The sequence below is a fragment of the Actinoplanes couchii genome, from assembly GCF_016862075.1.
In the GTDB taxonomy this organism is placed as follows: Bacteria; Actinomycetota; Actinomycetes; order Mycobacteriales; family Micromonosporaceae; genus Actinoplanes; species Actinoplanes couchii.
Genome location: NZ_BOMG01000040.1, coordinates 1 through 55,325, shown reverse-complemented (window position 1 = coordinate 55,325; position 55,325 = coordinate 1). Strand labels below are relative to the sequence as shown.

57 protein-coding genes and 2 pseudogenes (1 of these 59 running past the window's edge) are annotated in these 55,325 nt (G+C 69.4%); 27 read left to right on the top strand and 32 right to left on the bottom strand.

What is annotated here, in order from left to right; genetic code table 11:
• On the top strand, window positions 1-1,140 hold the final stretch of the coding sequence (locus Aco03nite_RS14000) for an AbfB domain-containing protein (protein WP_239145144.1). 1,650 nt of this gene lie to the left of the window's left edge; the window shows 1,140 of its 2,790 coding nt (coding positions 1,651-2,790); its start codon lies beyond the left edge, outside the window; its stop codon occupies window positions 1,138-1,140.
• Window positions 1,141-1,147: 7 nt separating this feature from the next.
• On the opposite strand, the gene Aco03nite_RS13995 is transcribed toward Aco03nite_RS14000, so the two are convergent.
• The 4 genes from Aco03nite_RS13995 to Aco03nite_RS13980 form a co-directional block, all read right to left on the bottom strand.
• Window positions 1,148-1,450: a transcriptional regulator gene (locus Aco03nite_RS13995; RefSeq protein WP_239145143.1), complete on the bottom strand. Its 303-nt coding sequence runs from the start codon at window positions 1,448-1,450 to the stop codon at window positions 1,148-1,150.
• Window positions 1,451-1,508: 58 nt separating this feature from the next.
• On the bottom strand, window positions 1,509-2,273 hold the full coding sequence (locus tag Aco03nite_RS13990) for a hypothetical protein (RefSeq protein ID WP_203795509.1): 765 nt from the start codon (window positions 2,271-2,273) through the stop codon (window positions 1,509-1,511).
• Between the two features lie 116 nt (window positions 2,274-2,389).
• Window positions 2,390-2,737 carry a hypothetical protein gene (locus Aco03nite_RS13985; RefSeq protein WP_203795508.1) on the bottom strand — a complete coding sequence of 116 codons (348 nt, stop codon included), beginning with the start codon at window positions 2,735-2,737 and terminating at the stop codon, window positions 2,390-2,392.
• A complete protein-coding gene (locus Aco03nite_RS13980) occupies window positions 2,734-3,198 on the bottom strand; it encodes a hypothetical protein (protein ID WP_203795507.1) in 465 nt (154 codons plus the stop codon). The genes Aco03nite_RS13985 and Aco03nite_RS13980 overlap by 4 nt, the downstream gene beginning before the upstream one ends.
• Before the next feature lie 299 nt (window positions 3,199-3,497).
• Between Aco03nite_RS13980 and Aco03nite_RS13975 the strand changes: the two genes are divergently transcribed.
• Complete coding sequence (locus Aco03nite_RS13975; RefSeq protein ID WP_203795506.1) at window positions 3,498-5,942, top strand: glycoside hydrolase family 94 protein; 2,445 nt, start codon at window positions 3,498-3,500, stop codon at window positions 5,940-5,942.
• Between the two features lie 16 nt (window positions 5,943-5,958).
• Here the strand turns inward: Aco03nite_RS13975 and Aco03nite_RS13970 are convergent, their stop codons facing one another.
• The 7 genes from Aco03nite_RS13970 to Aco03nite_RS13945 form a co-directional block, all read right to left on the bottom strand.
• On the bottom strand, window positions 5,959-6,612 hold the full coding sequence (locus tag Aco03nite_RS13970; protein WP_203795505.1) for a response regulator: 654 nt from the start codon (window positions 6,610-6,612) through the stop codon (window positions 5,959-5,961).
• Window positions 6,609-7,745, bottom strand: coding sequence for a sensor histidine kinase (locus Aco03nite_RS13965; RefSeq protein WP_203795504.1), 1,137 nt, complete (start codon window positions 7,743-7,745; stop codon window positions 6,609-6,611). Before Aco03nite_RS13965 ends, Aco03nite_RS13970 begins: the two co-directional genes overlap by 4 nt.
• A 161-nt stretch (window positions 7,746-7,906) precedes the next feature.
• Complete coding sequence (locus Aco03nite_RS54045) at window positions 7,907-8,026, bottom strand: SDR family oxidoreductase (protein ID WP_275415864.1); 120 nt, start codon at window positions 8,024-8,026, stop codon at window positions 7,907-7,909.
• Window positions 8,023-8,637: an SDR family NAD(P)-dependent oxidoreductase gene (locus tag Aco03nite_RS13960; protein WP_275415863.1), complete on the bottom strand. Its 615-nt coding sequence runs from the start codon at window positions 8,635-8,637 to the stop codon at window positions 8,023-8,025. The genes Aco03nite_RS54045 and Aco03nite_RS13960 overlap by 4 nt, the downstream gene beginning before the upstream one ends.
• Window positions 8,628-9,923, bottom strand: a complete 1,296-nt coding sequence (locus Aco03nite_RS13955; protein WP_203795503.1) for an enolase C-terminal domain-like protein — start codon at window positions 9,921-9,923, stop codon at window positions 8,628-8,630. The genes Aco03nite_RS13960 and Aco03nite_RS13955 overlap by 10 nt, the downstream gene beginning before the upstream one ends.
• Window positions 9,920-10,438, bottom strand: a complete 519-nt coding sequence (locus Aco03nite_RS13950) for a fumarylacetoacetate hydrolase family protein (RefSeq protein WP_203795502.1) — start codon at window positions 10,436-10,438, stop codon at window positions 9,920-9,922. The genes Aco03nite_RS13955 and Aco03nite_RS13950 overlap by 4 nt, the downstream gene beginning before the upstream one ends.
• Window positions 10,439-11,263, bottom strand: coding sequence for an amidohydrolase family protein (locus Aco03nite_RS13945; protein ID WP_203795501.1), 825 nt, complete (start codon window positions 11,261-11,263; stop codon window positions 10,439-10,441). It abuts the gene before it with no gap.
• 86 nt (window positions 11,264-11,349) lie between these two features.
• On the opposite strand from Aco03nite_RS13945, the gene Aco03nite_RS13940 reads away from it, so the two are divergent.
• Both Aco03nite_RS13940 and Aco03nite_RS13935 read left to right on the top strand, forming a co-directional pair.
• The gene (locus Aco03nite_RS13940; protein ID WP_203795500.1) at window positions 11,350-11,988 is read left to right on the top strand and encodes a GntR family transcriptional regulator; all 639 of its coding nucleotides are present in this window, start codon (window positions 11,350-11,352) and stop codon (window positions 11,986-11,988) included.
• On the top strand, window positions 11,985-12,719 hold the full coding sequence (locus Aco03nite_RS13935; protein WP_203795499.1) for a sulfite exporter TauE/SafE family protein: 735 nt from the start codon (window positions 11,985-11,987) through the stop codon (window positions 12,717-12,719). Before Aco03nite_RS13940 ends, Aco03nite_RS13935 begins: the two co-directional genes overlap by 4 nt.
• Here the strand turns inward: Aco03nite_RS13935 and Aco03nite_RS13930 are convergent, their stop codons facing one another.
• Both Aco03nite_RS13930 and Aco03nite_RS13925 read right to left on the bottom strand, forming a co-directional pair.
• The gene (locus Aco03nite_RS13930) at window positions 12,720-14,156 is read right to left on the bottom strand and encodes a GGDEF domain-containing protein (protein ID WP_203795498.1); all 1,437 of its coding nucleotides are present in this window, start codon (window positions 14,154-14,156) and stop codon (window positions 12,720-12,722) included. It lies immediately after the preceding gene.
• Between the two features lie 40 nt (window positions 14,157-14,196).
• The gene (locus Aco03nite_RS13925; protein ID WP_203795497.1) at window positions 14,197-14,400 is read right to left on the bottom strand and encodes a nitroreductase family protein; all 204 of its coding nucleotides are present in this window, start codon (window positions 14,398-14,400) and stop codon (window positions 14,197-14,199) included.
• Window positions 14,401-14,403: 3 nt separating this feature from the next.
• On the opposite strand from Aco03nite_RS13925, the gene Aco03nite_RS13920 reads away from it, so the two are divergent.
• Complete coding sequence (locus Aco03nite_RS13920) at window positions 14,404-14,604, top strand: hypothetical protein (RefSeq protein ID WP_203795496.1); 201 nt, start codon at window positions 14,404-14,406, stop codon at window positions 14,602-14,604.
• 518 nt (window positions 14,605-15,122) lie between these two features.
• Here Aco03nite_RS13920 and Aco03nite_RS13915 read toward each other — a convergent pair.
• The 3 genes from Aco03nite_RS13915 to Aco03nite_RS13905 all read right to left on the bottom strand — a co-directional run bounded on the left by Aco03nite_RS13915 (window position 15,123) and on the right by Aco03nite_RS13905 (window position 18,334).
• Window positions 15,123-15,275, bottom strand: coding sequence for a hypothetical protein (locus Aco03nite_RS13915; RefSeq protein ID WP_203795495.1), 153 nt, complete (start codon window positions 15,273-15,275; stop codon window positions 15,123-15,125).
• A gap of 185 nt (window positions 15,276-15,460) precedes the next feature.
• A complete protein-coding gene (locus Aco03nite_RS13910) occupies window positions 15,461-16,903 on the bottom strand; it encodes a glycoside hydrolase family 43 protein (protein WP_203795494.1) in 1,443 nt (480 codons plus the stop codon).
• Window positions 16,904-16,993: 90 nt separating this feature from the next.
• Window positions 16,994-18,334, bottom strand: a complete 1,341-nt coding sequence (locus Aco03nite_RS13905) for an L-serine ammonia-lyase (RefSeq protein ID WP_239145142.1) — start codon at window positions 18,332-18,334, stop codon at window positions 16,994-16,996.
• A 130-nt stretch (window positions 18,335-18,464) separates the two neighbouring features.
• Between Aco03nite_RS13905 and Aco03nite_RS13900 the strand changes: the two genes are divergently transcribed.
• Window positions 18,465-18,779: a PadR family transcriptional regulator gene (locus Aco03nite_RS13900; protein WP_203795493.1), complete on the top strand. Its 315-nt coding sequence runs from the start codon at window positions 18,465-18,467 to the stop codon at window positions 18,777-18,779.
• Between the two features lie 6 nt (window positions 18,780-18,785).
• On the opposite strand, the gene Aco03nite_RS13895 is transcribed toward Aco03nite_RS13900, so the two are convergent.
• Window positions 18,786-19,628: a glycosyltransferase family 2 protein gene (locus Aco03nite_RS13895; protein ID WP_203795492.1), complete on the bottom strand. Its 843-nt coding sequence runs from the start codon at window positions 19,626-19,628 to the stop codon at window positions 18,786-18,788.
• A gap of 189 nt (window positions 19,629-19,817) precedes the next feature.
• Between Aco03nite_RS13895 and Aco03nite_RS13890 the strand changes: the two genes are divergently transcribed.
• Entirely contained in the window at window positions 19,818-21,221 is a 1,404-nt protein-coding gene (locus Aco03nite_RS13890) for a hypothetical protein (protein ID WP_203795491.1), read from the top strand.
• A 241-nt stretch (window positions 21,222-21,462) separates the two neighbouring features.
• On the opposite strand, the gene Aco03nite_RS13885 is transcribed toward Aco03nite_RS13890, so the two are convergent.
• Window positions 21,463-22,515 carry an LLM class flavin-dependent oxidoreductase gene (locus Aco03nite_RS13885; RefSeq protein WP_203795490.1) on the bottom strand — a complete coding sequence of 351 codons (1,053 nt, stop codon included), beginning with the start codon at window positions 22,513-22,515 and terminating at the stop codon, window positions 21,463-21,465.
• 41 nt (window positions 22,516-22,556) lie between these two features.
• On the opposite strand from Aco03nite_RS13885, the gene Aco03nite_RS13880 reads away from it, so the two are divergent.
• Entirely contained in the window at window positions 22,557-23,525 is a 969-nt protein-coding gene (locus Aco03nite_RS13880; protein ID WP_203795489.1) for an aldo/keto reductase, read from the top strand.
• A gap of 2 nt (window positions 23,526-23,527) precedes the next feature.
• Window positions 23,528-24,238: pseudogene (locus Aco03nite_RS13875) on the top strand (nitroreductase family protein).
• Window positions 24,239-24,383: 145 nt separating this feature from the next.
• Here the strand turns inward: Aco03nite_RS13875 and Aco03nite_RS13870 are convergent.
• On the bottom strand, window positions 24,384-24,521 hold the full coding sequence (locus Aco03nite_RS13870) for a hypothetical protein (RefSeq protein WP_203795488.1): 138 nt from the start codon (window positions 24,519-24,521) through the stop codon (window positions 24,384-24,386).
• A 505-nt stretch (window positions 24,522-25,026) separates the two neighbouring features.
• Here Aco03nite_RS13870 and Aco03nite_RS13865 point away from each other — a divergent pair.
• From Aco03nite_RS13865 to Aco03nite_RS13850, 4 genes are all read left to right on the top strand, one after another.
• On the top strand, window positions 25,027-25,365 hold the full coding sequence (locus Aco03nite_RS13865; protein WP_203795487.1) for a PadR family transcriptional regulator: 339 nt from the start codon (window positions 25,027-25,029) through the stop codon (window positions 25,363-25,365).
• A 2-nt stretch (window positions 25,366-25,367) separates the two neighbouring features.
• On the top strand, window positions 25,368-25,838 hold the full coding sequence (locus Aco03nite_RS13860; protein ID WP_203795486.1) for an HAAS signaling domain-containing protein: 471 nt from the start codon (window positions 25,368-25,370) through the stop codon (window positions 25,836-25,838).
• Between the two features lie 112 nt (window positions 25,839-25,950).
• Window positions 25,951-27,108, top strand: coding sequence for a monooxygenase (locus Aco03nite_RS13855; protein ID WP_203795485.1), 1,158 nt, complete (start codon window positions 25,951-25,953; stop codon window positions 27,106-27,108).
• A gap of 20 nt (window positions 27,109-27,128) precedes the next feature.
• On the top strand, window positions 27,129-28,085 hold the full coding sequence (locus Aco03nite_RS13850) for a TIGR03885 family FMN-dependent LLM class oxidoreductase (protein ID WP_203795484.1): 957 nt from the start codon (window positions 27,129-27,131) through the stop codon (window positions 28,083-28,085).
• Window positions 28,086-28,173: 88 nt separating this feature from the next.
• Here Aco03nite_RS13850 and Aco03nite_RS13845 read toward each other — a convergent pair whose 3' ends face one another.
• The 4 genes from Aco03nite_RS13845 to gabT all read right to left on the bottom strand — a co-directional run bounded on the left by Aco03nite_RS13845 (window position 28,174) and on the right by gabT (window position 32,651).
• On the bottom strand, window positions 28,174-28,623 hold the full coding sequence (locus tag Aco03nite_RS13845; protein WP_203795483.1) for a hypothetical protein: 450 nt from the start codon (window positions 28,621-28,623) through the stop codon (window positions 28,174-28,176).
• A gap of 455 nt (window positions 28,624-29,078) precedes the next feature.
• Window positions 29,079-29,843: an SGNH/GDSL hydrolase family protein gene (locus Aco03nite_RS13840; RefSeq protein WP_203795482.1), complete on the bottom strand. Its 765-nt coding sequence runs from the start codon at window positions 29,841-29,843 to the stop codon at window positions 29,079-29,081.
• Window positions 29,844-29,961: 118 nt separating this feature from the next.
• Window positions 29,962-31,338, bottom strand: a complete 1,377-nt coding sequence (locus Aco03nite_RS13835) for an NAD-dependent succinate-semialdehyde dehydrogenase (protein WP_203795481.1) — start codon at window positions 31,336-31,338, stop codon at window positions 29,962-29,964.
• Window positions 31,335-32,651 carry a 4-aminobutyrate--2-oxoglutarate transaminase gene (gene gabT, locus Aco03nite_RS13830; RefSeq protein WP_203795480.1) on the bottom strand — a complete coding sequence of 439 codons (1,317 nt, stop codon included), beginning with the start codon at window positions 32,649-32,651 and terminating at the stop codon, window positions 31,335-31,337. Before gabT ends, Aco03nite_RS13835 begins: the two co-directional genes overlap by 4 nt.
• 72 nt (window positions 32,652-32,723) lie before the next feature.
• On the opposite strand from gabT, the gene Aco03nite_RS13825 reads away from it, so the two are divergent.
• Window positions 32,724-33,605 (top strand): LysR family transcriptional regulator, encoded by an 882-nt coding sequence (locus Aco03nite_RS13825; RefSeq protein ID WP_239145139.1) that lies wholly within the window; start codon window positions 32,724-32,726, stop codon window positions 33,603-33,605.
• Between the two features lie 64 nt (window positions 33,606-33,669).
• Here Aco03nite_RS13825 and Aco03nite_RS52885 read toward each other — a convergent pair.
• Window positions 33,670-34,035: pseudogene (locus Aco03nite_RS52885) on the bottom strand (helix-turn-helix transcriptional regulator); the annotation flags it as partial.
• Window positions 34,036-34,095: 60 nt separating this feature from the next.
• Here Aco03nite_RS52885 and Aco03nite_RS13815 point away from each other — a divergent pair.
• A complete protein-coding gene (locus tag Aco03nite_RS13815; RefSeq protein ID WP_239145138.1) occupies window positions 34,096-34,566 on the top strand; it encodes a zinc-binding dehydrogenase in 471 nt (156 codons plus the stop codon).
• 166 nt (window positions 34,567-34,732) lie between these two features.
• Here Aco03nite_RS13815 and Aco03nite_RS13810 read toward each other — a convergent pair whose 3' ends face one another.
• The gene (locus Aco03nite_RS13810) at window positions 34,733-35,476 is read right to left on the bottom strand and encodes a hypothetical protein (protein ID WP_203795477.1); all 744 of its coding nucleotides are present in this window, start codon (window positions 35,474-35,476) and stop codon (window positions 34,733-34,735) included.
• Between the two features lie 86 nt (window positions 35,477-35,562).
• Here Aco03nite_RS13810 and Aco03nite_RS13805 point away from each other — a divergent pair, with 86 nt between their 5' ends.
• Complete coding sequence (locus Aco03nite_RS13805; protein ID WP_203795476.1) at window positions 35,563-35,715, top strand: hypothetical protein; 153 nt, start codon at window positions 35,563-35,565, stop codon at window positions 35,713-35,715.
• On the opposite strand, the gene Aco03nite_RS13800 is transcribed toward Aco03nite_RS13805, so the two are convergent.
• Together Aco03nite_RS13800 and Aco03nite_RS52880 are read right to left on the bottom strand one after the other, a co-directional pair.
• Window positions 35,663-36,523 carry a class I SAM-dependent methyltransferase gene (locus Aco03nite_RS13800; protein WP_203795475.1) on the bottom strand — a complete coding sequence of 287 codons (861 nt, stop codon included), beginning with the start codon at window positions 36,521-36,523 and terminating at the stop codon, window positions 35,663-35,665. The two genes, Aco03nite_RS13805 and Aco03nite_RS13800, sit on opposite strands and share 53 nt — an antisense overlap.
• Before the next feature lie 82 nt (window positions 36,524-36,605).
• A complete protein-coding gene (locus Aco03nite_RS52880; protein ID WP_275415866.1) occupies window positions 36,606-36,827 on the bottom strand; it encodes an SDR family oxidoreductase in 222 nt (73 codons plus the stop codon).
• A 138-nt stretch (window positions 36,828-36,965) separates the two neighbouring features.
• Here Aco03nite_RS52880 and Aco03nite_RS54040 point away from each other — a divergent pair, with 138 nt between their 5' ends.
• The 3 genes from Aco03nite_RS54040 to Aco03nite_RS13785 all read left to right on the top strand — a co-directional run bounded on the left by Aco03nite_RS54040 (window position 36,966) and on the right by Aco03nite_RS13785 (window position 38,373).
• Entirely contained in the window at window positions 36,966-37,097 is a 132-nt protein-coding gene (locus Aco03nite_RS54040; RefSeq protein ID WP_275415867.1) for a hypothetical protein, read from the top strand.
• A gap of 10 nt (window positions 37,098-37,107) precedes the next feature.
• Window positions 37,108-37,455 carry a hypothetical protein gene (locus Aco03nite_RS13790; RefSeq protein ID WP_203795473.1) on the top strand — a complete coding sequence of 116 codons (348 nt, stop codon included), beginning with the start codon at window positions 37,108-37,110 and terminating at the stop codon, window positions 37,453-37,455.
• Window positions 37,456-37,668: 213 nt separating this feature from the next.
• Entirely contained in the window at window positions 37,669-38,373 is a 705-nt protein-coding gene (locus tag Aco03nite_RS13785) for a DivIVA domain-containing protein (protein WP_203795472.1), read from the top strand.
• 35 nt (window positions 38,374-38,408) lie between these two features.
• Here the strand turns inward: Aco03nite_RS13785 and Aco03nite_RS13780 are convergent, their stop codons facing one another.
• Window positions 38,409-40,031, bottom strand: coding sequence for a M28 family metallopeptidase (locus tag Aco03nite_RS13780; RefSeq protein ID WP_239145136.1), 1,623 nt, complete (start codon window positions 40,029-40,031; stop codon window positions 38,409-38,411).
• 191 nt (window positions 40,032-40,222) lie between these two features.
• On the opposite strand from Aco03nite_RS13780, the gene Aco03nite_RS13775 reads away from it, so the two are divergent.
• Together Aco03nite_RS13775 and Aco03nite_RS13770 are read left to right on the top strand one after the other, a co-directional pair.
• Window positions 40,223-41,098, top strand: a complete 876-nt coding sequence (locus Aco03nite_RS13775; protein WP_203795471.1) for a lysylphosphatidylglycerol synthase transmembrane domain-containing protein — start codon at window positions 40,223-40,225, stop codon at window positions 41,096-41,098.
• A 52-nt stretch (window positions 41,099-41,150) separates the two neighbouring features.
• Window positions 41,151-41,507, top strand: coding sequence for a VOC family protein (locus tag Aco03nite_RS13770; RefSeq protein ID WP_203795470.1), 357 nt, complete (start codon window positions 41,151-41,153; stop codon window positions 41,505-41,507).
• A gap of 7 nt (window positions 41,508-41,514) precedes the next feature.
• On the opposite strand, the gene Aco03nite_RS13765 is transcribed toward Aco03nite_RS13770, so the two are convergent.
• Entirely contained in the window at window positions 41,515-44,544 is a 3,030-nt protein-coding gene (locus Aco03nite_RS13765) for an RICIN domain-containing protein (RefSeq protein ID WP_203795469.1), read from the bottom strand.
• A 91-nt stretch (window positions 44,545-44,635) separates the two neighbouring features.
• Window positions 44,636-49,222, bottom strand: a complete 4,587-nt coding sequence (locus Aco03nite_RS13760) for a family 43 glycosylhydrolase (protein WP_203795468.1) — start codon at window positions 49,220-49,222, stop codon at window positions 44,636-44,638.
• Window positions 49,223-49,574: 352 nt separating this feature from the next.
• Between Aco03nite_RS13760 and Aco03nite_RS13755 the strand changes: the two genes are divergently transcribed.
• Genes Aco03nite_RS13755 through Aco03nite_RS13745 form a run of 3 tightly spaced genes read left to right on the top strand, consistent with a single transcriptional unit; the run spans window position 49,575 to window position 51,088 of the window.
• Window positions 49,575-50,096 (top strand): hypothetical protein, encoded by a 522-nt coding sequence (locus Aco03nite_RS13755; RefSeq protein WP_203795467.1) that lies wholly within the window; start codon window positions 49,575-49,577, stop codon window positions 50,094-50,096.
• On the top strand, window positions 50,080-50,673 hold the full coding sequence (locus Aco03nite_RS13750; RefSeq protein ID WP_203795466.1) for a helix-turn-helix domain-containing protein: 594 nt from the start codon (window positions 50,080-50,082) through the stop codon (window positions 50,671-50,673). Before Aco03nite_RS13755 ends, Aco03nite_RS13750 begins: the two co-directional genes overlap by 17 nt.
• Entirely contained in the window at window positions 50,666-51,088 is a 423-nt protein-coding gene (locus Aco03nite_RS13745) for a hypothetical protein (protein WP_203795465.1), read from the top strand. Before Aco03nite_RS13750 ends, Aco03nite_RS13745 begins: the two co-directional genes overlap by 8 nt.
• Here the strand turns inward: Aco03nite_RS13745 and Aco03nite_RS13740 are convergent, their stop codons facing one another.
• Window positions 51,089-52,153, bottom strand: a complete 1,065-nt coding sequence (locus Aco03nite_RS13740) for an FAD-dependent monooxygenase (RefSeq protein ID WP_203795464.1) — start codon at window positions 52,151-52,153, stop codon at window positions 51,089-51,091.
• Between the two features lie 253 nt (window positions 52,154-52,406).
• Complete coding sequence (locus Aco03nite_RS13735; RefSeq protein ID WP_203795463.1) at window positions 52,407-53,642, bottom strand: endonuclease/exonuclease/phosphatase family protein; 1,236 nt, start codon at window positions 53,640-53,642, stop codon at window positions 52,407-52,409.
• 147 nt (window positions 53,643-53,789) lie between these two features.
• Between Aco03nite_RS13735 and Aco03nite_RS13730 the strand changes: the two genes are divergently transcribed.
• From Aco03nite_RS13730 to Aco03nite_RS13720, 3 genes are read left to right on the top strand one after another with little or no spacing between them, the layout of a single operon-like run.
• Window positions 53,790-54,461: a hypothetical protein gene (locus tag Aco03nite_RS13730; protein ID WP_203795462.1), complete on the top strand. Its 672-nt coding sequence runs from the start codon at window positions 53,790-53,792 to the stop codon at window positions 54,459-54,461.
• 33 nt (window positions 54,462-54,494) lie between these two features.
• On the top strand, window positions 54,495-54,938 hold the full coding sequence (locus Aco03nite_RS13725; RefSeq protein WP_203795461.1) for a hypothetical protein: 444 nt from the start codon (window positions 54,495-54,497) through the stop codon (window positions 54,936-54,938).
• 46 nt (window positions 54,939-54,984) lie between these two features.
• Window positions 54,985-55,272, top strand: coding sequence for a transcriptional regulator (locus tag Aco03nite_RS13720; RefSeq protein ID WP_203795460.1), 288 nt, complete (start codon window positions 54,985-54,987; stop codon window positions 55,270-55,272).
• Window positions 55,273-55,325: the final 53 nt, after the last annotated feature.

The following is a 55,325-nucleotide window of genomic DNA, read 5'->3' as shown; positions in this document are numbered from 1 at the left end:
GGCGCCCAGCTCACCGACCGGTTCACCGGCATGATCCGCGACTCGCAGCGGCTGCTCACCACCAAGGGCCTGTCCGGTTTCGTCTACACCGAGATCACCGACCTGGAGGGGGAGTACAACGGCCTCCTGACCTACGACCGGCAGATTCAAAAGGTCGACACCGCGGCCGTACGGTCGGCGCTGACCGATCTGATCCGGGCCTCACGCAACCAGAACGCGACGGTGCCGCTCAGTCTCGGGCACGTGCGCTCGTTCCGGGTCACCACGCCCGGCTACACCGACCGGTACCTGCGGCACGCCTCGTCGCTGGCCCGCACCGACGTGATCAGCGGTGACGGGCCGCGGCAGGACGCGTCGTTCCGTACCGTCGCCGGTCTGGCCGATCCGCGCTGCTACTCGTTCGAGTCGGTCAACTTCCCCGGCCAGTACCTGCGGCACGCCTCCGGCCGGGTCCGCATCGACGCCGCTCCCGACGCCGGCGACGCCACCTGGTGCGCGCGCCCCGGCCTGGCCTCCGGCGGCGTGTCGTTCGAGTCGTTCAACAACCCGGGTTCGTACCTGCGGCACGCTTCGGAGAACGTCTACCTGGCCGCCGGCGACGGATCCGCGTCGTTCGCCGCCGACGCCACCTGGAACGTGTCCGAGCCGGCCCGGTGGCGGAGCTCGGTGCTGCTGCCGTTCGACGTCCGGCGTTCACTGCAGGTGGCCACGTGGGGTTACACCGACCGCTACCTGCGGCACGCCGACAGTCTGGGCTGGACCGAGGTGGTGAACTCCGGCAGCAGCGCCCTGCTGAAGGCGGACGCCACGTTCACGCTGCGCCGGGGGCTGGCCGACAATTCCTGCTACACGTTCGAGTCGGTCAACTATCCCGGCCAGTACCTGCGGCACGCCGCCGGTCGCATCCGCCTGGCGTCGAACGACGGATCATCACTGTTCGCGGCCGACGCCACGTTCTGCGCCCGGCCCGGCCTGAGCGGCACCGGCGTCACCTTCGAATCGCTGAACTTCCCCGGAAGCTTCCTCCGTCACTACGACGCCCAGGCACACATCGCCTCCGGTGCCGGCACCGGCGCTGATCGACCGCTGACCCTGACCGCCGACAGCTCGTGGACCGTCGCCAACCCCTGGACCCCGTAGCCGCCGGTCAATCGTCGAGATCCGCCGCCTGCAGCCGGGCGGTCAACTGTTCCAGAGCGGACAGTTCGTCGCGGAGGGCACGCCGGCCGTCACGGGTGAGCTTCACCCAGGTGCGCGGCCGGTTCCCCTCGTACCCTTTGGTCAGTGTGACCAGGCCGGCGTCGACCAGAACCTGCACGTGCCGGTTCAGGTTGCCGTCGGTCAGGCGCAGCTCGGAACGCAACGTCGAGAACGCGCACACCGGAATCTCGGCGAGCATCACCAGAACCCCGAGCCGAACCCGCTGATGCGTGACGTCGTCCAGCCCCACCGCCGGATGAGCCGGAGTCCCGCCCACCGCAGCTTCGGCCTCGGGTTTCCTGCTCACCTCAGCGCGCCGAGCGCGCGCGGAAAGCCCGGAAGAGGCCGGTGAGCAGCAGCGGAAGCGACATGAACAGCAGCGCCGGCCCCGGCTGGTCCAACCCCAGAATCGTCAACTGGCCACCCAGTGCCGGGCCGGACCCGCCACCCAGCACCCACGTCTGCCATCCGAAAAGCCCTCCCACCTGACCCATGGCACAGAACTGCCAGGCTACGGCAGCCATCCACGCGCCGGACAGCGCGATGCCGGGGCTGCGCTCGACCACCCCGAGCGCGATCGCGGCCACCGCGACACCGAGCAGCGGAGTCAGCAGCCCCTGCCACCACGAGGTGGTGAAGGTGGGCTGGCCGGTCGGCGCCGCGATCAGCGCCAGCAGGAGGAACAGCGCGATCCCGTTGGCCGTGGCCGGAACCTTCCAGGCCACCCGGACGCCGTGCTCCCGTTCCCGCCGCCGGTACCAGTGCGCGACCACGGTGAACGCCAGAGGCGCGGCGACCATCCAGAACAGGAAGGACCCCATGCTGTTGCGCTGCTGCTCGGGAAGCCCGGCCCAGTACGGGTACCCGACACTCCCGCCACCTCCGTTCCCGTCCCCGCCCCGGTCGAGCACCGAGGAGAAGGGACTCCGGTACAACACGATGCTCAACACCGGCAGCGCGGCGAGCACAAGAGCAGGCAGCCAAGCGCCACCCCGCCCGATCTTCCGGCTCCGGGCCCGAAGCGCCCCCATCTCAGCAAGCACAGCCGAGGCGTCCTTTTCGTTCCCGTTCATACGATCCTCTGCATCCCAGAAAACTTTGGATTACAGAGTGAGTCCCGCGACCGTCGATGTCAACATCACCGCAGGCAGGGTGCCGGAGCCTTGACCAGGTCCGGAGAAAGGGGTCGCTACCTGCCCCGGGTGTCGGTCTGCTTCGGGTGTCCCGTGCCGGCCTGCGTGATCCACAGCGTGCGGTTGCCGTCGTCGATGGCGTACCAGATGCGGCCCGCGCCGGTCACCTCGAACTGCCACTGTTCGAGTGCCGCTCCGCCGAGCTTCACGACGCCCAATTGTCCTTTCAGCGGGTGCTGGCGCCGGTCGACGTGGCGGGGATCGCTGGTCATGGCCGTCCATGCACGGTCCAGGTTGTCCGGGACCGCGCTCAGCAGCCGCTGCCATCCCACGAAGGCCTGACGATCTGCCGCGCGCACGGTCCACGGTCTGGGGCGGGGGATCTCGGCGCCGCGTCCGCTCATGTGGGGATCTCGGCGGGCCGCCCGATGGTGGGGCCGTCGCCGGCGAACGGACCCTGCAGCCTACGGGCGAGCTCCGGGTCGGACCACGCCTCGGCCGTCGACCGCCACGAGGCGAGATTGCGGGCGAACGGGATCAGGAGGCCCGTGTCGGCGCCGGCCAGCAGATCGGCGAGTAGTTCCCGGACGCAGGTGACGCGCTCCTCGGCCGGTAGCCAGGTCAGCCAGGGCAGTTCCTCGGCGAGTGCCTCTTCGGCCAGGTCCTGATGGCGCCGGGCGAGGATCGCCAGCGACCGCGCCGCGATGCGGAGGCCGGTCGAGACGGCTTCGAAGCGCTCGGCCCGGGTGAGGACGAGATTCTCCTCGTCGCGCCGTTCCAGGATGACATCGGCGTCGGTCAGGGACGGCAGGACCTGCGACGGGCCTCGGAGGAACGCACTGTAGGAGAAACTCTGCACCGTCATGTTTTCAGCGTATCTGAAGTAGTTCAGATAAAGCAGCTCAGCGACGGGTAGGGGGATGCCGGCCATCTTCGCCTCTCTTGTCTCGTGCCTCCCGTTCGGGCGGGAGTAAAGGGGATCACCGGGTGGCGGTGGCGAGTCGGACAGCGTGTGAGGCCGGTGGAAGGGAAGGGGCTTTTCGGACTGGTCTCAAGTGGCGGTTGGGGCGGTAAAATGTTTGGTTATGGGAGCGCTCCCAGAAAGCGCTCCCAGGCCGACGGCGATGGGCCGGGCGGGAACGACTGGCTACGCGGGAGGACCTGTTGCGCTACGGGCAATTCGACGATGAGCAGCGTGAGTACGTCATCGATCGGCCGGACACGCCGCTGCCGTGGATCAACTACCTCGGTACGGACGCCTACTTCGGGATCGTGTCCAATACCGGTGGTGGGTACTCGTTCTACCGTGACGCCCGGCTGCGGCGGCTGACCCGGTACCGCTACAACAACGCGCCACTGGATCTGGGTGGGCGTTACGTGTACGTACGTGACGACGCGAGCGGTGACTACTGGTCGCCCACCTGGCAGCCGACTCCGGAGCGGGAACTCGACGACTACGAGTGCCGGCACGGACTGTCGTACACGAAGATCGCGTCGTCCCGGGGTGGAATCCGGGCCGAGACGCTCTACTTCGCGCCACTGAACGAGACGCTCGAGGTCTGGCGTGTGCGCGTAACGAATGATCGTACGGAAAATGCGGATTTGTCGCTTTTCTCGTCCGTCGAATTCTGTCTCTGGGACGCCCAGGACGACGCCACGAACTATCAGCGGAACTTCAACACCGGCCAGGTCGAAGTCGTCGACGGCGTGATCTACCACAAGACCGAGTACCGCGAGCGCCGCGACCACTTCGCCTACTTCGCGACGTCGGCCACCGAGGACCTGGTCGGATTCGAGACGCAGCGGGAATCGTTCCTGGGGCCCTACCGGGGCTGGGATCGGCCGATCGCCGTGGAGAGCGGGACGGCGAAGAACAGCATCGCGCATGGCTGGCAGCCAGTGGGTAGCCACCACGTCAAGGTCAGACTGGAGCCGGGCGAGACCCGCGAAGTGATCTTCGTGCTGGGGTATGCCGAGAACCCGAGGGACGACAAGTTCGACCCGCCGGGTTCGCAGACCCTGAACAAGACGCGGGTCCGCCCGATCATCGACCGCTGGCTCGACGGCGCCCGGGTGCAACGTGGCTTCGACGACCTGCGCGCCTACTGGGACGACCTGCTCGGCTCGCTGACCGTGCGCACCCCGGACGGCGACACCAACCGGATGGTCAACGTCTGGAACGCGTACCAGTGCATGGCCACCTTCAACCTGAGCCGTTCGACGTCGTTCTACGAGTCGGGCATCGGCCGGGGCATGGGTTTCCGGGACTCCAACCAGGACCTGCTCGGGTTCGTGCACATGATCCCGGAGCGGGCCCGGGAGCGGATCCTGGACATCGCGGCCACCCAGAAGGCGGACGGCGGTGCGTACCACCAGTACCAGCCGCTGACCAAACGCGGGAACAACGACATCGGCGACGGCTTCAACGACGACCCGTTGTGGCTGATCCTGGGCGTGGCGGCGTACCTGAAGGAGACCGGCGACCACGCGTTCCTGGACGAGCAGGTGCCGTTCGACAACGTCGAGGGGTCGGAGCGGAGTCTCTACGAGCACCTGCAGCGCAGCCTGCGATACACCCTGGACCGGCTGGGCCCGCACGGGCTGCCGCTGATCGGCCGCGCCGACTGGAACGACTGCCTGAACCTGAACTGCTTCTCGGACACCCCGGGCGAGCCGTTCCAGACCACCGAGAACGCCTCCGGCGGGGTGGCCGAGTCGGTGTTCATCGCCGGTCTGTTCGTGCTCGCGGCCAAGGAGCTGGCGGTGATCGCCGGACTGCGCGGGCAGGACGGCGAGGAGGTCGTCTACCGGGCGGCGGCGGAGAAGATGGCCGGCACGATCACCGAGCACGGCTGGGACGGTTCCTGGTTCCGGCGGGCGTACGACTTCCACGGCAACGTGATCGGCTCGGGTGAGAACGACGAGGGGCAGATCTTCATCGAGCCGCAGGGCATCTGCGTGCTCGGCGGGGTCGGCCTGGACGACGGGCTGGCCACAAAAGCCCTGGACAGTGTGGCCGAGCGGCTGGCCACTCCGCACGGGATCGTGTTGCAGCAGCCGGCCTACTCGAGTTACCGGATCGAGCTGGGGGAGATCTCCTCGTACCCGCCGGGTTACAAGGAGAACGCGGGCATCTTCTGCCACACCAACCCGTGGATCATGATCGCCGAGGCGATGGTGGGCAACGGCGAGCGGGCGTACGACTACTACCGCCGGATCAACCCGTCGGCGCGTGAGGCCATCAGCGAGGTGCACCGGACCGAGCCGTACGTCTACGCCCAGATGATCGCCGGTAGGGACGCGCCGACCCACGGCGAGGCCAAGAACTCGTGGCTGACCGGCACCGCGGCCTGGAACTTCGTGGCGATCACCCAGTGGATCCTGGGTGTCCGCCCGGACTTCGCCGGCCTGCGGATCGACCCGGTGCTGCCGGGGGACTGGCCCGGTTTCGAGGCGACCCGCACGTTCCGCGGCGCCACCTACGAGATCACCGTCCGGGGCGCCGGCCGGGTGACACATCTGCTGGTCGACGGCGAGCGCATCGACGGCACGCTGGTGCCGCCGGCCCCGCCCGGAGCAGTGGTCCGGGTAGAGGCGATCCGCGAATAAGGAGGATGCCGGGGGCTCAGAGGGCCCCCGGCACCACCAACCCGGACTCGTAGGCGGTCACCACCGCTTGGGCGCGACTGGACAGTCCCAGTTTGGCCATCAGCCGGTTGAGGTGGGTTTTCACCGTCGCCTCACCGAGTGTCAGGTCGGCGGCGATGTCGGCATTGGACCGCCCGGTCGCGACCAGCCGCAACACCTCCAGCTCCCGTCCGGTCAGCGCGGCCAGAACGGACGGGACACCTGTCGAGGCGCCGGTGTGCGTGTACGCCTCGATCAGCCGCCGGGTCACACTCGGCGCGAAGATGGTGTCCCCGGCGGCGGTGGTGTGAATGGCCTGGATGAGCCGTTCCGGGCTGATGTCCTTGAGCAGGAATCCGCTGGCCCCGTTGCGCAGCGCGGCGTAGACGTACTCGTCCAGGTCGAACGTGGTGAGCACCAGGATCCGGGTGCGGGTGCCGCCGAGGATCCGCGACGTGGCGGCCACCCCGTCCAGGCCGGGCATCCGGATGTCCATCAGCACCACGTCCGGTTGCAGGGTGGCGGCGAGGGCGACCGCGGTCAGCCCGTCGGCGGCCTGCCCGGCGACCTCGAGCCCGGGCGCGGCGTGGATGAGGGCGACCAGTCCGGCCCGGATCAGATCCTGATCGTCGACTACGAGCACACTGGTCATGGGTACGGCAGCGTAGCGGAGACCCGGAACCCATCCGTCCCCTGTGGACCCGCATCGAAGGTTCCGCCGTAGAGCGCGACCCGTTCCCGCAGCCCTACCAGGCCGTGCCCGGTGCCGGGGGATCCGCCCGCCGGGACGCCGTCGTCGGTCACCGTGATCGCCAGCCCGGACGAGGAGAACCGCACGAGCACGGTGGCACGGGCCGGCCCGGCGTGTTTGATCGCGTTGGTCAGCGACTCCTGCACGATCCGGTAGGCGGTCAGCGCGATACCGGGCGGCAGCGGCCGGGACGTCCCCTCGACGGTGAGCGTCACCGGCAGCCCGGCGCCCGCGACCCGGGCGGTCAGATCGGGCAGCCCTTCCAGGCCGGGCAGCGGCTGCCTGATGTCGGCCTCGTCGGCCTCCCGCCCCAGCCGGAGCAGCCCGAGCATGCGGCGCAGCTCGTCGAGCGCCTCGGTGCTGGTGGTCAGCACCGCGTCCAGGGCGCCGTGCGCGGTGTCCGGGTCGGAGCGCAGCACGTACCGGGCCAGCCCGGCCTGCACCGAGATCACCGACATGTGGTGGGCGACCACGTCGTGCAGTTCGCGGGCGATCCGCACCCGCTCGTCGACGAGCACCCGCCGGGCCAGGTCGGCCTGCCCGCGCCGCAACTCCTCGGTGGCGTCGGCGAGCCGCCGGTTGGTGACCTCCAGCTGCCGGGCGCCGTGCCCGATCCACCACACCACGAGCGGGATCGCCAGGCCCTGCCCGATCACGCTGGCGATCGACGAGCCGGGGGTGACCCAGCCGCCGTAGATCCAGACGGCGGTGCCGAGGACGACTCCGGTGGGCGCGGTCCATCGCGGACCCACGGCGGCGGCGGTGTACAGAGCGATCAGCAGCGGGTACGCGATGACAACCGGCCAGTAACCCAGGCTCACATAGCCGAACCAGACCACGTGCCCCCACACCAGGACCACGCCCGGTGCCCGTCGGCGCAGGGCCAACGGCACCGTGACGGCCAGGATGAGCAGCACCGACCACCCGTCCAGCGGCGTCCACTGCTCGACCGGGGTCTCCCGGGCGAGCAGCAGGCTGATCGCGGACATCGCCACGGCCAGGGCGCCGTCGGCGAACAGGGGGAGGGCAGGCATCGACGAACCCTAACCCGTCTACCGCATGGGTTTACCCCGGTCTCCATCCTCAGGTGGATGACGACGGTGCGATTCCGGATTAACTTTCTACCCGCGGGTTCCACCGGGGGGCCGGGATCCGCGCGGCCTGATCAGCTGGCGGGCTGATCAGGTCAGCGCTCTCACCGGGGCAGCCGCAGATCGGACATGCCGCCGTCCACGGCAAGCGACATCCCGGTGGTGGCGCCCGACGCCGGCGAGACCAGGTACTGGATCGCCGCGGCCACCTCGTCCGCGCTCACCAGGCGTCCCGTGGGTTGCCGCGCGGCGAGCCGCGCCTTCTCACCCTCGGGTCCTCGGTGCGCGCCAGCAGCCGCCCGACCCACGGAGTGTCCACCGTGCCCGGCGCCACACAGCACACCCGGATCCCCTCGCCGACCAGGTCGGCGGCCATCGACAGGGTGAGCGCGTGCACCGCGCCCTTCGACGCCGAGTAGAGCGCTCGCTGCACCAGGCCGGCGTTCGCCGCGATCGACGACAGGTTCACGATCACCGGGCTCCTACTGCGCCGCAGGTAGGGCAGTGCTGCTCGGGAGGCGCGGGCGATCCCGGTGACGTTCACGTCCAGGACGCGTGCCCACTCGGCGTCGTCGTTGTCCTCGACCGTGCCGACCGAGCTGATCCCGGCACTGTTGATCAGAAAATCGATGCCGCCGTACGCCCCGGCCAGCTCGGACATCGCCGCGTCCAGTGATCCGCCGTCGGACACGTCGCACTTGATGAAGTGGCCGGCTCCCGGGTTCAGGTCGAGGATCCCGACCTTCGCCCCGGCCAGAGCCAGCCGTCGTGCGGTGGCCGCCCCGATGCCCGAGCCGCCGCCGGTGATCGCCGCGACGAAACCGTTCAGCTCCATGCCGCCCCCTCCGGGTACGAATACCGGAGCAGCGATTCCGGCCGCATCCGGGTCGAGGAACCGGGCGCGGACGGAGCCCGGTAGGCGCCCCGTTCGATCACGACCGGGTCGATGAAGTGCTCGTGCAGGTGATCCACGTACTCGATGACCCGGTCGTCGAGACTCCCGGACACCGCCACGTAGTCGAAGAAGGACAGATGCTGCACCGCCTCGCACAGGCCGACCCCACCGGCGTGCGGGCACACCGGTTTGCCGAAGACCGCGGCCAGCAGCAGGATCGCGATGTTCTCGTTCACCCCGGCCACCCGGCACGCGTCGAGCTGCACGAAGTCGATCGCGCCGGCCTGCAGCAGCTGCTTGAAGACGATCCGGTTCTGCACGTGCTCGCCGGTCGCCACCCGGATCGGGCCGCCACCGGGCGCCGCCGTCAGCAGGCCCCGGCGGATCGCGGCGTGTCCCAGGATGTCGTCGGGGCTGGTCGGTTCCTCGATCCACCACGGGTCGTAGGGGGCGAGCGCGGCCATCCAGTCCAGGGCCTCGCCGACACCCCAGCGCTGGTTGGCGTCGACCGCGATCCGGATGTCCGGGCCGACCGCTGCCCGGGCCAGAGCGAATCGGCGTACGTCATCGGCCTGATCCGCACCGACCTTGAGTTTGATCTGCCGGAAGCCGGCCGCGACGGCCTCCCGCGCCAACCTGTCGATCTTCTCGTCGGAGTAGCCGAGCCAGCCCGCCGACGTCGTATAGGCCGGGTATCCGATCTGCTGGATATGCGCCGCGCGTTCCGCCCGTCCCGGCACCGCGTCGGTGAGCAGATCGCGGGCGGCCGCCGGGGTGATCGCGTCGGTCAGGTACCGGAAGTCGACCAGGTTCACCAGCTCGTCGGGCGACATCTCCGACAAATACCGCCACAGTGGCTTTCCGGCCTGGCGGGAGACCAGGTCCCAGGCCGCGTTGATCACCGCGGCGGCGGCGAGGTGCATGACACCCTTCTCCGGCCCGAGCCAGCGGATCTGCGAGTCATGGGTGAGCCGTCGGGAGAAATCCCCCAGGTCCGACAGGTCCGCGCCGATGATCAGCGGCGCGAGAGCGTCCAGCGCCGCCCGGCAGACCTCGTTGCCCCGCCCGATGGTGAAGGTGAAACCATGACCTTCCAAACCTTCATCCGCTTTCAGTACGACATAAGCCGCGGAATAATCCGGATCCGGGTTCATCGCGTCCGACCCGTCCAGGGAGAGCGACGTCGGGAACCGGATGTCGTGACTGCTGACCGAGACGACCCTCATCCCTTGACCACCGACCGCAGGCGCAGCGGGAGGGTGACCTCGTCCGGCGTGATCAGCCACGGCCCGAGCGGGTTGAACGTCTCGCACGACTTGCCCTTGGACCACTGCCCGCCGGACCTGTCGAACGGAAACTCCCGCTCCGACACGTCGTCGACCAGCGCGTATCCGGCGACGCCGGCAAGCGCCTCCGCGGGGGAGGAGAGGTACCGGGCGGTACGGCCGATCACCACGCCCAGCTCCACCTCCCCGTCGGTACGCCCGGAGTTGCGCGGCAGGGCGATGTCGTCCTCCGGCCCGGCCACGGTGTTCGGCGCCTCGTGGAAGACGATCGGCGGGCCCACCCGGGCGCCGTCCACATCGGCCGCCGGCAGGTCGGCCGGATCACCCCGGAAACCGCCCGCGGCCAGGAACGCCGCGTCGATGTCGGCGGTCACCGAAGACAGGTCGTAGAGCGAGCCCTCGGACCAGAGAACCGGACGTTCCGCGCCGGGCGGGCCCACCCGTAGATACCTCAACTACCGCTCCCATCGATAGACACGGGCCGCGTTGCGCCCGAAGATCCCGTCCGGGCGACCGCCCAGAAGCTCCGCCGTCACGTCCACCACCTGCTGGTACGTGGCGGTCAGCCGGCACACCGGCCAGTCCGAGCCGAACATCAGCCGGTCCGGGCCGAACAACTCCAGCGCCGTCTCCACGAACGGCCGCAGATCGTCCGCGGTCCACGCCGGGCCGGCCTCGGTGACCAGGCCGGAGAGTTTCGCCGTCACGTTCGGGCGGGCGGCCACCGGCGTGATCAGATCCCGCCACTGCTCCAGCTCGCCGCCGGCGATCGACGGCTTGCCCAGGTGGTCCAGGACAAACGTGGACTCCGGCAGGTCGGCGGCCGCCCGGGCCACCGACGGCAGCTGTGCGCTGCGCACGACCAGTTCGTTGACCAGTCCGGCCGCGGCCACGGTGGCCAGGCCCCGGCGTACCGCAGGCTGGTCCAGAAGGTCGTCGGGACCGGCCTGGACCTGGTCGCGGACCCCGGCCAGCAACCCGCCCCCGGTCCGGCGGCGATGGGCCGCCAAGGTCTCCGCGAGATCCGGATCGGTCAGGGACGCCCAGCCGACCACCGCCACGATCTCCGGCGTGGCCGCGGCCAGTTCCAGGAACCGGATCGTCTCGTCGCCGGTGCAGAGCCCGGCCTCGACCAGCACGGTCCCGGTGAACCCGGCGGCGGCCAGATGCGGCAGCAGGTCGGCCGGCCCGAAGTCCTGCCGCAACTCGTCCGGCAGCCACGGATAGCCGGCGGTCCAGAAGTGCTGATGCGCGTCGATCACGGGGGAGAACGGATCCACTGACCGGGTCCTTTCGTAGATCCTATAGGATCTACGAAACTGTTTAACGGGTGTCGATGCGGAAAGTCAACCGGCAGGGAAGAGAAATGATCCGCCGCTCAGTCCTCAGCGACGACGTCCACGAGTCGCTGAAGTCGCTCATCCTGGACCACCGGCTCGCGCCCGAGGACCGGCTCAACATCGACGCGCTCGCCCGCGAGCTGCAGGTGTCGCCCACCCCGGTCCGCGAGGCCCTGGCCCGGCTGGAGTCCGAAGGGCTGGTCCGGAAACGGCCGCTCGCCGGTTACACGGTCAGCCCGCTGCTCACCCGGGACGAGTTCACCCAGATGTTCGACATGCGGATGGTCCTGGAGGGGCCGGCCGCCCGCTGGGCCGCCCGGCACGCCACCGCCGATCAGCGCGCCGCCGTCGCCACCGAGGCGGCGCTGCCGTTCCCCGAGCCGTCCGGGCCGGAGCACGCGCTGTTCACCGCCCGGGACGCGCGTTTCCACGACCTGGTCGCGGTCGGTGCGGCCAACCCGCTGCTGCGCGACGCGATCACCCGGCTCCACGCGCACCTGCACATCCACCGGCTGTATTTTCCGTACTCCGAGACCGGCAGCACCGTCGGCGAGCACCAGCGGGTGGCGGCCGCCGTCGAGGCCGGCGACCCGGACGCCGCCGAGACCGCGATGCTCGCCCACCTGACCGCTGCCCGGGCACGGCACCTGCGGGTGTTCGATTGACCACGACGCTGCTCGGGGTGGCGGCTGTCCTGATCGTCGCGGCGCTCGCCCAGGCAGTCACCGGGTTCGGGTTCTCGCTGCTCGCGGTGCCGTTGGTCGGGCTGCTGACCGGGCCGGTCGAGGCGGTCGCCGGCACCACCGTGCTGGCCGCCGTGATCAACCTGTTCGCGGTGGTGAAGGACCACGGCGAGGTGCGCCGGCGTACGGCCGCAACGGTGTTGATCGCGGGGTTGACCGGTCTGCCGTTCGGCCTGCTGCTGCTCACGCTGTTGCCGGCCCGCACCCTGACGATCCTGATCGCGGTGTGTGTCCTGGGCGGGGCGGTCGCGATCTGGCGGGGTGTGCGGATCCGCTCCGGTGGGCCCGCGGTCGTCGCCGCCGGGTTCCTGTCCGGTGTGCTGACCACCTCGACCGGGGTGAACGGCCCGCCGATGGCCGCCGCGTTCAGCGCGATGGGCCTGACCCCGCGGGAGTTCCGGGCCACCCTGGCCGCGGTCTTCGTGATCGTCGGCCCGGCCGGCGTGATCGGTTTTGTGCTGGCCGGCCAGTTCTCCGCGGGCGCGCTGGCGATCGCCCTGGTCGGGCTGCCGGCCATCGCGATCGGCTGGTGGGCCGGCGACCGCCTGTTCACCAGGCTCACCGACCCGGCCCGCTACCGCACCGTGGCCCTCTGGGGCCTGGCCGCCGCGTCGGCGATCACCCTGGCCCGGGCGCTGGTCGGCCCGGCGTGACTAGGCGGCCCGGCGTGAGGTGCCACGTTTCGCCTCGTACATCCGGGCGTCCGCGGTCGCCAGCAGTTCGTCGGGCAGCACGATCCGGCGTTCGGTCCACAGGACGGTGCCGACCGCCGCGGTGACCCGCAGGGTGCGGCCGGACCAGCCGACCGGTTCGGCGATGGCCTGCGCGGCCCGGCCGGCGATGGCCCGGACCGTAGGTTCGTCGGCCGCCGTGCAGAAGATCAGGAACTCGTCGCCGCCGATCCGGGCCACCACGTCACCGGGCCGGACCGCCTCGGCCAGCCGGATCGCCGTCTCCCGCAGGATCGCGTCACCGGCCTCGTGCCCGTGCTCGTCGTTGACCGGCTTGAAGCCGTTCAGATCGCAGTAGATCAGCGCCAGATCCCCGGGCGCCCCGCCCGCGTGCGCGGTGATCGCCGTCCGCATCACGGTGAACAGGTGCCGCCGGTTGACCAGCCCGGTCAGCTCGTCGTGGGTGGCCTGATGCACCAGCGCCTGCTTGAGCTTCGAGATCCGGACCAGCACCAACGGTATGCTCAGCAGCGGCCCGACGGTGAGCAGCAGCCCGTCGGCGGGCTGGCCGAGCAGCTGCGCCAGGCCACCGCAGAGCGGGGTCAGCATCAGGGCCGCGCCGAGCCGGCTGAGCTGCAGACGCGGGGTGGACTGGCCGGGCCGGGCAGCCGGTTCGCTGAGCCGCCGGACACTCGGGTGCAGGCCGGCCGCGCCCAGCGACAGATAGCCGAGCGCAAAACACAGCGCCGGCTGCCCACCCGGCGCACCCAGGTTGACCAGGGCGATCCCGAGGATGGTGAAACCCAGGGCGGCGAACAGCAGCCGCAGGCACTGTTTCGCCGAGCTGGTCCGGGACACCCGGATCAGCGAGCCGCAGATCCCGAGCAGCACCAGCAGCTGGATCAGCACGATGGACTGCTGGCCGCCGCCGGTCCCGACGGTCAGCAGGTACGGGCGGAACAGGAACTCCCACATCGGCGCGGCCAGCGCGATGCCCCACACCGCCGCGTCGATGGTGCCGCTGGCGTCCCGGGGCGCGTGCCGGAGCACGATCATCAGGCTCGCGGCCAGCATCAGGACGTAGCCGCCGAGCTGCATCGGAATGGCCAGCGCGTCCGGCGCCTGATCACCGCCGCCGGGCCGCATGGTGACGATCAGCCACGCCGTGTTGGCGACGCTGAGCAGCAGCAGCGCCAGCACCACCAGCAGCCACGGGCGCTGATCGGTGACCCGGTGCCGGCGCAGCCCGGCCGCGATGGCCACCGCGGCCAGGATGCTGGAGAGCAGCATCAGCCCGTTGCGGACCGCCGGCGACCCGACAGTCCAGCCGGCGGTGAAGACCACCAGCAGCACGGCGAACCCGACGACGACCGGCCGGGACAGATCCCGGCCGGTCCGGGGGCTCGCCGGTACGTCCACGGGGTCAGCATCGTCGGCACCCGGCCGATCATGAGAGTTCTCAGCGTGACGGCAGTCCCAGCCGTTCCAGGACGTCACGCAACACGTGCCGCCCGGACAGCGAATCCGGGCCGCGCAGCCGGGCCAGCACTCGTTCGCTCCAGCCGCCGGACTGCCCGTACCTGCTGTTGTACGCGGTGAGGCGTTCGTCGTACACCGGGATGTGGGCGTCCGCCGCACCCGCGTCGTACCTCTCGTGGTCCACCCCATGAACGCCGCCGGAGCCCTCACTCTCGAACACGAGCGTGACGAGTTCGTACGCCAGAACTTCGCCCCGATCATGTTCTCGCTGATCGCACAGGGAGCCTCGCGGGAAGATGCGGCCGACGCCACGCAACAGGCGATGATCCGCACCTGCCAGAAATGGCCGCTTTACCGGTGTGGCGCCGATTCCCCCGACGGCTCGTAAGAATGGTGCCCACCGGACCATCAGTCCGATGGGCACCATTTCTTGCTGGGTTCGATGTCACCGCGTCTGGCGCGTTGCTCTCCGCGCGCAATCGTGATCGGCAGGCCACTCGTCGCTGAACTCGCAACCCTGTCCAGTCGGCACTCGATCATGGCTGACTTTGGCGATCGGCCGGCATGGCGCGGCCAGATCCGAGCTCCACGCCCTCCTCTGAGAGGGCGAGGGGCGACTCTCGTCGAGAATGGGATCTGATTTTTGGACCTTAATATGCGGATTCACTGCGATCATGAACTCACGTTGCCGCAGGAGCCAGCCATGTTCGTTTCCACCATCGTGATCAAGAACTATCGGTCGTGCCGCCCGGTCAGCGTTCGCCTGCGGTCTGAAGCCATTGAGGTGATCTCAGCGAGCTTAGGGTAGGTATCGGTATGCGAAGTGCATGAGGTGACGTGTGGCGACGACGTCGCCGATTCGGCTCGGGCTGATGGTGCTGTGCCGGAGTTTTCTCCATCGGCCGGTCAGTAGGGCTCCGCCATGCTGACCGGCCAGCGCAGGCCGCGTAGCAGCCGGTTCACGGTGCCGTTGGCGATGGCGATGGGTTTGCCGGCGGCGGGTTGCCGGGGCGGGGTCCTGATGCCGTGGCTTGCTCCTTCGTAGCCGGCGTCTGCCAATTGCGGGGTTCCGTTTCTGGCCCAACGTTCCGAATACCGTGGCACCCCGGTCACGGGCGGGTCCTCAGGCGCGAAGCAGGCTCAGGGGCGGTGCGGCCTTGTCGGGATTGGGAGAGACATCCTTCATTGATTGATACCTTGCAGCCGGACAACAAGATAAGGGGCCGCCATGGCGGCCCCTTATCTCAGGAGACGACGCGGAACGTGGCGTCCGCCTTCTCGGTCGTGGTGCTGATCGGATCGATGCGCAGCAGATAGTTGTAGTGCCGCAGGTACCGGGTCGGGTAGTTGTACGACTGGAACGACGACCACGAACTGTCGGCCAGCCCCGCCACCTGCTTGAACGTGGCGTCCGCCGCGAACGCCGTGGTGCCGTCGTTCGCCGCGAGCTGCAGGTCGTAGTCCCAGTGCCGCAGGTAGTGGCCCGGGTAGTTGACCGACTCGAACGACACGTACCCGGAGCTGTTCGCCAGCCCGGGCACGACCCGGAACTGGCTGTCCAGGGCCGGGCTCACGCTCGCGTCGATCCGGACGTCGAAGTTCGAGTGGCGTACGTACCGGGTCTGGTTGTTGTACGACTGCAGCCGCTTCAGCACCGCCGACGTGCCCCACTTGGCCAGCACCCGGGTCTCCTCGGCGGCGGTCAGGTTCAGGATCGACCCGTGCCGCTTGGTGGTGGTGCCCAGGCTGTAGCCGGTCCGGGTGGTGAAGTTCGTGGCCGCGCCCAGATTCGTCGACCGCACCGGCATGTACCCGCGGCCGGTCGCGTACTGGTCGACCCACAGGTGCCACTCGTTCTGCCCGTTGGTCTGCGCCCACATCGGGCCCTCGACGACGTTGCCGCCGGTGGCGCCGTTGGAGATGCCGAGGTGCTGCAGGTCGCCGAGCCTGGTCCAGGTGCCGAGGATCGTGTTGGCGCCCTCGATGGTGATCTGCCCGTCGGCCGATGCCCGGTAGTAGCGGTAGCCGCCGAGGCTGTTGGCCACCTCGACGATCTGGGTGTCGATGATGCCCTGGCCGGATCCCCGGTCGATGTAGAGCTGCGGTGCGGTCACGGTCTTGAAGTCGCTGGTCCGGACGTACCAGATGCGGTGTTTGGTGACGCCGTTGAGAGTCGAGTTCGTCGCCCAGTAGATGACGTAGTCGCCTGTCGCCGGGTTCCAGATCGCCTCGGGCGCCCACGCGTCACCGGCGCCGGAGATGCCCCCGGCCACGTTGATCAGGCGGGGCACCGACCAGTTGACCAGGTCGGTGGACTCCCAGACGACCAGATTCTTGCTGCCCTTGGTGGAGGCGTCGCCCCACGAGGTGCCGCTGGCGATCCGCAGGTCGGTGGCGATGATCCAGTACTTGTCACCGTTGGGGGAACGGACGATCGCGGGATCCCGGACGCCCTTGGTGCCGACGGTGGACAGCAGCGCGGGGCCGCCGGCGTTCAAGTCGGTCCAGTTCAGACCGTCCTTGCTGTGGGCGAGATAGATCTGCTCGCCACGGGCCGACTCCCCGATGAAGTGTGCCATCAGGTAGCCGGTGAACGGGTCGAGGGCGCTGGCGGGGGCGGCCAGGCCGGCGAGGAACAGGACGGAGGTGGCGAGGATGTTGCTGATGCGGGTGAGGATTCGGGGCATCAGATCTCCGAACAAATGTTAGCGCTAACGCTACGGGGGAATGTTTCGAAGTGTTGATGCCCGTCACTTTCTTGTCAAGGACAGGAAACGTCAGCACTCGATGACGTTCACCGCGAGCCCGCCCCGCGCGGTCTCCTTGTACTTGTCCTTCATGTCGGCGCCGGTCTCCTTCATGGTCTTGATGACCTTGTCCAGGGAGACGTGGTGCCGGCCGTCGCCCCGCAACGCCATCCGGGCCGCGGTCACCGCTTTCACCGCGGCCATGCCGTTGCGCTCGATGCACGGGATCTGTACCAGGCCACCGACCGGATCGCAGGTCAGGCCCAGGTTGTGCTCCATCCCGATCTCGGCGGCGTTCTCCACCTGCTCCGGCGTGCCGCCCAGCACCTCGGCCAGCCCGGCCGCCGCCATCGCGCACGCCGACCCCACCTCACCCTGACAGCCCACCTCGGCCCCGGAGATGCTGGCGTTGCGCTTGAACAGCAGCCCGATCGCGCCCGCGGTCAGCAGGTAGCGGACCACACCCTCCTTGTCCGCACCCGGCACGAAGTCCAGGTAGTAGCGCAGCACCGCCGGGATGATGCCGGCCGCGCCGTTGGTGGGCGCGGTCACCACCCGGCCGCCTGCCGCGTTCTCCTCGTTCACCGCCATCGCGTAGACGGTCAGCCACTCCATCGCCAGCTCGGCGCGGTCCCCGGCGACCCGCAACTGCCGGGCGGTGGTGGCGGCCCGGCGACGGACCTTCAGACCCCCGGGCAGTACGCCCTCCGCGTCCAGCCCGGCGTCGATGCAGTCGTTCATCACCTGCCAGATGTCCAGCAGACCGGATTTGATCTCCGCTTCGGTACGCCGGACGCCCTCGTTCGCCAGCATCAACCGGGAGATCGACAGCCCGGTGGCGTTCGTCTCGGCCAGCAGCTCGGCGGCCGATGAGTAACGGTGGGGTGCGATCGTCCCACCGGACCCGCCGACCGAATCCACCACGAATCCGCCGCCGACCGAGAAGTAGACCCGTCGCAGCAACTCGGTACCGGTCGCGTCCAGCGCGGTGAACAGCATCCCGTTCGGGTGGCCCGGCAGGGACTTGCGGCGGTGCAGCACCAGGTCGACGCCGATCTCGCGCTCGCGCATCAGCCGCAGCCGGCCGTCGGCGTGGATCCGGGCGGCCCGGGCGTCGGCGGCGATCACGTCCACGGTCTCCGGGCTGTCGCCCTCCAGGCCCAGCAGTACGGCCTTCGGAGTGCCGTGCCCGTGCCCGGTCGCGCCCAGCGAACCGAACATCTCGGCGCGCACACGGGTCACGCCGGGGATCGAACCGGCCCGGGCGGCGAACATCCGGGCCGCCCGCATCGGCCCGACGGTGTGCGAACTCGACGGGCCGATACCGATCGAGAACAGGTCGAAAACGGAGATGTGCTGGTCAGAGCTCACGATGCACTCCTTTGTGCGCCGGCGGCCGGGGGTGGGGATACCGACGGAGTTGGTTACGTGAGCGAGGTCGCCGGCGGTTCAGCGGCCGACTCCGACTTGACCCTATGTAGAGTTCCGATAGAGTGGCGGCATGCGGATCACCGTACCGACCGCGCGGATTCTCGCCGCGCTCCTCGCCGACCCCGGAGCGGACCGCTACGGTCTCGACCTGATGCAGGCCACCGGGCTCGCCAGCGGCAGCCTCTACCCGATCCTGCACCGCCTCCAGGACGCCGGCTGGGTCGAGGCCCGCTGGGAGGAGATCGACCCCGCCGAGCAGGGCCGCCCGGCCCGCCGCTTCTACCGGCTCACCGCCGACGGCGCGGTCAGCGCCCGGCAGGCCCTGGCCGACCTGCGCGCCCAGACCGCCGTTCCCGGCGTGAACCCGCAGGTCAAACCCGCCTGATCGCGGTCAGTCGACGGCTTCGGCCATCGGGTTCTTGCGGACCACCATCGGCAGCTCGTGGCGCCGGTGATGGTTGGTGTGCAGCCAGCGCAGCACCGGGAACATCACCAGCAGCAGCCGCGCGGTCATCCAGGCCCGCGCGTACGACCCCCGGCGCAGACGGCCGATGTGCTGGGAGTACCCGCGCTCGGTCATCAGCAGGTACTGCCGGAACCCGGAGAAGTCACCCTTGACCCGGCGTGACGACGTCCCGGCCACCAGTCGCCGCTCGTACCGCACGGTGTGCCCGCCGGCCCGCAGGTGCATGCCCAGATCCAGGTCCTCGTGCACACCCTCGCCGTCGCAGAGCCCCGCCGACACCGTCTCCCAGGCCGTCCGGCGGATCGCCATGTTCGCGCCGAAGATCCAGTCCAGGCGCCCGTTCGGCACCGTCCAGATGCTGCGGACCAGCGCGTCGCCCCGGGCCACCGCCCGCGGCATCGGCACGTCGTAGTACTGCACCGGCCCGGTCGCCGCGTCCACCATCGGGTCGCTGAACGTGTCCTCCACCGCGGCCAGGTGACCCTTCGGCAGCCGGGTGTCCGCGTCGATCCGTACGATCACGTCCCCGGTCGCCGCGTTCAGTCCCCGGTTACGGGCATGCTGAACCCCCTGCCGCGTCTCGTCCAGCACGATCACCGTCCCCCGGAATTCACGCAGAATTTCCGCGGTCCGGTCGGTCGAATTGTTGTCGACGACGATGATCTTGTCAGCGGGCCGGGACTGCCCCAGAACGGCATTCAGGCACGGGCCGATCATTGATTCTTCGTTGTACGCGGGAATGACTACGGAAATGCGCGGGCGGGCCATCGGTCCTCCGAGGGTTCTATTGGCGAGCATGATTCCGCGCAGGTGGTGAAGGGGACAACGGACGTCCGGCGACAGGCGGGTGGCAGTTTGATGAGCGGCCGGGGACCGGTAAGGTCTGTCGATGCGCGGATCATGAAGCGCTGATTAAGACGCCCCTAACCAAAACTTAAAACAATCGAGGAAAAGGACATGCGAGCCCGGAGAACCCTGCTTGCGGCTTCCATTGCCGCACTTGCCGCTTTTGTCATGGGAGCGTGCTCACCCGCGCCGTCGTCCTCGGCTGAGGAGACCGCCGCTCCGGCGAACGGCTCGCTGCCCGCATCGGCCCCGGTCTCCGCGGCCGCGGCTCCGGCGAACGGCTCGGCACCGGCTACCCCGGCCGCCTCCGGCTCCGCCCCGGCCTCGGCCTCCGCCGTCGCCGGGGCGAAAACGACTGCCGGCGGCTGCGCCCGCCCGGTCGCCGCCAAGCCGGCCACCAAGGTCACCACGGTCAGCCTGCCGTCCAAGGTCACTGGCTACGGCAACGAGGGCGACACCGAGAAGCTGCCGATGGCGCTGGCCGCCCGCCCCGACGGCACCTCGTGGCTGGCCTGGCTCGGCACCGACGGCAAGGTCCACCTCGGCCGACTCGGCTGCGACGACAAGCTGGTGGGCACACCGACCAGCTTCACCGGCATCGACCTGCAGGATGTCCAGGCCGACGCGACCGGCGGCGTCATCCTGCTCACCCGCAAGGGCAACTGCGGCAGCGGCCCGCTCTGCGGCGGCGAGTCCAGCCCGTGCAACACCATGCACATGATCCGTTTCGACAACAACGGCAAACAGGTGTGGCAGCGCCAGGTCACCAACCTGACCGGCAGCCGCACCGGCTACTCCGACGGCGCCCGGTTCGTCTGGTGGTACCAGCACCACGGCCGGCTGGCCACCAACGGCTCCGACTGGGCGGCGTACTTCGGCGTCGCCATCACCGTGAAGAACGGCAACTGTGTCGACATCCACCAGGGCGACCGGATCCAGGTGGTGAACAGGAGCGGCAACCTGGTCGCCGGGCACAAGGACGCCGCCGAGGTCGGTTGCAGCCACGCGTGGACGTCCCGGATCGTCTGGGATCCCCGGACGAAACGATTCGCCGCCGTGTGCGCGACCGACAACGATTGCCGGATCGCGCAGCCGAACCCGTACCGCACGGTGGCCACCGGCACCTGCGACGGCACCCTGTTCGGCGGCGACCTGATCCTGGCGAAGTCGAAGGGTTACTGGACGGCGTGGAGCCAGGGCGGCACGGTCCGCCTGGAGAAGTTCACCACCGGCAGATCCACCACCACGATCCGGACCGGAGTCGCGTCGAAGCACCCGCACCTGGTCACCTACGGCCCGAATCGCATGCTGCTCTCCTGGCAGTCCGGCGCCGGCCTGGCCGCCCAGGTCTACGACGCGTCCACCGGCAAGGCGGTAGGCGCCCGCCTGTCACTGTCCGCAAAGGATCACGACTACCAGGCCTTCAAGTCGTACCCCGACGGCAGCGCCGCCTACCCGGCCACCGGAGGCACGACAACAACGATCAAGATCGCCCGGGTGCTCCCCCAGTCCTGACCGCCCGGCCGCCCCGGATTTGCGTCCGGGGCGGTCATTTCTTCCATTCGCCGGTACGGAACACGGCGCCCCCAACCTCGGCCCGGGAACAGGCCGCGCGGCGCACGGGGTGACCGCGATGGCGTCGGCGTACCCCGGCAGTCACGGGGATCCAGGGGGTGACCGCGACGGCGTCGGCGTGCCCCGGCGGTCGCGGGGCGGCCGGGAGGGCACGCCTGCGTCGCGGGGACGGGACAGGGCCTTAGACGGGCGTACGGAGAAGGGGAAGAAGTTGATCTCCTTGTCTTTTGATCTCCGGGAGGTACGGCGTGTCGGACAGGACGAAGTGGCTGACGCCGAGCGCCTGGTATCTGCGCAGCGAGCGCGCCACCTCGGCGGCCGTGCCGACCAGCCATGTGGTGGCCGCGCCGCCGCCGCCGAATCTGCCGGGTGTCGTGTAGAGGTTGTCGTCGAGGACCTCGCCGCGGGCCGCCAGGTCGAAGAGGCGCTGCTGGCCGACCGCGGTGGTGCGGATGTCGCGGTTCGGGGCGATCGCGCCGGCGGCCATCTGCTGGACCTTGGCCTCGGCGTCGGCCCACGCCTGTTCGGTGGTGTCGCGGATCAGCGTGGTGATGCGCAGGCCGAATTCGAGCGGGGCGTGGTCCCGGCCGACCTCGCCGCTGAGCTGTTTGAGTCGGTCGATGCGCCCGGCGACACCGTCCAGGGGCTCGCCCCAGAACAGTTGCACGTCGGCCTCGGCGGCGGCGACCCGTTCGGCGGCCGGGGACGCGCCGCCGAAGTAGAGCCGGGGCGGCCGGGGCGGGCGCAGCGCCAGGGTCGAGTCGGTGACCCGGAAGTGCTCGCCGTGGAAGGTGACGTTCTCCTCGGTCCAGAGCTTGCGGGTGAGCTGCAGGAACTCGCGGGTGCGGGCGTAACGCTGCGCCTGGTCGTCCTCGGCGTCCCCGTAGGCGGCGAGTCTGTCCTGGCCGGAGACGATGTTGACGAGGACCCGGCCGCCGGACAGATGATCGAGGGTGGCGGCGGCGGCCGCGAAGTTCGCCGGCTTCCAGTAACCCGGGCGGATCGCGATGAGCGGCTGGAACGTGGTGGTGCGGGCGGTGAGCGCGGTGGCGACGGTGAAGGTGTCCGGGCGGCCCCAGCCGGTGCCGAGGAGGGCGCCGCCCCAACCGTGCTCCTCCAGGGCGAGCGCCTGCTCGGTCAGGGTGTCCAGGCTGTTGTGACCCGCGACGACGTCGTCGCCACGGTGCCCGGGGTCGGCCTGGTTCGGGATGTACCAGAGCAGTTCGAGGCTCACGGCATCTCCTATTCGCTCTATAGGATTGCTAGTCTAACCGGATGAGCCGCTATGACAATCTCGAATATCGCCGGGCCGGTCGTTCCGGGCTGGACCTGCCGGTCTTCTCGCTCGGGTTGTGGCAGAAATTCGGGACCGATTTCTCGTACGACACCCAGCGCGCGATCGTGTTGCACGCCTTCGAGCTGGGGATCACCCACTTCGACAACGCCGACCGGTACGGCCCCCCGAGCCGCGCCGCCCAGCAGTTCTTCGGCAAGGTGCTGCGCCGGGACCTGGCCGGGCACCGCGACGAGCTGATCCTCACCACCAAGGCCGGCAACCCGATCGGCGACGGGCCCTACCAGCAGGGCGGCTCCCGCAAGTCGCTGCTGTCGTCGCTGGACAACAGCCTGCGTGACCTGGGCGTCGACTACGTGGACGTCTTCTACCACCACCGGGCCGACCTGTCGACGCCGCTCGAGGAGACCGTCGGCGCACTGGTGTCGGCGGTGCAACGGGGCAAGGCGCTCTACGTGGGTGTCTCGAACTACGACCCGGCGCGGACGGCGGAGATCGCCGCTCTCCTCAGGGTGGCCGGAGTCCCGCTTCTGGTGCACCAGCCCCGCTACTCGATCCTGGACCGCAGCATCGAGGAGAACGGGCTGCTCGACACCGCCACCGCCGACGGGTTCGGGGTGGTCGTCTACTCGCCGCTGGCGCAGGGGCTGCTCACCGACAAGTACCTCACCGGGATCCCGGCCGGGGCGCGCGCCCGGACCAGCGCGTTCCTCAAGCCGGAGCAGATCACCGACGAGTACCGGCGCCGGGCCACGATCCTGAACAAGCTGGCCGCCGACCGCGGTCAGACCCTCGCCCAACTGGCCCTGCAGTGGGTGCTGCGGCGGCCGGAGATCACCTCGGCGCTGATCGGGGCCAGTTCGACCGGGCAGCTCGACCACAACCTGGGCGCTCTCGCCTTCCCCGCCCTGACCGACGACGAGCTGGCGATCATCGACGGGGCGATCTGACCATGTCGATCACCGCACGGTACGGCGATCCGGAAGCCGGCGCCCTGGTCAACGATGTGTTGGCGGTGCAGTTCGCGCACCGGTCGGTCCGCCGATTCGGCCCGCGCGAGGTCACCGGGGCGGAGCTGACCACGCTTGTCGCGGCCGCCCAGTCCGCGCCGGCCTCGTCCAATCTGCAGGCGTGGAGTGTCGTCGCGGTCCGGGATCCGGAGCGCAAACGGCGGCTGGCGAAACTGGCCGGGAACCAGGAGTTCGTCGCCCGGGCGCCACTGTTCCTGGTCTGAATCGCCGACCTGGGCCGGGCCTGCCGACTGACCGGGCGGCACGACACCGTGGTGGACGGCGCCGACTATCTGGAGACCACCGTCATCGGATTCGTCGACACCGCCCTGGCAGCACAGAACGCCGTGGTCGCGGCGGAGTCGCTGGGGCTCGGCACGGTCTTCGTCGGCGCCGTCCGGAACCATCCCGAGGAGGTCGCCGACGAGTTGGGGCTGCCGCCGCACGCGGTCGCGGCCTTCGGCCTGGCCGTCGGGGAACCCGATCCGGACGAGGCGGCCGGGATCAAACCCCGGTTGCCACAGGCGGCGGTGCTGGAACATCATGTGGGGCTCCTGTCTGTGGTCTACTCCGCCCCGGCGGTAGGAGCGGGGTTTCTTGCTGTTTCATCGGGGTCTCCTTTTCTCGCAGCCCTGGTCGGGCCCAACCTTTGATTGTCAAAGGCCCTGGACAACCGGGCCGAGCATCGGCCACCGGATGAAGGTGGTCACGTGATGCCCCGGCCGGTTCTCCGCAGCCGTTGTTCGCTACAAGACCGTGCTAGCAGGTCCAGGCGTGCAAAGCACGCCCAGAACTTTTTCAGCGGCGCCGCCGGCTCAAGATGTGGGCGATGGCGGCCACGATCGCCAACGCGGTCGCGACCGGTGTGACGAGGATGGACTTCGACGTGGTGTAGGCCAGCGGCACACCCACCAACCCGATGTTGGCGAGCGTCACCAAGCTCGCCGTGTCAGAGCCCGGCGAAGAGGATTCATAACCGGCGGGCAGCTCCGGCTCCCGCACGAACTCCGGGTTGTGGTCATCAGTGCCGAAAGACCCTCACCGCCGAAGAAGGTCAGAGACATCGCCGCGTGAACCGCCCCGGCACTGTCGCGAAGGGCTCATGCTTTTGCAATCTCAGTAGCACCTGTGGGTCGACCAGTACGCGACCGGCCGCGGGTACATGCCGGTGCGATCGACGAATCTGGGCGCCACCACCAAGCGGCACGGGTCGATCCTGAACCTGACCGCTGCCGAGGAGGCCCGGGTGCTGGCCAAGAGGGGCACGTCGGCGGTGCTGAAGCGGCTCCAGTCGTACTACGACCAGACCCGGTACCTGCGGCACTATACAACTACCTGCTGCGGATCGACCCGATCAGCACGACAACCGAGAAGGCCGACGCCACGTTCCACGTCGTCCCCTTTGTTGCTCGTACCTTGCGGCGCAAGGTACCTTGTCGGCGTGAGTGACGAAGCGGCACTGACCACGGCCCTGCGCCGGGGCACCATCGAGTACTGCGTGCTCGCGCTTCTCGACAAGCGCGAGCTCTACGGCGTCGAGCTGGTCCAGCAACTGAGCGCCGGCCTCGGCATGACCACCAGCGAGGGGACGATGTACCCCCTGCTCTCCCGTCTGCGGCGCAACGGCCGGATCGCCACCACCTGGCGCGAGGCACCGGCCGGGCCACCCCGGCGCTACTACACCCTGACTCCGGACGGCGAGGCGGCTCTCACCCACTTCCGCACCGAGTGGGTCACCTTTCGCGGCGGCGTCGACCGCATCCTGGGAACGGAGAAATGATGATGACCGAGACCGATCACCTGATCGCGGTGTACCTGGCACGGGTCGACCAGGCCGCGATCCGGCTGCCGGCCGCGCGGCGTGAGGAACTGGTCAACGATCTGCGCGAGCACATCGAGATCGCCCGCTCCGAGTCGGAGGTGGACAGCGAGGCGTCGATCCGGACCATCCTGGACCGGCTCGGCGACCCGGAGAGCATCGTCGCGGCCGCCGACACCCAGACCGACCTGCCCCGGGTGACCGTTCCGCCGCCGGTCGCCGCTCCGCCCGGGCGCAACCCGAAGACGGTCTGGATCATCGCCGGCGCGCTGGCCGTCGCCGGCGTGGTGGTGCTGTTCTGTCTCTTCGCGGCCTTCGCGATGAACACCGAGATCTCCGAGCCCGCGCCCGGCCCGGCGATGACCGCGCCGGCCGAGCCCGCCGTGGAGTTGCCCGCTCAGGAACCGACCACAACCGCTCCGTCGGGATCCTGACCCTTAATCGACCCTGATGATCGATTCATGGGCCCCCGTCCGGGTTACTACAGATATGCGGGGCCGGTGGCGGACGGCAGGATTAAGGCCATTCTCATCTGGGGAGGCCGTCATGAGATTCACCCGTCCCGCCACCGCCGCCGCCCTGGCCGCGGTAATGCTGCTCGCGGCGTGCGGTTCGCAGTCCGAACCGGACGCCGCGCCGGACACGAACAACGCACACACCACCCACAGCGGTTCGGCACCGCCGCCGACACCGTTACGTGACGGGGAGCGGTTCGTCGACGTCGGTCTGTCCACGCCGTACACACCGAAGGCCCCGAACGGCGGCACCGACGAGTACCGCTGTTTCCTCGTCGACCCGAAACTGACCAAGCAGGCCTTCCTGACCGGCAGCAGCTTCAAACCGCAGAACGCGGCGCTGGTGCACCACGCGATCTTCTACCGGCTCGACCCGGCACAGGCCGGCGAGGCCGCGAAGGTCGACGCCAAGTCCGAGGGCGAGGGCTGGACCTGCTTCGGCGACAGCGGCGTGCAGGGCCAGACCGCCTGGGTGGCGCACTGGGCGCCCGGCGCCGGCGAGACCCTGATGCCGGCCGGCTTCGGGTTCACCATGCCGCCCGGGTCCAAACTGGTCATGCAGGTGCACTACAACCTGCTCGGCGCCGGTGACGGCGCGGCCGGTTCGGACGCCTCCGGCATGCAGATGCGGCTGTCTGACTCGGCCGCCCTCAAACCGTTGGAGACCGGCCTGGTGATGGCGCCGGTCGAGCTGCCGTGCGAGCCGGGTGGCAGCGGGCCGCTGTGTGACCGGACGGCCGCGGTCGCCGACGTGAAGAAGCGGTTCGGCGCCCCGTCCGAGGAGCAGGTGAACCAGCTCAACGCGTGGTGCAACAACGGCGGCGCGCCGAAACCGGGCACCACCCAGAGCTGTGACCAGCCGATCGACCAGGGCGGCACGGTCTACATGGCGGCCGGTCACATGCACCTGCTGGGCCGGGCGATCAAGATGGAGCTGAACCCGGGCACGGCGAGCGCGCAGACGCTGCTCGACGTGCCGCAGTACAGCTTCGACGAGCAGGCGCTCACCCCGCTGGCCACACCGGTCAAGATCACCAAGGGTGACAACGTCCGCGTCACCTGCACCCACGACGCGACCCTGCGCAAGCAGTTGCCGCAGCTCAAACAGCTCCCGTCGCGGTACGTCGTGTGGGGCGAGGGCACCAGCGACGAGATGTGCCTCGGCATCCTGGTCGTGGCACCGGAGTAAAAGTGGGTATGGGACGGTGCATGACCGAGTACGGCATCCACGCCTCCCATGAACAGATCCCGCCCGGCGCGCTTCTGGACGCGGTGATCGCCGCCGAGCGCGCCGGGTTCGACGCCGCGATGTGCTCCGACCACTTCTCGCCGTGGAGCACCCGCCAGGGCCAGTCCGGGTTCGCCTGGTCCTGGCTGGGTGCCGCACTCCAGGCGACCAACCTGTCGTTCGGGGTGGTGAACGCGCCCGGTCAGCGGTACCACCCGGCGATCATCGCGCAGGCGATCGGCACCCTGGGCAGCATGTACCCGGGGCGGTTCTGGGCCGCGCTCGGCTCCGGCGAGTTCAGCAACGAGCACATCACCGGCGGCAAGTGGCCGCGCAAGGAGGTCCGCGACGCGCGGCTGATCGAGTCGGTCGGCGTGATCCGGGAACTCCTCGACGGCCGGGAGGTGTCCCGCGACGGCCTGGTCACCGTGGACCGGGCCCGGGTGTGGACCCGCCCGGCGGTCGCGCCCCCGCTGATCGGCGCCGCGGTCAGCGTGAAGACCGCCCGCGCCGCCGCCGAATGGGCCGACGGGCTGGTCACGGTGAACGCGCCCGAGGAGCACCTGCGCGAGATGATCGCCGCCTACCGGGACGCCGGCGGTCGCGGCCCGATCAATCTGCAGGTGCACCTGAGCTGGGCGCCCACCCAGCACGAGGCCGAGTCGATCGCCCACGACCAGTGGCGCAGCAACATCTTCGTGCCGCCGGTCTGCTGGGACCTGGCCACCGCCGAGGAGTTCGACGTCGTCTCCGAGAACGTGACGGTCGACCAGGTGGCCAAGGTCGTGAACATCTCCGCCGACCTGGAACAGCACGTGGCGTGGCTGCGCGGCTACGACGACCTCGGCTTCGAACGGATCTACCTGCACCACGTGGGCCAGGACCTGCTCCCGTTCATCGAGACGTTCGGCACCAAGGTCCTCCCCGAACTGCGCTGACCGCATCGCCACCGCCGGGACCGGGGCCGCTGCCCCGGGCCCGGGGCCAGGCCTCGTCCCGCGGATCCCGCCGGCGAACAGCCCGGGGTCAGGCCTCTTCCCAGCGGGTTCCGCCGGCGAACAGGTAGCGGCGGGTCTCGGTGTCGCCGTCGGTCCGCTGCACCACGGCTCTGATCGCTCCGTCGACGATCTTGTACGAGCGGAACAGCATGCGGTTCGCGGGGCTGGTGGGCGGGTCGGCCTCGATGTGGCCGGTGGCGTGGCGGGCCTTGCCGTCGTGGCTCAGTTGCACCGGGATCAGCGCCTGGGTCGCCGGGGCTGCGCCGCATTCGATCACGATCAGGGCGTCCTCGGTGGCGGGGCTGTTCGCCGGCTCCTCGGCCAGGTACTCGCCGTAGGCCGGCTGGGTGTCGAACGGCAGCATCGTGCACGTCGTCGCGCCGGACTTCGCCTGGCCGTTGCGGAACCTCAGGTCGCCCAGGTCCTGGAAGTCGACGTTCTCGATGGTCACGTTCATCCAGTCGGTCCGGCGGATCACGCTGGCGACAGTGGACTCTACGGGATCTGCTGAACGTGGCGGCGCCGATGACGGGGGCGGTGACGGGGGCCGTGACGACGCCGGTGGTGCGGATGCCGGAGTCGTGGCGGACGGTGCCGGGGCCGTTGACGACGACACGGCGGTGGTCGTGGGAGTGATGCCCGCCGGTTTTGCCTCCCCGCTCAGGCGTTCCGGTGTGGGCGTGCAGGCGGTCAGAGCCAGAACCGTCAACGCCAGAGGCAAGACCCGCATCAGGTTTCCTTTCACCGGGAAGAAGACATCTACCCGGTGTGATGCGGGATCTCGACCGTTGGTTCGGGAATCGGACTCGGAAATCTCACGGCGCCCCGGGCCCGGAACCACCGCATCCGGCCCGGCGGACGCGGGTCGGTCCGGAGTACCGCCTGGCTCGCGCGGTCGGAGCGGGGCTGATGAGTGGCGTACCGAAAAAAGGTTTATGCGGTTATCGGCGTCCAGGTCGCGAACTTGGGGTCGCGGTTGTCACCCGAGGAACGGCCCCGCAGGCGGCGGTTGATCCACGGGAGCACATGGGTGCCGTAATAGCGGGCCTCGGCTGCCAGGCGGAACGACTTGGGGCCGGACGGGTCCAGCACGTGGGCCGCGGTCTCGTGGCCCAGGCCGGCCAGGACCAGGCTGGCGACGCGGCGGTGGCCGTTGGCGTTCAGGTGCAGGCGGTCGGGGGACCAGTAGTCGTGGCGGCGCAGCTCGCGGTCGCGGAAGCAGTCGACGAACGTGACGTTGTCGTATTTCGGCAGGATCGCCGCGACCGCCTCGGTCAGCTCCTCGCCGCGACGGCGGAACGTGCTGCCGAACGGGATGTGATCGGACGGGTCGGCGCCGCTCAGGACCACCGCGTGCACACCCGCGTCGCCGATCCGGCGCAGCCCCTGCTCGGTCAGGTCGACCAGGTGGGCGATGGTGACGCCGCGGCGGAGCATGTCGTTGCCGCCGCCGTTGAACGAGATCATCGTCGGTTTCGGGTCGAGCGCCAGCGCCCGCTCCAGCTGATCGTTGACGATCGGGGCCAGCAGGCGGCCGCGGATGGCGAGGTTCGCATACTCCACCGTCTCGCCCTTCGCCGCCAGCGAGACGGCCAGGCCGGCGGCGACCAGGTCGGCCCAGCCGCGCTCGGTGCCGTCCGGCTGGGTGTCGCCGAGGCCTTCGGTGAAACTGTCGCCGATCGCGACGTAGCGTGTCATGTCGTTGCGCTCCAGATCCCCGTACCAATCGGTAACAACGCTATCCGATTCGCCGTCCGGGGCAATACCGCCGGGGCGGGTCGCGGTGTCTCGCGCACCACAACCCACCCCGGATCGGCTAGGGCCAGTCGACGCTGAGGTACTGGGTCTCCTGGAACTCGCGCAGGCCCTCGCGGGCGCCCTCCCGGCCCAGGCCGCTCTGCTTGACCCCGCCGAACGGCGCCGACGGGTCGGACACCAGGCCACGGTTGACACCGACCATGCCGGCGTCGATCGCCTCGCCGAGACGCAGCGCGCGCAGCAGGTCGCCGGAGAAGACGTACGCGGCCAGCCCGTACTCGCTCTCGTTGACCAGTTCGAGCAGCTCCTCGTCGGTCGACCAGGTGGTGATCGCGGCGACCGGCCCGAAGATCTCCTCGGCCAGGATCGGCGCGTCCGACGGCACGTCCACCAGCACGGTCGGCGGGTAGAACCAGCCGGCCGCCTCCGGAACCGGCGCCCGGTGGCTGATCCGGGCCCCGGCGGCGACCGCCTCGTCCACACTCGCGGTCACCCGCTTCAGGGCGGCCTCGCTGATCAGCGGGCCGATCGCCGCGCCGTCGGCGGCCGGGCCGACGGTCAGCTTCTCGACCTCGGCGCCGAACCGGGCCACGAACTCGCCGACGACGTCCACGTGCACGTAGAACCGGTTCGCCGCGGTGCACGCCTGACCGCCGTTGCGGAACTTGGCGATCATCGCGCCGGCCACCGCCGCGTCCAGGTCGGCGTCGTCGGCGACCACGAACGGCGCGTTCCCGCCCAGTTCCATCGACGAGTTCACCACCCGGTCCGCGGCGTGCCGCAGCAGCACCCGGCCGACCGGGGTGCTGCCGGTGAAGGAGATCTTGCGGACCCGGGGGTCGTCCAGCCAGGCGCCGACCACACCCACCGAGTCGGTCGTCGGCACCACGGTGACCACGCCGTCCGGCAGGCCCGCCTCGGTCAGCAGTTTCTCGATGGCCAGCGCGGTCAGCGGGGTCTCCACGGCCGGCTTGACCACCGTGGTGCAGCCCGCGGCCAGCGCCGGGCCGATCTTGCGGGTGATCATGGCGGCCGGGAAGTTCCACGGCGTGACCAGGGCGGCCACCCCGACCGGGCGGTGCGTGACCAGGGTGCGGGTGCCGCCGGCCGGGGACTCGCCGAAGTCGCCGCCGGGGCGGACCGCCTCTTCGGCGAACCAGCGGAAGAACTCGGCGGCGTACGTGACCTCGCCCGTCGCGTCGGAGAGGGATTTGCCGTTCTCCCGGGTGATCAGTTCCGCCAGTTCCGCGCGGTCCCGGATCATCAGCTCGTAGGCCCGGTGCAGGATCTCCGAGCGGCGGCGGGGTGGGGTCTTCTTCCAGCTCTTGAACGCTGCTGCGGCGGCGTCGACGGCTTTCGTTGCGTCCGAGATGTCGTTGTTTTTCACGACATCTACGGTTTTCAGCGTCGCCGGGTTGAGCACGGTGATCGTCATCGGGTTGCCTCCAAGGCCGCGGCGAGCACGTCGAAAGCGTCGTCGAGCAGGGCGTCACTGATCGTCAGCGGCGGCAGGAACCGCAGCACGTTGCCGTAGGTGCCACAGGTCAGCACGATGACGCCCTGCGCGTGCGCGGCCTTGGCGACGTCCTTGGCCAGCTGCGGGTCCGGCTCGGTGCCGCCCGAGTTGACCAGCTCGACGGCGAGCATCGCCCCGCGGCCCCGGATGTCACCGATCCGGTCGTCTTCGATGTTGCCGAGACGCGCCTTGACCAGCGTCTCGATCTCCCGGGCCCGCTCGACCAGCCCGTCCTGCTCGATCGTCTCGATGGCCGCGAGCGCCGCCGCGCACGCGATCGGGTTGCCGCCGTAGGTGCCGCCCAGGCCACCCTCGTGCGGCGCCGACATGATCTCGGCGCGCCCGGTCACCGCGGACAGTGGCAGTCCGCCGGCGATGCCCTTGGCGGTCACGATCAGGTCCGGGGCGACACCCTCCCGGTCCGAGGCGAACATGTCGCCGGTCCGCGCGAACCCGGTCTGCACCTCGTCGGCCACGAACACCACGCCGTTGTCCCGGCACCACGCGGCCAGCGCCGGCAGGAACCCGGGCGCCGGCTCGATGAACCCGCCCTCACCCTGCACCGGTTCGATGACCAGGGCGGCCAGGTTGTCCGCGCCGATCTGTTTCTCGATCTGGTCCAGCGCGCGGGCGGCGGCGACCGCGCCGTCCCTCTCGTTGTCGCGGTACGGGTACGAGCCACCCACCCGGTACACCTCGGGGGCGAACGGGCCGAACGTGTGCTTGTACGGCTTGTTCTTCGCCGTCATCGCCAGCGTCAGGTTGGTCCGGCCGTGGTACGCGTGGTCGAACACCACGACGGCGTCCTTCTTCGTGTACGCCCGCGCGATCTTGACCGCGTTCTCCACGGCTTCGGCGCCCGAGTTGAACAGGGCGGTCCGCTTGTCGTGGTCACCCGGGGTGAGCCGGTTCAGCGCCTCGGCGACGGCCACGTAACCGTCGTACGGCGTCACCATGAAACAGGTGTGCGTGAACGCCGCCACCTGCTCGGTCACCGCGGCCACCACGCGCGGGTTCGCCGCGCCGACCGTGGTCACGGCGATGCCGGAACCCAGGTCGATCAGTTGGTTGCCGTCGACGTCGACGATGATGCCGCCGTCGGCCGCCGCCGCGAAGACCGGCATCGTGGTGCCGACGCCGCCGGCCACCGCGGACACTTTGCGGGCCATCAGTTGCTGGGATCGAGGGCCGGGAAGTTCGGTGACCAGCCGGCGCTGCTGCTCAATGCTCACGCTGCCCAGTCTCGGGCCGGGATGCCATGCTCGTCTATTACCATCTCGGCAGATTGGCTATGCCTGGGAGGCATGATGGAGCTACGACATGTCCGTTATTTCGTAGCAACGGTTGATGCTGGGACGGTCAGTGGGGCCGCCAGTCGCCTGCACCTCACCCAACCTGGGCTGTCCCGGCAGCTCCGGCAGTTGGAGAAGGACCTCGGGGTGCGGTTATTCGACCGGGCCAGTGGGCGTCTCGAACTGTCGGCCACTGGGCGGTCGCTGCTGCCGCAAGCCCGGGACCTGCTGCAGCGGGCGGATGCGCTCAAGATCGCGGCGTCGTTTCATGCCCAGGGGCGGTTGGAGCGGTTGACCATCGGGGCGCCTACGGTGACGTTGACCGATGTGGTGGCGCCGTTCATCGCCACGTTGGCGCCGGATGATCCGACGGTTGACGTGGTCGGGTTGGATGGGTCGTCGCCCGGTGAGGTGTTGCGCCGGGGGGTGGATCTGGCGATCGGGACGATTCCGGCATCGGTGCCTTTTCACGAAATGTCGCTCGCAGTGTTACCTGTGTGGGCTTACGTTCCTGCCGGTCATCCGTGGGCCTCGCTGGGGAGTGTGGCGCTGGACGATCTGCTGGACGAGCCGTTGATCCTGTTACCACCGGCATTCACGGCTCGACAGGCAATGGATGTTGCCATTTCCGACAAATCGTATAAGTCGCCCATCGATGCGGCCAATGGCACCGTGGCCCAGGCCCTCGCAGCAGCCGGCCGCGGCATCGCCATCGCCTCCGACGACCCTCGCTTCGGCCTGATACCCCTGGCAGTGGACTTGGGCGATCGCCGCCTGTCGATCCGGCTGCGAGCGGTCTGGGACTCCCGCCACCCGGCCGCCATCACCCTGTCCGGTTTCGCGAGCCGCCTGGGCCACTTCATCCGCGACCGCTACAACGTCCCAAAATCCTGAAAACCCTCTTCTGGTACGCCTGTCAGGTCCCGCCGAACCACACCTCCCGTGGCTACGCGCGAGGTCAGCGGTGGCCCAGACCGTCCAGCGTCCGCCGGGCCGATGCGCGGGTCACGGCGTCACGGCGATAGCGGCCCGGTGGGGTGCCGGAGCGGCGTTTGAAGGCGGTGGCGAAAGCGAATTCGGAGGCGTAGCCGACCCGGGCGCTGACGGTTGCGACGGTGTGGTCGGTGGTGCGGAGCAGATCGGCTGCCAGGGTCAGCCGCCACCAGGTCAGATAGGTCAGCGGCGGCTGACCGAGGGCTTCGGTGAAACGCCGGGCGAACGGGGCCCGGGACAGACCGGTCTCGGCGGCCAGCGCGGCGACCGCCCAGGGATGAGCCGGTTCGCGGTGCATGGCCCGGAGAGCGGCACCGGTCACCGGGTCGGTCAGGACGCCGGCCCGGCCGGATGGATGCAGGGGCGTCGACGCTCTCACCGTGGCCAGCACGTGCTGGTCAACGGCGCCGGCACGATCGGCCGCTTCGCCATCCAGTCGGCCCGGCACGCGGGCGCCCACGTCACCGCGATCACCTCGCCCAGAAGCGCACAGGCAGCCGAGTGGGTGGGTGCCCACTCGGTGAACCCGGCGACGCCCGACCCGATCGACGCCCTGATCCATCTGGTCCCCGAGACCTCGCCGCAGACCGATCGGATCCGCCCCGGCGGCGTACTGATCTCAGCGACCACCCCGGCGACCGAACTACCACAGGGCGGTTTCCGGGCCAACCCCTTCATCGTCCGCAACGACCCCACCGACCTGGCCGGGATACTCGCCCTGACAGCCACCGGCCGGCTCCGCATCGACATCGCCGCCCGCCGCCCCGTGACCGATCTGCCGAGAGTGCACGAGGAAGCCGAGAACGGTCATCTGCCCGGCAAGACCCTGCTCGGCAACGAGTTCACGGACCCGCCGGCGTGACGGTTCCAGCCAGGTGCAGCAGCCCGGCCCGCGTCCGAGCCCAGGGCCGAACCACGGCCGGATCGGTGCCGAACGCGCGCGCGTGCAGAGCACTGAGCTGCCGGTCGTCAACGGGAAAACGGGCGACGAGTCGAATGGTCACCCCTCACCGGAGTCCTGTCCGGGCTCAGTAGAGACTGATCGGATTTCCGCTGTTCAAGGAAGCTTCGCAGAGCCGCCGCAACGGTCCCACAAGGTAGTCGTAGCGTGCCGGATCCCCGGCCCGTGTCTCCACGCCGAACCGGCCTGGAATCGGCCCTTCGAACTCGCCGATGGGCCGCATGTCGAGTTGGACGATCTGTTGCCCGTCGCTGAGTTCCAGCCGCCCGTCCGGCAGCATCCGCTGCTCGAAACGCCGGGCCCGGAACACGGTCTCCGGAGGTTCGGTGGCCGGGTCGAGCACGAAGAACCCGTCGTGATCGACGCCGTAGGGGTGCGGTCCGTAGCCGATGATCCCGTCGTACACGCCGATGAACCGGTGCCGTTCGTCGCCGGTGTCCGCGTCGACCAGCCAGATCTCGTCCGCCAGCCGCGCCTGAAGAACGAAGAAGTCCAGCTCGCCGAGAATCCGCCCGACCACCTCGACCGGCACGTCAGCCCCGTCGTCCAGCGGCAGAAGCGATGCGACGGCCGGGAAATGCTCCCACCCGGCACCGTCCAGAGCCTGCACGAACGCCCGAAGCCCACCCCAGTTCGTCACCGCCTCGTCGGCGAGACACATCCCCGGATGCGAGCAGGCAGTCCGTTTCCACTCATGCACAGCCTCGTGCTCATCCGAGAACCCGTCGTGCGGTTTGACCAGCCAGAGCCCGCCGTCGTCCCCGACCGCAACCGGCCCGAACGGCGGCACCGTCCCGACCAGCCCGTCCACCCAACACCTGCAGGCAACATCCCCATGCAGCGACATCCGAAGATCGTAGAGACCGCGCCGGCCGCGTGAGGCAGCGGTGGCGGCGAATGTCCACCGACTGCCTCAGCGCTCACCCGGTCCTCCAGGAGAACCCGGCGCTGATCCCCGGGGCGGTCGAGGAGTTCCTGCGGGTCCGGAGCAACTTCATCAACAACGGCACCAAGACTCTGCCGGTACGGGTGACTCCAGCTCGCGGGTGACGGCGTGCACCACATGACCGCCCGGGGTGCCGGTCGGGACGGCGTCCCGTGGTTCGAACCAGCGGGCCGCCATCTCGTGCGGGCCGATGTCGTCCAACTTCCCGAAGCCCCCGGCCCGCAGGACCGTGGCCAGGTCCTCCGGCCGGAAGTAGGTCCGGAACGGCTCGTCCACACTCGCGGCCCGTTTCGCCTGATCCTCCAGGGCGGCCCGGTCCGCGGCGGGCATCGACGAGGGCGGCATCGTGTAGTCGAAGACCACCTCGGAACCGGGCACCCCGGCCACGTACCGCAGCGTCTCGTCGAACCCCGCCCGGTTCAGGTAGGGCACCACACCGAGCCAGACGAAGAACGACCGCTCACCCGGCAGCACGTCAGTGAGCGACTGTTTTTCGAAGTCGATCCCGGCATAGGCGACCGATTCCGGCACCGCGATCCCCGCCTCGGCGAGGAGCTCCCGCTTCCAGGCCTGGGTGTCCGGGTGATCGACCTCGACGACCCGCACGTCCGGGAACGGGTTGCGGTAGGCGAACGTGTCGAGCCCCGCCCCCAGCACCACGACCCGCCGAACCCCGGCCCGCACCGCGCCGGCCAGCGCATCCTCGGTGAACCGGGAGCGCCCCGCGAGGAACAGCCGGATCGCCCGGCTGCCGGGCGCCTCCGGATCGATCAGCGCCTGATCCCGGGGCCGCCTCTCGACGAGCCGGACGGCCAGCGGATCAGCGAAGACCCGCCCGCCGTCCACCACCTGATGCGAGGCCCGGAACACCGCAGCGGCCCAGGCCGTACGACTGGCTTCCCCGACCTTCATCCCGCAACCTCCACCGCAGAGCGACACCAGCGGCGAAGGTTATCGCCCCGGTCCGCACCCCGCGACCGATTTGCGAGACGGCTCAGGCGTCGGCGCCGCCGGTGACCGGCAGTACGGCTCCGGTGACAAAGGAGGCGCGGTCGCTGAGTAGCCAGGCGGCCGCCTCGGCGATCTCCCCCGGGCGGGCGGCCCGGCGCAGCGGGATCTGGCCGGTGATCGCGGCGGTGACTCCCGGCTGCTGTCCCTCCCGGCCCGCTGTCATGTCGGTGGCGGTGAATCCCACGGCGATGGCGTTGACCCGGATCCCGTCCGGGCAGCGAATTTCCGCAGCCTGACTTCCGTGGCCCAGGCGTACGGCTAGCTGTCCTTGCGGTCTTCGATGTCGGTGACGATGGTGCGCAGGGAGGCGGTCAGGTCCTTCTTGCGGCGGTCGGACCGGCCGGTGATCATCGCCAACTTCACCACCCTGATCGGTGGGACCGCCTCCACCGCCGCGTGGCTGATCGGCACCGTCCCCGCGGTGGCCCTGGCCGGGCTGGCCCTCGGCGCGGCTCGACGGAAGGTGATCGCGTAGCTTTGCGCACGTGGAAGCACTGCGGCTGATTCTTCTTCTCATTCACCTGGTCGGCTTCGCCCTGTTGCTCGGCGGCGCCGTCACCCAGCTGGTCTCCGGCCGGATCCGGATCACCCCACCGGTTCTCTGGGGCTCGATCATCCAGCTCGTCTCCGGCATCGCCCTGTCGGCTCCGCTGCGCGGCGGCGGGGACCACGAGCCCGACCCGATCAAGCTCGGCGTGAAGCTGCTCTTCGCCGTGCTGATCTTCATCATGGTCTTCGTCCCGCGCAAGCGTGAAGAGGTCAACAAGGGTCACTTCATCGGCATCGTCACGCTGACCGTGGTGAACGCCGCCGTCGCCGTCCTCTGGCACTGACCTGGCCTCGGGCCGGTCCGGCACGACCGGCCCGGGACCAGAACTTACGCCTTCGGGCGCGATACCGTGCGGGGAACGGAATAACCCGCGTATAGGTGTGATGCGGACGCCGGAAACGTGCGTGTTCATCCGGGCCCCGGTAGTCTCGCGGAGATTCTCGCGGGTAGGAGCCCCGTAAGATCACGCCTAGGGCAAGGGAAACCGAGGAGCACGATGCCGCTCACTCCAGCAGACATTCACAACGTGGCTTTCAAGAAGCCGCCGATCGGGAAGCGTGGATACGACGAAGAGGAGGTCGACGCCTTCCTGGACGAGGTAGAGGGCGAGTTGACCCGCCTCCTGGAGGAGAACGGCGCTCTGAAGGACACGCTGCAGCGCGGCGGCGGCGGTGCCGGTGGGAACCCGGCGGCGACCATGGTGCTCAACAATGAGTTCGCCGACCTGACCGCTCAGCTCGAGCGTCTGCAGGAGGCCCGGGCCCGGGCCGAGCAGAACGCCCGCAGCGTCCAGGACCAGCTCCAGCGCGCCCGCTCGCAGGGCCCGTCCGGCGCGCAGCCGGCGCTCTCGGCCGGTGACGACGACCGCAACTCGCGGGTGCTGATGATGGCCCAGCGGACCGCCGACGAGCACATGCGTGACGCGCAGCGCGAGTCCGAGACGTTGATCTCGGGAGCCCGGGACAAGGCCGACCAGCTCACCAGCGAGGCGGCCATCAAGGCCGCGACGATCGAGGCCGACGCCCGGCGCAACCACACCGAGGCGATGGACAGCCTGGTGGAGAAGCGGTCCGCCGCCCTGGACGAGATCGAGCGGCTCGGCCAGCTGGCCACCTCCTACCAGGAGGCGCTGACCAACCACGTCACCCAGCAGCTGATGGACCTGACCGCGGCGCCGGAGCCCGGCGGTCGCGAGATCTGAGGGGGAGGGCCCGCCCCGGCGGGCCCTCCCGTTACTCAGGCTGACGGTTGGTGATCGTGCGGGGCGTGCCCGCCGTCCGTGACGAAAGTTCCCCGCGGCCCGGCCGGAGCCGGCAGTCTGATCGGCTTACCCGGGACCGGCTTGCCGCGCACCCCGTTCACCGACTCGGTCGAGAACGCGAAGGTGAGCTGCGCGAACGCGATCAGGTCGCTGTTGATCTCCAGGGCCCGCCGGTCCAGGTTGGTGATGGTGTCGCCGGGCTGGTGGTAGTTCGGGTCGAACGAAACGCCCGCCGTGCCACTCCAGATCGCTGCCTGCTCCGCGGTCTTGACCACCTCGGCGCCGGTGAAGAGGCCACCGGACGGGATACCGGCCTCGATGAACGCCTGGTAGTCGGAGCGCCCGGAGAACTCGGCGTCGTCGTACGGCAGCTTCTTCCAGGTGTAGTACGACTCGAACAGGTCCTCGATGGCGGTCGAGCCGGGCGGCACCACGACCGGGGCCGGGAACGACGACTCGTCCGCGTCGTACACCTGGAAGATGTAGTTCGGCGAGCCGACCATGTCGTAGTTCAGGTACAGGGCGATCTTGTCCTTCTCGGCCTGGGACAGCTTCGCGACGTACGCCGCGGAGCCGAGCAGGCCCTCCTCCTCGGCGCCCCACCAGGCGAACCGCAGCGAGTTCTGCGGCTTGCTCTTGGCCAGGGTCAGCGCCGTCTCCAGGATCGCCGCCGAACCGGAGCCGTTGTCGTTGATGCCCGGCCCCTCGGTGACACTGTCCAGGTGCGAACCGGCGAAGACCACGTTGTTCCGGTTCCGGCCGGGCAGGTCGGCGATCACGTTGACGTCGGTCCGGGTCTCCGGCGGCAGCACCCGCACGTGCGCGGTGGAACCGGCCGCGGCCAGGGCGGCGCCGTCGGCGAAGCTGGCGCCGACGACCGGGATCGTGACACCCGGGTCGTCACCGAGCGTGCCGACGATCAGGGTCTCCCGGGACGGGTCGTTGCCCTGGTTGAAGATGATCACGGCTTCCGCGCCGGCCGCCTGGGCGTTGCGGGCCTTCACCACGAAGCCGCAGGCCGAGCCGTCCGGCAGGGTGCCGCCGCGCTGGATCAGCGCGATGTCGTTCGGGCCGCTGAAGTCCAGGCCGGTGAAGTCGTCGGCGGTGCAGCCGCTGGTGGTGGCGCGGTCGCCGGTCAGGTTGACGTCGACCGGGACGACCGGGCCGGTCACCTCACCGGGCGGGGCGTTGGTGAACGAACCCGAGCCGTACGTCGCGGCGGCCGGGGTCAGTTGCTGCAGAACGACCGGAAAGAAGAACTGGAACTGGAACGGGTCCAATGTCACCTTGTAGCCCGCTTTGCGGAGCAGCCCGGAGACGTATTTGACGCTTTCCGCATATCCTTTCGTGCCAGCCGCCCGAGTGCCCGGATAGTGCGGGTCGGTGCTCCGGTCGGCGATCCTCTGGAAGGTTTTCAGGTGGTTCAGCACGCCGTCGAGCGTCACGCATCTCAGCACTTCGGCGTAGGTGTCGTTGACCTGCTGGGCGCATGGGTCGCCCTTGCCGCCGCCGTGACCACCGGCCGAGGCGGCGGTGGCCGGAGCGACGATCAGCGTGGTGGCCATTACGGCCACACCGAGCTTTTTCCGGAGACTCATCTACGAACTCCCCCTGTTCAGACGGGAACTCCGCCACACGCTAGTAAAGGTGAGTGTCGATGGCTAGAGGGGTGTTCGGGCGGCTCATTCATCGATCTCTTTAAGTCCGGAAAGTCTACCGCGATCGCAGTACGACAGGTGACCGCGAATGGACGACGACAGCATGATCCGCGGTGACGAGGCTGAGGGCTGTGACGACAACCGCGGTTAAGGGCGGCCGGGCGACTCTGCGCGCGGTGCTGGTGCTGCTGCTTCTCGTCGTGGCGGCGATCGCCGTGCGCGACAGGCTGCCCGATCTCGGCGAGACAGTCGTCGTGCTGGGGGAGGTGGACGGCTGGTGGGCGACGGCCGCGGTGATCGCGGCGCTGGCCTCCCAGCTCGCGTTCGCCGAGCAGCAGCGCCAGCTGCTCGCCGGGGCGGGGGTGGCGGTGCCGGTCAAGCGGGTGCTCGCGATGACCCTGGGCCGGTCGGCGATGAGCATGACGCTGCCGGCCGGGTCGGCGGTGTCGGCGGCGTTCGCCTACCGGGTCTACCGGCATCACGGGGCGGCGACCTCGGTCGCGGTGCGGGTCACGGCCGTCTCCGGGGTGTTGTCGCTGGCCGGGTTGGGGTTGCTCTACCTGGCGGGGTGGCTGCTCTCCACGCCGGCGGCGTGGTCGTGGGCGGCGCTGGGTGCGGCGACGCTCGGGCTGCTTGCCATCCTATTCTGGGATAAATCGGTCATGGCGCGACACGCGATCGGGCGAGCGGAAGGCCGGGCCCTCGCCGCCGCCGTGATCAACTGGGCTCTCGACATGTTCTGCCTGGTCGCGGCGGCCGCCGCCTGCGGGGTGACGCTGGGCTGGTGGCAGCTCGCGCTGGTCTACCTGGCGGTCCAGGTGGTCCGGCAGATCCCGCTGACCCCGGGCGGCCTCGGCCTGATCGAGGCGAGCATGCTGACCGGCCTGGTCACCGCCGGAATGCCGGAGAGCACCGCGGCGGCCGTGGTCCTGCTCTACCGCCTGGTCTCGTTCTGGATGATCCTGCCGCTGGGATTGACCGGTTGGATGGCCACCCGGCGGACTTAGGTCCTGTGTGGCAGACCCGCGGGGTCTCCCACACAGGACCTAGCATCGGGTCATGGCCATCGCTAGGTTTCCCAGCATCGTTCTGGACTGCCCCGACCCGGCGGCGCTCGCGCGGTTCTACGGCGAGATGCTCGACTGGAAGATCGAGACTTCGGACGGGTGGGCCGACGTCCGCGCCGAGTACGGGCAGTGCCTGTCGTTCCAGCAGGTCGCGGACTTCCGGGCGCCGGAGTGGCCGGGACAGGACAGGCCCCAGCAGATGCACCTGGACGTGATCGTCGACGACCTGGACACCGCGGAGACAGCGGTGCTGGCGCTCGGGGCCACCAAGCACCAGCACCAGCCGGGCACCACGTTCCGGGTCTTCCTCGACCCGGCGGGTCACCCGTTCTGTCTCTGCGTCAGTTGACGAACTGTCAGCTGAGAATCCGGTAAACCGTCCGGTTCGCGCCGTTCTCACTGGTCACGGTGACTGTCCGGGCCTTCTTCGACGAAGCGACCGAGACCGTGGCGTACGGATCGGTCGCGGTCGCCGTGATCTTGCCGTGGGACCGGACCCGGTAGGTGAGCTTCGCCGGGTCGAAGCCCTTGACCGGCTTCTTGTCGACCAGGATCGCCGACGCGGTGGCGATCGTGCCCACCCCGGGCGCCTGGGCGTAGACCTGCAGCTCGGAAGCGGTCAGGTACCCGTCCGGCGTCGGCGTGAGCTGGAGACAGAACGTGGACGCCGGCGCGGCGAGCGGGATGTCGACGACGGTCGAGGTGACAGTGATCGGCGACCCGGTCACCTGACAGCCGTTCGCCGACGGCACCCCCGCCTGCACGGTCGCCGCGACTCCGCCCCCGGACGAGTTGTCCCGGTAGAAGTGCAGCACCGCGCGCCCGGCCGACGACCCCGCGGGCAAGGTGGCGGTCAGTGTCTCGACCGGGTTGCGGCCTGATGCCTTCCAGTTCGACCAGGCCTTGTCGGTCAGGTTGCCGTTGGTGAGACCGGCCGTCGAGTAGCCGCCCTCGGTGAACGACGCGGTCACCGTGACCCCGGCGGCCAGTCCCTCGGACGGTTCGGCGACCTGCACCCGCGCGGTGGCCGGCAGGGTGCGGCCGGGCACCACGGTGGCGGTGCCGGTCACCGGGACGATGCCCAGCGCCGGGTATTCGGCCTGCCGCCAGGTCACCGGAACCGTCGCCTGGCCGCCGTGGCGTCCGAGAGCGATCACCGTGGCGGGGAGTTCCGGCTGCCCACCGGGCCAGGTCCTGGCCCGGCCCGGGACGGTCGCGGTGAAGACGTCGACGGTCACCTTCGCGGTGGCCGGGACGGCCTGTCCCAGCGCGCCGGTCGCGGTGCCGCGCACCAGCACGGTGCCCGGTTTGCGCCACTGCGACGCGGGCGGCAGGGTCCAGGTGACCGGCAGGGCGCGGCGTTCACCGCTGGGCAGGACGGTGGTCACGGTCGCCGGGAGCGCGGGCGCCAATCCCGGTTCGGTGTGCGAGAGCGCGGTTTCGGTACGCCCCACCGTCTCGTCCCTGAGCGTCCACCGCTGGTTCGCGGCCGAGGTGGGCAGATAGGTGCCGACCGGCGAGCCGTCCGCGGTGGCCTCCCCGTTGACGTCTAGCAGCCGCCGGGCGCCCAGGTTGACCAGTGTGTACGTGCCGTCCCCGGTGGTCGGGAAGACCCAGCGGGCCGCGTCGTCGACCGCTCCGGCGGCCTCCGTGACGGCGTTGCCGCCCCGGACCGCGAGGCGCTGTCCACTACCCGCGTTGATCAGCTGGTAACGGTCCGCACCGGCCGGCTGCACGGTCCACAGCTGGTCGGCGGCGGTGGCGCTGTTGGTGCGGATCGCCACGCCGGTGCCGGCCGGGGTCAGCGAGCGCCCGCTGGCCACGCCTTCGAGGCGGTAGGTGTGGTTCGCGGCCAGGTGCGCGGCACCCGGGTCGGTCACGCCGCTGACCAGGAAGGTGGTCACCGACTGTCCGGGAACGGTCAGCGTGGCCTTCTTGCCGGCGACCTTAACCGGAGCGCCCTGGACCAGCTTGCCGGTGGCGCTGGTGACGACCGGAGTGATCTTCGCGCGCGCGGAGACGGTGAATCCGGACAGGTCGACCGTCACGCTCTCCCCGGCCGCGGCCGGGTTGGCGTGCACGATCGTCGCGCCGGTGCCGGAGACCGCCGCGATACTCCGGGTGCCGTCCACCTTCACCAGGTGGTCACCGGGCTTCACGTAGTGGGTGAAGTTCCGGATCGTGTCGAACTTGGTGTTGGTCCGGATCGGGCAGGTCTCAAGCGTGTCCGTTTCGCGACAATCGAACGGAACATGAATAGATCCCCACTGCAGGTTGCCCTCGGCGACCATGTTCTTCGCGTCCTCGACCGGCTGCCACAGCACCCACGCCGACGGCTCCAGCTCGCGCAGGTCGTCGATGATCCGCTGGGCCATCCCGAGACCCGAGTCCATGCTGGTGAAGTCCTTGCCCCAGCTGCCCTCGATCTCGCTCATCCACAGCGGCTTCTGCTCGGCCTTGGCGATGTCCCGCACGCTGGTGCGCCGCCCGGTGCCGTAGGTGTGCACGTTGATCCGGTCGACGGCGTCCCGGGCGGCCTGGGTGTAGCCGTACCAGTTGGTGACCAGGGTGCCCGGGTTGGTCTCGTCGGGCGCGGCGATGGCCCGCTCCGGCGCGATCCCGTGCAGGGCCTCGATGACCGCGGCCTGCAGTGCCGGCCCGGCGTGCGCGCCCTCCTGCCGGCCGCCGGTGGGCTGCCCGTCGGCCCCCAGCGTCGTACGCCAATAGTTGGTGTTGGGCTCGTTGAGGGGTTCGATGGTGTCGACGGTGATGCCGTGGGTCTTCTCCAGGTGCTCGGTCACCCGGACCATGTAGGTGGCGAAGTCCTCGAGGCTCTCCGGCCGGATCTGATCAGTGGTGGCGTCGAATCCGCCGCTCACGTAACCGCTGACGGTCTGGAACCAGGGCGGCGAGTTGCTGAACGTCTCCCAGTGGTCGACCTGCCCCTTGATCCGGTCCACCCACCAGCGCTGGTTGGCGTCGGCGTCCCAGTTCCAGTGCTCCGGATCGTCCGGATCCCACCAGTCCTTGTCGGCGGGTGTGTAGTCGGCGGGCGCCCGCCACCAGCCGGGGACGTCGCCGCCGGGCCGCAGGTAGGAGCGCACGGTCGGGGCGTTGCCGCCGCCGATGTTGTAGCGGGCGATGTTCAGGTTCAGCCCGTCGTCGCTGAACAGCAGGTCGGCGAGCCGGTTGCGGATCTCGTCGGGGTAGCCGCCGGTGGCGTGGCCGAGCCAGGCGAGGCTGGTGCCCCAGCCCTCCCAGTCCGGGCCGCGGTACGACGGATCGATGGTGATCGTGGTGGTCGCGGCCGCGGCGGTGGCCGCCGTGGGTGCCGCGAGTCCCGTGACGGCGAGGGCGGCCGTCGCGAGCAGTGCTCGTAACTTCATCGAAGCCCCTGGGGTCGGAGAACGGATGTTTACGTAAACATTGGGCGATGTGGATGTCAACGAGGGTCGCCCCCCGTTGACATCCGACCTGTCAGCTGACGATGCCGCCGCCGTCCTTGATCCCGCCCTTCGCGACGAACGCGAAGTCGGTCTTCCCGGTCCAACCACTGCCGGCCAGGTAGCGGCCCTTCGGCTCGTACACCGCCACGAACGGCAGCGTGCCGGTGGCGACACCCCCGTCGTCGTCGCGCACCGTCACGGTCGGCCGGTAGAGCCCCGGCTTCGTGTACCGGTGCCTGACCACGCACACGCCGCCGGCGACCGTCCCGTTGGCGGTGCCGCCGTCACCCCAGGTGGCGGTGCAGGTCAGGACGTCCCGGCCGGCATCGCGTACCGGCAGGCGGTGAACGATCTCGGTGTTGACCTTGACCGGCGCGCCGGGAGCCGGGTGACCGCCCGGCACCGTGACCACCGGGGCCGCGTTGGCGATCGTGACCGTCGCCGAGTCCGAACTGCGCCCGGCGGTCAGCGTGACCGTGAACGTCCCGTTGTCCGCGCAGGTCAGCGTGGTCTTGGCGGCATGCGGGTCGGCGATCACACAGCCGGTGCCGGTGACCGTCCAGAGCGGCCGGTTGGCGGTGTTGGAGACGGTGCCGTTCAGGACGACGGCGCCGCCCTCGGTGCCGCCCACATCGGGTCCGGCCGACACGATCGTCACCGGGTCGATGCTCTCCAGCGTCGGCGTCACCGGCTTGATCGCGCCGTCGGCGGCGAACTCCAGGCGGTCGATCGTGGTCTCCCGGTGCGTGCCGTCGCCGCCGGGGATCGCGAACCGGTGATAGGCCGTGTACCACTGATCAGTTCCGGGCACCCGCACCACCGAGTGGTGGCCGGTGCCGAGGATGCCCAGGGACGCGTCCTTCGACAGGATCACGCCCACCCGGTCGCTCCACGGCCCGGTCGGGGAGGTGCCCGTCGCGTACGCCACCCGATAGTCCGCGCTGCGGGTGTCGTTCTCCGACCACATGAAGTAGTAGACGCCGTTCCGCTTGATGACGAAACTGCCCTCGTTGTAGTTCGCGGGCTTGTACGTCTTCACCAGCGCCGGATCGAAACCGGTCATGTCGTCGTTCAGCGGAACCTGGTAGGCGTTGCCGTTACCCCAGTACAGGTACGACTTCCCGTCATCGTCGGTGAACACCGCCGGGTCGATCATCTGACCGGCGTAGGTGCCGCCCTTGACCAGCGGCCTGCCCAGCGCGTCGGTGAACGGCCCGGCGGGGGAGTCGGCGACCGCCACCCCCAGGTGCTTGGTGGTGTCGCCGGTGGCCGGCCCGCCGGAGAAGTAGAAGTAGTACTTGCCGTTCCTTGCGGCGATGGCCGGGGCCCAGGCGCTGTTGTCGGCCCACGTGACGTCCGGGCCGAGGTCCAGGATGACGCCGTGGTCGGTCCAGTTGACGAGATCTTTCGACGACCAGGCGTGGAATTGCGTACCGGACCACCCGTCGAACCCATCGGTCGTCGCGTGGATCCAGAACGTGTCGCCGAAGACCGAGATGTTCGGGTCGGCGTTCAGGCCGGGCAGGATCGGGCTCTTCATCACCAGGGCGCTGACCTGCCAGGCCTTGGTCGTCCCGTCGGCGCCGGTCACCGTGTAGGTCACCGGCTCGCTGAAGTCCCGCACCGTACCGGACGCCGGGGTGATCGTCGCGCCCTTGGCCAGGGTGAACGACGGCGCCAGCTTCGTGACGTCGGTTCCCGGCTTCACCGGCAGCTTCACCGTGCCCGCCGCGTCGTCGATCAGCGCGTCGGCCTTCAAGGAGTCAAGAGCGACACCCCCGATTGCTGTCGTACGCCCGGCCAGCTCCAGGATCTCCACCGCCGGCAGTGCCGTGTCGTAGATCCGGAAGTCGTCCACCTCGCCGGCGTAGTACGGATCCGCCGCATAAAGAGAGCGACCGATGTAACCGCTGTGGGACTTCGATGCGTCGTACAGATCAGAGGGCTTCACCGTCACGCCGCTCGCGCTCGCGATCCGGGTGCCGTTCAGATACATCGCCGCGTTCGTGCCGTCGATGGTGACCGCGATGTGCTGCCAGCTCCCACCCGGCAGGGCGGCACTGTGCGACAGCTTCGACTCGGCTTGCCATGACCCGCTCGTGATCGCCGAATAAAGCACGTTGCTGCCGTTGCGCGGCCCTGTGAACAGGTATTTGTTGCTGTCCGGCCCGAGGCTGTAGATCCACTGGTTGACCGTGGTGGACGCGGTCCACTTGGCCCACACCGAGACCGTCGCCGCCTGCGCGCCCTTGAGCACGCCGTTCGGGATGGTCACGTGGCTGCCGCCGGCCAGCTTGACCGCGCCGTCCCGCACCCCGGGGCCCCAGGTGGGCGTACCCACGTAGGTGCCGTTGAAGTTGTTCCCCGAGGTGTCCCGGGCGACCGTGCCGCCGGTCTCGTCGAACTGGTAGCGCAGCCGCAGACCCTGCGTGGGCGTGGGCGGCTCCTCGTACTTCGCCGAGATCCGGTCGTACTCCGCCTTCGTCACCGGCAGGACCGTGCCGTGCCGCGGGCGCGACGGCAGGCTGTACGTGGCCTCCGGCGTCCACACCCCCGAGTCCAGGTCGGTCGTCGAGAACGGGACGTAACCACGGCCGCCGTACTCGTCGATGAACAGGTACCACTTGTCCTCGGTGTTCGACTTGAACACCAGCGGGCCCTCGCCCCGGGCCAGCGCGCCCGAGCCGATGCACTCGGCTTCCAGATCCCAGTTCAGGTCCAGCAGGTCGGTGGCCCTCTCCTGGATCAGGAACTTGCTGCACGGCGAATCCGACGAGTTGTTCCGCTCGTCCTTGGTGATCCGGTGGTAGACCCCCTGGTGCTCGACGATCGTGGAGTCGATCACCGAGTAGCCGGGGTCCTTCCAGATCTTCGGCTCACTGAAGGTCCGGAAGTCGCGGGTGGTGGCGTACATCATCCGGTTCCAGGTGCTGCCGGTGTGGTTCGGGTCGTTCTCGGCGTAGAGCTTCGACGCCCAGAAGACCACGTACGCGCCGAGGTTCCGGTCGTAGAACGCCTCCGGCGCCCAGGTGTTGCCGGCCGTGTCCGGGGAGACCTTGACCAGTCGCTGATCGGTCCAGTTGACCAGGTCGGTGGACTCCCACACCATGATCGACCTACTGCCGGTGCGCTGCGAGGCATCCCAGTCGCCGTTGCCGTAGATCTTCAGGTCGGTGGCGATCTGGTAGAACTTGTCGCCCTCCGGGGACCTGATGATGAACGGATCCCGCAGGCCGTTCGTGCCCAGCGTCGACGTCAGCACCGGATTGCCGTTGTTGATCTCGCGCCAGCTCAGCGGGTCGTTGCCGTTGCTGAGCGCGTTGTAGACCTGCTCGCCGTTCGCGTAACCCTCGCCGGTGAAGTAGCTGAACAGGTAACCCCGGTACGGCTCGGCCCTCGGCAGCGGCGGGACGATCGCGGTGAAGTCACGGCTCGCACTCGCCGTGCCGTAGGTGACCGTGGCCGTCAGCGTGACCGTTCGTGATTCCTCACCGGCGGCCGGGCGGTGCACCTCGCCGGTGCTGGTGATCGTCGACGGCTCGCTCGACACCCACGCCGCGTTGGCCGGCAGGGTCAGGTTCCCGCGTACGTCATCGAGGTTGTGGATCGTCAAGGCCCGGACCGCGGCCTCCGCGTTCGCCGCGTCGTCGAACTGGGCCTTGACGGACACCGCGAAGGTCTTGGTGCCGGTCGCGGTGCCGCGGGTCAGCGTCGCGGTGAGGGTCGCGTGCGCGTCCGGCTCACCTGCTGCCGGGCGGAAAACCTTCCCGGCGTCACTGATCACGTCACCGTCGCTGCTGCGCCAGGTCACCTTGGCGCCGTACGGTCCGGTCGACGGCAGTTCCAGGTCGGCGGTGAGCCCGCTGACGTCACCCGGATCCAGTGCCGCGACGTCGGCTTTCACCGCCTCGTCGTTGGTTTTCGCGGCCAGTTCGGTCACCTCGCTCCCGGACAGTGCCCGGTCGTAGACGCGGACGTCCCGCAACCGGCCCTTCAACAGCCGGTCGCCGGTGTAGTTGGACCGGCCGAAGTAGTTGGCGGTGGTGGACCCGCCGCCGATCGCGCCCGGCAGGACACTGATCGCGGTGTTGGTGGCCACCGCGATCCCGTCCTCGTAGAGCGTGCCGGTGGTGCCGGACTGGGTGTAGGTGACCGTCTTCCAGGTGCCGCGGGCCAGGTTGTGGCCGTCCGCCGGGCGGGTGTTCTGCTCGCCCGACCAGTTGCCTGTCGAGATCGCGTTCCGGTACCCGTTGCCGGTCGCGAACAGGTAGCCGTTGCCGTACCCGGTGGCCGCGTCGGTGTTCCCGAAACCGTAGAGGAAGTACGGCGTGGCCTGCGACGCGTCAATGTTGACGTCGAAGCTGACACTGACCGCGTCGAGGGATTTCAGGAGGTCGTCCGGGGCTTTCACGTAGGTGTCGGTGCCGTTCAGGCCCAGCCCGTCACCCCACTGCGGGGTGCCGGCGACCGTGCCGTTCCGCCCGTGCCCCGACGAGTCGACGGCGGTGGAGCCGGCGCTTTCGTCCATCTTGTACCAGAGGACGAGGCCGTCATCGGCGGCGGCGGTGGCCGGAGACGGGGCGGTGAGGATGCCGGCCGTGACGACCAGCGCTGCCATCAGGGGTCTACGGCGCCGCTGACGCCTGCTCATCTGCATGGTTCTCCCAGCCGAGAACGACGCGCCCCCAGGGGGAAATCCAGGCGGCGCGTAACGGGGGTGTTGCCAGAGTGTTAGCGCTCACAGCCCCGCCGTCAAGAACTTGTCACCGCACGCCCACATCCACAGTGTCTTCGTCCCTCATCGATCAGTGAGCGGTCGCTGCCGGGGTGGGCGCTGCCAAACATGCCGTCCGTCATGCCACCTGTTCCATAGATCAAAGTGCTCAACGATCACTACCGGACCGCCATCGGGACGGAAATGTCGGCATGGGGCACGAACGGACCGCTCGTCCGAGGTGGAGGGTTTACCGTTGGCTAAAGTGACGCGGCGGTTGATCTGCGAGGGGGGTTGTTACGTGATCGAATGCGCGGTGCGCGGCGACGGCGTGACCTCTCCCGCCGCCTCATTCCTTGACCACCTGAGCCAGGGCACCTGGGTGGAGGATCCGGATTTCGGTGACGACTTTCCGGACGACGCGCAGATCAGTGATTACGACAAGATCCTGACCTTCTTCCAGGTGCTGGCCGATGAGGGTGAGCCCTGTTATGCGGGCGCCGTGAACGATCTGAACAACGGCATCTGGGAATTCAAGTTGGGCGCCAAGCGGCTGTCCTTCTTCGATACACCCGGGGACGGCTCCTACAAGCCGAAACCACGGCCCGCAACCGCCGCGGATGCGAGTCGCGGGAAGTACTACTGGTTTCCGGATTTCGACGAGTACGTGCGCCTGGGTCATGCCTTCCCGAAGACCGGGCAGCGGACGACCGATGACGATCTGGAGTTGACCCTCCGCGTCAGAGAGGAGGACGTCGAGCATGACCGGCTCCGATGACAGCCCTTCCCTTTATCAGGAGCGCGCCTCCACTCCGCGGGGACGGCTGGGGCTCGCCGCGGCCTCGGCGGCGGCGAAGATCGCACGCCTGCTGCACGCCGCGAAGACGGCCTCCGGGATGACCTCGAAAGAGATCGCGACCGGGCTGGACGTCACGGAGGGCCGCGTCTCTCAGGTCCTGTCGGGCGACGGCAACCTGCACATCGCGACGATCGCCCGATTCGTCCGGGCGATGGGCTACGAACTGCAGGTCACCGCGGTGCCGATCGAGCCGGGCCGACCGGCATTGGACCTCCTCGGCCGACGTTCCCGGCGGAAGGGTTCAGGGCGGGACGAGAAGACCTACGAGGTCTTCCTGCAGACGTTCCTGACTCACGAGGGTCCGGTCCGTGTTCCTATGATGGTCGCCGCCGACGAGGTTCTCCGTCCCGCGCCGCACGGCGCTCCCGATCAGGTCGCCCGCGTGCGAGTCTCGCCACGCGGCCACATCCGCCGTCTTCCGGCGTCGTCCCGCTCCGACGGCTGGCGAACCGGAGCTGTCGAAGTGACCCGGACGGCCGAGGCTCGAAATGAGTGACCTCGTCGAGGAATTCACGTTGGAGACCCTGTTCCTGAACGAGTGCCGAGTGGTGCGCGGAGAAGCGGACGAGGCGACTCCCGGCCGGGTCGAGCAGAACATCGACGTTGAATTCTCGGTTCAGGACGTCTTCATTTTCGATATTCGGGCCGGCTTCCGATTCCTGAACGCCGATGAGGTGCTCGTCGCGCAGATCGAAGCCAGCTTTGTCGCATCGTATTCGTATGAAGGCGCTCGCCCCGGACAGGCCGAGATCGAGGATTTCGCGAACGGTCCGCTGCTCGTCACGGCGGTTCCGTTCATCCGCGAGTTCCTGGCGTCGATGACGAATCGACTGGCCCTTCCCACCTTCTACCTTCCGATTTTCGCGCATCGCGGATCCATCGGCCGGATCAAGGCCGGATACGACTCCTGATCAAGGAGTAGGAAAAGGGTGTCTCAGGCGGGCGTAGGTGTCTTTGTAGGTTCGGGGGCCCAAGGTCGGGAGCAGTAGGTCCCGGAACCATGGGGGGAGGGCTGCTACCCGGGCGAACTGGGCTGTGGCTGCTCGGACGTGGGTTATGCGGGGGTGACGTAAGGACTGGTATTGCTCGCCTGCCTTGTCCCATGGCGACGTTGTCAGGACGTCTGCCAGGACCAAGGCGTCCTCCACCGCAAGAGCCGCTCCCTGGGCCCAGAACGGGGCCGTGGCGTGGGCCGCGTCGCCTATCACCGTGCAGCGGCCTGCGGACCACGTCGACGTGTGGATCTCCTCTGCTGGCGACTGGTGGACGGTGGTCAGGGTGGTCAAGGTCTGCTGTACCAGCGGAGGATAGGAGTCGAACGTCTCCTGCATGTCGGTGCCGGATGAGGTGGTGGCGTAGCCGTAGACCTGCGTGTCGTCCACCGGGGTCAGCAGGAACGCGGAACCGCTACCCGACCACAGCGTCCAGCAGTCGACGCCCGGGTTCGGGGCCAGGAAACGCCAACCGGGGGTGCCTGCCGTGGGTGGCGGTGCGGATGGGTCGACCGCCGCCCTCACCAGGGAATGCGTGCCGTCGGCTCCGGCTATGTAGCCGTACCGGCGCTGGGTCTGGTCCGTGAATCTTGCCTCGCCGGACGGGTGGACCTCGGTGACCTCGAGTGGTGTGCGGATTCGGTCGTCCAAGCCTTCGGACAGCATGGTCAGCAGGTCGGCTCGGAGTACGCATCTCGGGCGGGCCTCGGGGCCCCAGAACGCGTCCTCGTCGACTGTGAACAGCAGGCGGCCCCGGCGGGTGCGGTACTCGCGGCGGGTGGTGGGGCGGCCCAGTTTCTGCAGGTCCTCGGCCAGGCCCAGGGCGGCGAACGCGGCTATCGCGTTACCGGGCAGGTTGATCGCCAGGCCGGTGTCCGGGGCGGTGCCGCGGTCGGCGACGGTCACCGGCACGTCCCAGCGGGTCAGGGCCCGGGCCAGCGCCAGGCCGGCGATGCCGCCACCCACCACGAGTACGTCGTCCATGACGATCCAGAATGCCCCTCATCGATCGTCATCGGTGACCCATGTGCCGACAATTGGACAATAAGTGGGCGACGGCAACACCGGAGGGCTAGGGGCTGTTTCGAAATTCCGCCGGGGCTACGGCGTGGCCCAGGCGGCGCCTGACGGCATCCGAACAAAGGCCACATACAACACCGGTATGCGACCTTTGTCCGGTTGGCGCCAGCCACCACCTGGACCTCGCCTCGCACTCGGCCGAATTTCAAAACAGCCCCTAGAACCTGAGGTCGGCCCAGACCAGACGGTGGTCGGACGTCGGGTAGCCGCCGACCGCCGCCCACGCCGGGTCGTAGACGCCGGACAGGCGGGACAGCGGGTTCGCGCGGACCGGCCAGAAGACGCCCGCGTCGCGGATCTTCAGACCGGCCCGGGGGAGTACGTAGTCGGCGCGCAGGTTGCCGGGGGTGGTGTCGGCGAAGTCAGCGGTGTCGTACGCCGGATTCCCCTGGTGGGTGAGGTTCGCCCCGGCCTGCAGCACCGCCGCCTCCGGGCCGCCGGCGCTGTCCGGGGTGACCCGGGTGTTGATCAGCGGGTGGTTCACCAGCTGGCGGATCGCGCTGCCGTACGAGTCGCCGTCGAACGGGTCGGCGTTCTGGTCGCCGGCGATCACGAAGTCCGCACCGGCCCGCAGGCCGCCACGACGGCCCCTGTCGTCGTAGATGTACCTGGTGCCCGGCTTGACGTAGTCGGCCCAGAAGCGGATCTCGTCGTGGTTGCGCCGCCCGTTGCGGTCCTCGGGGCCGTCGAAGGTCGGCGGGGTCGGGTGCGAGGTGAGGAAGTGCACGGTCCGCTTACCGATTCTGATCGGTACGTCCCAGTGGCTCTTGGACGACAGCCGCAGCACCGCCCGCTCCTGTGCCGCATAGAACTCGGCCGGGATCAGGTTGCCGGGCATGTCCTTCCACTTGAACAGCTGGAAGGTACGGATCGCGGAACGGTCGATCGGGTACTTCGAGTAGACGACCATGCCGTACTGGCCGGGGAAGACGCCGTAGCCGAACGAGTCGTCACCGTACGAGCCGTCGCCGGGCGTGGTGTCGACGACACCGTCGTTGTTGAGGTCGAAACCGGACGGAACGCCGGTGTTCGACGGGGCGGTGTACCGGTACCGGTAGTGCTGGGCCGGTGCGCCGTTCTGCGAGACGGCCAGGAAATTGTCGGCGAACAGCCGGGCCGCCTCCGGATCGTGGTCGAACTCGTTGATCAGCAGCACGTCGGGTGCGGCCCGCTGGATCACCTCGGCCACGTTGCGGGCCTGCCGACGGTAGACGTCGTCGACCCCGGGCTCGGCCAGGTGCTGCCGGAGCAGGCCCTCGCTCGCCCGGTTGAGGGACAGGTTGTACGTTGCGAACCGGACCTCGCGATCGTGGTGCCGGCCGCCGGCGACAGCGGGGGTGCCACCGCCGATCAGGGCCGCACCGAGGACCGCGGTGAAGAGTAGACGCCTCATTCCCCCGTGGATACCGGACCGTCCGAGCCGGGCGCAATGGCGTTCACCGATCGGTCACCGCGGTCGCGAAGTGTTCACTCATCCTCACTTCATCACGAGGTTCGTCGATGCGTAGCCTGCGCTCGAATGTGGACGTACCGTTTGGAAATGGTGCGCTGGACGACCCGTAGCCTGCAGTCACTGGTGGACTCCACCGGGCCGATCGGGCGGGCCGAAGCGGTCGCCGAACTGCACGCCGCCATCGCCGGGCGGGAACCCCGCATCGCCAGCGACATCGACCCCGCCGACGCCGAGATCACCCGGATCGCCGCGGTCCTCCTCGACGACCTCAGTGAGCCGCACCTGCTCCAGCTGCGGGCCGTCGACCGGCCGGACGCCACCCGCCTGGCCACCACCCCGGCCGGGCGCAGCCTGCGCGGGCTCCAGCTGCGGCACGCCGAGCGGATGCGCCGTCAGGCCGTCGCGGTGCTGTGTGCCGAGCCCACCGACGCGCCGGAGGCCACCCACGTTCGGTACCTGACGACGGCGACCGGGATGCTCGCGTTCGGCGACTACTACGAGCTGGTGGCGCTGATCGTGACGTTCCCGTTCGCCGGCGCCGACGATCCGCGCCGTCTGCGGGGCGCCCGGGAGATGAGCATGGCCGTGCAGGCGACCGCCGCCACCCGGACCCTCTTCGAGGTGGATCTGGCCGCTCCGGTCTTCGACGCCGGGTACCAGTCGATGTGGATCCGCCTGATGGCCGACGCCCGCGAGGACGATCTGCTCCCGAGGCTGGCCCAGTGGCGGCAGTGGGCTTCCGGATGTAAGCCACATTGACTTTCCGTCTTGGAATGTGATTGAGTTTCCAACATGGAAAACAACGCAGCGGAGCAGCTCGCCGCCATCTCCGACATCCGCGCCTCGGTCGCCGACCGCCTGGTCACGCCGGTCTGGTACCACCCGGCGCTGGGCTCGGCCCTGGCCGCCTACGTGGTCGCCATCAGCCTCGGGAGCAGCGCTGTCCGTGCCATCGCCGGTGGGCTGTTCGTCGCCGCGGCGGCTCTGCTGGGGCGGGTCTACCGGCAGCGCACCGGCATCTGGGTCTCCGGCCACGGCGCCGGGCCGGCCCGCTGGTGGGCCGTCGCGATGGGCGCCCTGATCGGCGCGGTCGTGCTCACCGCCTGGGCGACCGGCGCCTACACCGAGGCCCGCTGGCAGGTGCCGGTGCTGGCCGTGATCGGGTTCGCCGGCACGATCGTCCTGGGCCGGGCCTTCGACAACGCCGTGCGGGCGCAGCTCCGGGTCGCGTCGTGACCGAGTCCTGCGACGACGCCGTGCGGGCGCAGCTCCGGGCCGCGTCGTGACCGAGCCCTTCGACGAGGTCATCCACGCGCCCAACCGGTTGCGGATCTGCGCTTTCCTGGACGCGACCACCAGCACCGAGTTCAGCGTCCTGCGCGACGTCCTTGGCGTCGCCGACTCGGTGCTGAGCAAACACGTGAAGGTCCTGCAGGACGCCGGCTACGTCCACGTGGACAAGCCGACCGGCCGGGGCCGTGTGAAGACCTGGCTGTCGCTGACCGCCGAGGGCAAGGAGTCCTACGCCCGGCACGTGGCCGCGCTCCGGGCCCTGATCGACCCCACCTGAGGGCCGCCGCCGATACCGGCGCGCCGGCCGGGCGGAGGACCCGCCGGCCGGGC

Excerpts from the sequence above, each read along its gene's own strand:
- Aco03nite_RS13900 (WP_203795493.1), top strand. The coding sequence starts at position 18,465 with ATGCGGATCACCGTACCGACCGCGCGGATTCTCGCCGCGCTCCTCGCC.
- Aco03nite_RS13990 (WP_203795509.1), bottom strand. The coding sequence starts at position 2,273 with ATGAACGGGAACGAAAAGGACGCCTCGGCTGTGCTTGCTGAGATGGGG.
- Aco03nite_RS13805 (WP_203795476.1), top strand. The coding sequence starts at position 35,563 with ATGTCCACCGACTGCCTCAGCGCTCACCCGGTCCTCCAGGAGAACCCG.
- Aco03nite_RS13780 (WP_239145136.1), bottom strand. The coding sequence starts at position 40,031 with ATGAGTCTCCGGAAAAAGCTCGGTGTGGCCGTAATGGCCACCACGCTG.
- Aco03nite_RS13940 (WP_203795500.1), top strand. The coding sequence starts at position 11,350 with ATGATCCGCCGCTCAGTCCTCAGCGACGACGTCCACGAGTCGCTGAAG.
- Aco03nite_RS13985 (WP_203795508.1), bottom strand. The coding sequence starts at position 2,737 with ATGAGCGGACGCGGCGCCGAGATCCCCCGCCCCAGACCGTGGACCGTG.
- Aco03nite_RS13965 (WP_203795504.1), bottom strand. The coding sequence starts at position 7,745 with ATGCCTGCCCTCCCCCTGTTCGCCGACGGCGCCCTGGCCGTGGCGATG.
- Aco03nite_RS13760 (WP_203795468.1), bottom strand. The coding sequence starts at position 49,222 with ATGGCAGCGCTGGTCGTCACGGCCGGCATCCTCACCGCCCCGTCTCCG.
- Aco03nite_RS13920 (WP_203795496.1), top strand. The coding sequence starts at position 14,404 with ATGAACGCCGCCGGAGCCCTCACTCTCGAACACGAGCGTGACGAGTTC.
- Aco03nite_RS13730 (WP_203795462.1), top strand. The coding sequence starts at position 53,790 with ATGGTGCGCTGGACGACCCGTAGCCTGCAGTCACTGGTGGACTCCACC.
- Aco03nite_RS13860 (WP_203795486.1), top strand. The coding sequence starts at position 25,368 with ATGACCGAGACCGATCACCTGATCGCGGTGTACCTGGCACGGGTCGAC.
- Aco03nite_RS13825 (WP_239145139.1), top strand. The coding sequence starts at position 32,724 with ATGATGGAGCTACGACATGTCCGTTATTTCGTAGCAACGGTTGATGCT.
- Aco03nite_RS13765 (WP_203795469.1), bottom strand. The coding sequence starts at position 44,544 with ATGAAGTTACGAGCACTGCTCGCGACGGCCGCCCTCGCCGTCACGGGA.
- Aco03nite_RS13745 (WP_203795465.1), top strand. The coding sequence starts at position 50,666 with ATGAGTGACCTCGTCGAGGAATTCACGTTGGAGACCCTGTTCCTGAAC.
- Aco03nite_RS13980 (WP_203795507.1), bottom strand. The coding sequence starts at position 3,198 with ATGACGGTGCAGAGTTTCTCCTACAGTGCGTTCCTCCGAGGCCCGTCG.
- Aco03nite_RS13735 (WP_203795463.1), bottom strand. The coding sequence starts at position 53,642 with ATGAGGCGTCTACTCTTCACCGCGGTCCTCGGTGCGGCCCTGATCGGC.
- Aco03nite_RS13800 (WP_203795475.1), bottom strand. The coding sequence starts at position 36,523 with ATGAAGGTCGGGGAAGCCAGTCGTACGGCCTGGGCCGCTGCGGTGTTC.
- Aco03nite_RS13955 (WP_203795503.1), bottom strand. The coding sequence starts at position 9,923 with ATGAGGGTCGTCTCGGTCAGCAGTCACGACATCCGGTTCCCGACGTCG.
- Aco03nite_RS13890 (WP_203795491.1), top strand. The coding sequence starts at position 19,818 with ATGCGAGCCCGGAGAACCCTGCTTGCGGCTTCCATTGCCGCACTTGCC.
- Aco03nite_RS13895 (WP_203795492.1), bottom strand. The coding sequence starts at position 19,628 with ATGGCCCGCCCGCGCATTTCCGTAGTCATTCCCGCGTACAACGAAGAA.
- Aco03nite_RS13740 (WP_203795464.1), bottom strand. The coding sequence starts at position 52,153 with ATGGACGACGTACTCGTGGTGGGTGGCGGCATCGCCGGCCTGGCGCTG.
- Aco03nite_RS13960 (WP_275415863.1), bottom strand. The coding sequence starts at position 8,637 with ATGGAGCTGAACGGTTTCGTCGCGGCGATCACCGGCGGCGGCTCGGGC.
- Aco03nite_RS13880 (WP_203795489.1), top strand. The coding sequence starts at position 22,557 with ATGAGCCGCTATGACAATCTCGAATATCGCCGGGCCGGTCGTTCCGGG.
- Aco03nite_RS13750 (WP_203795466.1), top strand. The coding sequence starts at position 50,080 with ATGACCGGCTCCGATGACAGCCCTTCCCTTTATCAGGAGCGCGCCTCC.
- Aco03nite_RS13725 (WP_203795461.1), top strand. The coding sequence starts at position 54,495 with ATGGAAAACAACGCAGCGGAGCAGCTCGCCGCCATCTCCGACATCCGC.
- Aco03nite_RS13910 (WP_203795494.1), bottom strand. The coding sequence starts at position 16,903 with ATGCCCCGAATCCTCACCCGCATCAGCAACATCCTCGCCACCTCCGTC.
- Aco03nite_RS13840 (WP_203795482.1), bottom strand. The coding sequence starts at position 29,843 with ATGACACGCTACGTCGCGATCGGCGACAGTTTCACCGAAGGCCTCGGC.
- Aco03nite_RS13785 (WP_203795472.1), top strand. The coding sequence starts at position 37,669 with ATGCCGCTCACTCCAGCAGACATTCACAACGTGGCTTTCAAGAAGCCG.
- Aco03nite_RS13835 (WP_203795481.1), bottom strand. The coding sequence starts at position 31,338 with ATGACGATCACCGTGCTCAACCCGGCGACGCTGAAAACCGTAGATGTC.
- Aco03nite_RS13850 (WP_203795484.1), top strand. The coding sequence starts at position 27,129 with ATGACCGAGTACGGCATCCACGCCTCCCATGAACAGATCCCGCCCGGC.
- Aco03nite_RS13855 (WP_203795485.1), top strand. The coding sequence starts at position 25,951 with ATGAGATTCACCCGTCCCGCCACCGCCGCCGCCCTGGCCGCGGTAATG.
- Aco03nite_RS13770 (WP_203795470.1), top strand. The coding sequence starts at position 41,151 with ATGGCCATCGCTAGGTTTCCCAGCATCGTTCTGGACTGCCCCGACCCG.
- Aco03nite_RS13970 (WP_203795505.1), bottom strand. The coding sequence starts at position 6,612 with ATGACCAGTGTGCTCGTAGTCGACGATCAGGATCTGATCCGGGCCGGA.